Source organism: Nocardia sp. NPDC056611 (assembly GCF_042792755.1).
In the GTDB taxonomy this organism is placed as follows: Bacteria; Actinomycetota; Actinomycetes; order Mycobacteriales; family Mycobacteriaceae; genus Nocardia.
This window is the reverse complement of the sequence record NZ_JBHTVV010000002.1, coordinates 490,668-545,519: the sequence shown is the minus strand read 5'-3', so window position 1 is coordinate 545,519 and position 54,852 is coordinate 490,668. Positions and strand designations below refer to the sequence as shown.

Annotated in this window: 60 protein-coding genes and 1 tRNA gene (2 of these 61 running past the window's edge); 17 read left to right on the top strand and 44 right to left on the bottom strand. The window is 67.9% G+C overall.

What is annotated here, in order from left to right:
• Positions 1 to 271: the 3' portion of a 3-oxoacyl-ACP reductase gene (locus ACFRAQ_RS11135; protein ID WP_379097406.1), read on the top strand. 494 nt of this gene lie to the left of the window's left edge; only the last 271 of its 765 coding nucleotides appear in the window; its start codon lies beyond the left edge, outside the window; its stop codon occupies positions 269 to 271.
• Here ACFRAQ_RS11135 and ACFRAQ_RS11130 read toward each other — a convergent pair whose 3' ends face one another.
• The gene (locus ACFRAQ_RS11130) at positions 272 to 1,828 is read right to left on the bottom strand and encodes an amino acid permease (RefSeq protein ID WP_379097403.1); all 1,557 of its coding nucleotides are present in this window, start codon (positions 1,826 to 1,828) and stop codon (positions 272 to 274) included. It abuts the gene before it with no gap.
• A 214-nt stretch (positions 1,829 to 2,042) separates the two neighbouring features.
• On the opposite strand from ACFRAQ_RS11130, the gene ACFRAQ_RS11125 reads away from it, so the two are divergent.
• On the top strand, positions 2,043 to 2,663 hold the full coding sequence (locus ACFRAQ_RS11125; protein WP_379097400.1) for a class I SAM-dependent methyltransferase: 621 nt from the start codon (positions 2,043 to 2,045) through the stop codon (positions 2,661 to 2,663).
• Between the two features lie 12 nt (positions 2,664 to 2,675).
• Here ACFRAQ_RS11125 and ACFRAQ_RS11120 read toward each other — a convergent pair whose 3' ends face one another.
• The 4 genes from ACFRAQ_RS11120 to ACFRAQ_RS11105 are packed head-to-tail and all read right to left on the bottom strand — an operon-like array spanning position 2,676 to position 6,158.
• Positions 2,676 to 3,323, bottom strand: coding sequence for a response regulator (locus tag ACFRAQ_RS11120; protein WP_379097397.1), 648 nt, complete (start codon positions 3,321 to 3,323; stop codon positions 2,676 to 2,678).
• Between the two features lie 37 nt (positions 3,324 to 3,360).
• Entirely contained in the window at positions 3,361 to 4,488 is a 1,128-nt protein-coding gene (locus ACFRAQ_RS11115) for a sensor histidine kinase (protein ID WP_379097394.1), read from the bottom strand.
• Between the two features lie 28 nt (positions 4,489 to 4,516).
• Positions 4,517 to 5,218, bottom strand: coding sequence for an ABC transporter permease (locus tag ACFRAQ_RS11110; protein WP_379097391.1), 702 nt, complete (start codon positions 5,216 to 5,218; stop codon positions 4,517 to 4,519).
• A gap of 31 nt (positions 5,219 to 5,249) precedes the next feature.
• A complete protein-coding gene (locus tag ACFRAQ_RS11105; RefSeq protein ID WP_379097388.1) occupies positions 5,250 to 6,158 on the bottom strand; it encodes an ATP-binding cassette domain-containing protein in 909 nt (302 codons plus the stop codon).
• A gap of 287 nt (positions 6,159 to 6,445) precedes the next feature.
• On the opposite strand from ACFRAQ_RS11105, the gene ACFRAQ_RS11100 reads away from it, so the two are divergent.
• On the top strand, positions 6,446 to 6,934 hold the full coding sequence (locus ACFRAQ_RS11100; protein WP_379097384.1) for a hypothetical protein: 489 nt from the start codon (positions 6,446 to 6,448) through the stop codon (positions 6,932 to 6,934).
• A 29-nt stretch (positions 6,935 to 6,963) separates the two neighbouring features.
• On the opposite strand, the gene ACFRAQ_RS11095 is transcribed toward ACFRAQ_RS11100, so the two are convergent.
• The 3 genes from ACFRAQ_RS11095 to ACFRAQ_RS11085 all read right to left on the bottom strand — a co-directional run bounded on the left by ACFRAQ_RS11095 (position 6,964) and on the right by ACFRAQ_RS11085 (position 9,473).
• Positions 6,964 to 7,578 (bottom strand): hypothetical protein, encoded by a 615-nt coding sequence (locus tag ACFRAQ_RS11095; RefSeq protein ID WP_357083833.1) that lies wholly within the window; start codon positions 7,576 to 7,578, stop codon positions 6,964 to 6,966.
• Positions 7,579 to 7,739: 161 nt separating this feature from the next.
• The gene (locus ACFRAQ_RS11090) at positions 7,740 to 8,594 is read right to left on the bottom strand and encodes a universal stress protein (protein ID WP_379097380.1); all 855 of its coding nucleotides are present in this window, start codon (positions 8,592 to 8,594) and stop codon (positions 7,740 to 7,742) included.
• Between the two features lie 39 nt (positions 8,595 to 8,633).
• On the bottom strand, positions 8,634 to 9,473 hold the full coding sequence (locus ACFRAQ_RS11085) for a helix-turn-helix domain-containing protein (RefSeq protein WP_379097377.1): 840 nt from the start codon (positions 9,471 to 9,473) through the stop codon (positions 8,634 to 8,636).
• Positions 9,474 to 9,979: 506 nt separating this feature from the next.
• Between ACFRAQ_RS11085 and ACFRAQ_RS11080 the strand changes: the two genes are divergently transcribed.
• A complete protein-coding gene (locus ACFRAQ_RS11080) occupies positions 9,980 to 10,465 on the top strand; it encodes a DUF4232 domain-containing protein (protein ID WP_379097374.1) in 486 nt (161 codons plus the stop codon).
• Positions 10,466 to 10,615: 150 nt separating this feature from the next.
• Positions 10,616 to 11,806: an Ig-like domain-containing protein gene (locus tag ACFRAQ_RS11075; protein WP_379097371.1), complete on the top strand. Its 1,191-nt coding sequence runs from the start codon at positions 10,616 to 10,618 to the stop codon at positions 11,804 to 11,806.
• 1 nt (position 11,807) lies between these two features.
• Here ACFRAQ_RS11075 and ACFRAQ_RS11070 read toward each other — a convergent pair whose 3' ends face one another.
• The 13 genes from ACFRAQ_RS11070 to ACFRAQ_RS11010 all read right to left on the bottom strand — a co-directional run bounded on the left by ACFRAQ_RS11070 (position 11,808) and on the right by ACFRAQ_RS11010 (position 23,703).
• Positions 11,808 to 12,407, bottom strand: a complete 600-nt coding sequence (locus tag ACFRAQ_RS11070; protein ID WP_379097368.1) for a TetR family transcriptional regulator — start codon at positions 12,405 to 12,407, stop codon at positions 11,808 to 11,810.
• 41 nt (positions 12,408 to 12,448) lie between these two features.
• Positions 12,449 to 13,681: an acyl-CoA dehydrogenase family protein gene (locus ACFRAQ_RS11065; protein ID WP_379097366.1), complete on the bottom strand. Its 1,233-nt coding sequence runs from the start codon at positions 13,679 to 13,681 to the stop codon at positions 12,449 to 12,451.
• A 384-nt stretch (positions 13,682 to 14,065) separates the two neighbouring features.
• Complete coding sequence (locus ACFRAQ_RS11060; RefSeq protein WP_379097363.1) at positions 14,066 to 15,109, bottom strand: phosphotransferase family protein; 1,044 nt, start codon at positions 15,107 to 15,109, stop codon at positions 14,066 to 14,068.
• Positions 15,109 to 15,561 (bottom strand): MaoC family dehydratase, encoded by a 453-nt coding sequence (locus ACFRAQ_RS11055; protein WP_379097360.1) that lies wholly within the window; start codon positions 15,559 to 15,561, stop codon positions 15,109 to 15,111. The genes ACFRAQ_RS11060 and ACFRAQ_RS11055 overlap by 1 nt, the downstream gene beginning before the upstream one ends.
• A 36-nt stretch (positions 15,562 to 15,597) precedes the next feature.
• Positions 15,598 to 16,359 (bottom strand): 3-oxoacyl-ACP reductase FabG, encoded by a 762-nt coding sequence (gene fabG, locus ACFRAQ_RS11050; protein WP_379097357.1) that lies wholly within the window; start codon positions 16,357 to 16,359, stop codon positions 15,598 to 15,600.
• Positions 16,360 to 16,377: 18 nt separating this feature from the next.
• Positions 16,378 to 17,361 (bottom strand): NADPH:quinone oxidoreductase family protein, encoded by a 984-nt coding sequence (locus tag ACFRAQ_RS11045; protein ID WP_379097354.1) that lies wholly within the window; start codon positions 17,359 to 17,361, stop codon positions 16,378 to 16,380.
• 8 nt (positions 17,362 to 17,369) lie between these two features.
• Entirely contained in the window at positions 17,370 to 18,122 is a 753-nt protein-coding gene (locus ACFRAQ_RS11040; RefSeq protein WP_357285453.1) for an SDR family oxidoreductase, read from the bottom strand.
• A 229-nt stretch (positions 18,123 to 18,351) separates the two neighbouring features.
• The gene (locus ACFRAQ_RS11035; protein ID WP_379097350.1) at positions 18,352 to 19,317 is read right to left on the bottom strand and encodes an AraC family transcriptional regulator; all 966 of its coding nucleotides are present in this window, start codon (positions 19,315 to 19,317) and stop codon (positions 18,352 to 18,354) included.
• 437 nt (positions 19,318 to 19,754) lie between these two features.
• On the bottom strand, positions 19,755 to 20,147 hold the full coding sequence (locus tag ACFRAQ_RS11030) for a DUF1707 domain-containing protein (RefSeq protein ID WP_379097347.1): 393 nt from the start codon (positions 20,145 to 20,147) through the stop codon (positions 19,755 to 19,757).
• A 45-nt stretch (positions 20,148 to 20,192) separates the two neighbouring features.
• Entirely contained in the window at positions 20,193 to 20,768 is a 576-nt protein-coding gene (locus tag ACFRAQ_RS11025) for a TetR/AcrR family transcriptional regulator (protein WP_379097344.1), read from the bottom strand.
• A 171-nt stretch (positions 20,769 to 20,939) separates the two neighbouring features.
• Positions 20,940 to 22,496: a multicopper oxidase family protein gene (locus ACFRAQ_RS11020; RefSeq protein ID WP_379097342.1), complete on the bottom strand. Its 1,557-nt coding sequence runs from the start codon at positions 22,494 to 22,496 to the stop codon at positions 20,940 to 20,942.
• A gap of 103 nt (positions 22,497 to 22,599) precedes the next feature.
• The gene (locus ACFRAQ_RS11015) at positions 22,600 to 23,007 is read right to left on the bottom strand and encodes a DUF6153 family protein (RefSeq protein WP_379097339.1); all 408 of its coding nucleotides are present in this window, start codon (positions 23,005 to 23,007) and stop codon (positions 22,600 to 22,602) included.
• A gap of 72 nt (positions 23,008 to 23,079) precedes the next feature.
• Positions 23,080 to 23,703, bottom strand: a complete 624-nt coding sequence (locus ACFRAQ_RS11010) for a TetR family transcriptional regulator (RefSeq protein ID WP_357285467.1) — start codon at positions 23,701 to 23,703, stop codon at positions 23,080 to 23,082.
• A 116-nt stretch (positions 23,704 to 23,819) separates the two neighbouring features.
• On the opposite strand from ACFRAQ_RS11010, the gene ACFRAQ_RS11005 reads away from it, so the two are divergent.
• The gene (locus ACFRAQ_RS11005; RefSeq protein WP_379097335.1) at positions 23,820 to 24,602 is read left to right on the top strand and encodes an SDR family NAD(P)-dependent oxidoreductase; all 783 of its coding nucleotides are present in this window, start codon (positions 23,820 to 23,822) and stop codon (positions 24,600 to 24,602) included.
• Between the two features lie 97 nt (positions 24,603 to 24,699).
• Here ACFRAQ_RS11005 and ACFRAQ_RS11000 read toward each other — a convergent pair whose 3' ends face one another.
• Together ACFRAQ_RS11000 and ACFRAQ_RS10995 are read right to left on the bottom strand one after the other, a co-directional pair.
• Positions 24,700 to 25,080 carry a helix-turn-helix domain-containing protein gene (locus ACFRAQ_RS11000; protein ID WP_379097333.1) on the bottom strand — a complete coding sequence of 127 codons (381 nt, stop codon included), beginning with the start codon at positions 25,078 to 25,080 and terminating at the stop codon, positions 24,700 to 24,702.
• Between the two features lie 208 nt (positions 25,081 to 25,288).
• Positions 25,289 to 25,495 (bottom strand): heavy-metal-associated domain-containing protein, encoded by a 207-nt coding sequence (locus ACFRAQ_RS10995; RefSeq protein WP_379097332.1) that lies wholly within the window; start codon positions 25,493 to 25,495, stop codon positions 25,289 to 25,291.
• A gap of 210 nt (positions 25,496 to 25,705) precedes the next feature.
• On the opposite strand from ACFRAQ_RS10995, the gene ACFRAQ_RS10990 reads away from it, so the two are divergent.
• The 3 genes from ACFRAQ_RS10990 (at position 25,706) to ACFRAQ_RS10980 (ending at position 28,641) form a co-directional block, all read left to right on the top strand.
• Positions 25,706 to 27,085 carry an MFS transporter gene (locus ACFRAQ_RS10990; protein ID WP_379100205.1) on the top strand — a complete coding sequence of 460 codons (1,380 nt, stop codon included), beginning with the start codon at positions 25,706 to 25,708 and terminating at the stop codon, positions 27,083 to 27,085.
• Positions 27,086 to 27,440: 355 nt separating this feature from the next.
• Complete coding sequence (locus ACFRAQ_RS10985) at positions 27,441 to 27,749, top strand: hypothetical protein (RefSeq protein ID WP_379097330.1); 309 nt, start codon at positions 27,441 to 27,443, stop codon at positions 27,747 to 27,749.
• Between the two features lie 184 nt (positions 27,750 to 27,933).
• Entirely contained in the window at positions 27,934 to 28,641 is a 708-nt protein-coding gene (locus tag ACFRAQ_RS10980; protein WP_379097328.1) for a S1 family peptidase, read from the top strand.
• A gap of 24 nt (positions 28,642 to 28,665) precedes the next feature.
• Here ACFRAQ_RS10980 and ACFRAQ_RS10975 read toward each other — a convergent pair whose 3' ends face one another.
• Complete coding sequence (locus tag ACFRAQ_RS10975) at positions 28,666 to 29,100, bottom strand: type II toxin-antitoxin system VapC family toxin (protein ID WP_379097325.1); 435 nt, start codon at positions 29,098 to 29,100, stop codon at positions 28,666 to 28,668.
• Entirely contained in the window at positions 29,097 to 29,321 is a 225-nt protein-coding gene (locus ACFRAQ_RS10970) for a ribbon-helix-helix protein, CopG family (RefSeq protein ID WP_357285488.1), read from the bottom strand. Before ACFRAQ_RS10970 ends, ACFRAQ_RS10975 begins: the two co-directional genes overlap by 4 nt.
• Before the next feature lie 152 nt (positions 29,322 to 29,473).
• On the opposite strand from ACFRAQ_RS10970, the gene ACFRAQ_RS10965 reads away from it, so the two are divergent.
• Positions 29,474 to 29,755 carry a hypothetical protein gene (locus ACFRAQ_RS10965; protein WP_379097321.1) on the top strand — a complete coding sequence of 94 codons (282 nt, stop codon included), beginning with the start codon at positions 29,474 to 29,476 and terminating at the stop codon, positions 29,753 to 29,755.
• 63 nt (positions 29,756 to 29,818) lie between these two features.
• Here ACFRAQ_RS10965 and ACFRAQ_RS10960 read toward each other — a convergent pair whose 3' ends face one another.
• The 3 genes from ACFRAQ_RS10960 to ACFRAQ_RS10950 are packed head-to-tail and all read right to left on the bottom strand — an operon-like array spanning position 29,819 to position 32,276.
• Entirely contained in the window at positions 29,819 to 29,953 is a 135-nt protein-coding gene (locus ACFRAQ_RS10960) for a hypothetical protein (protein ID WP_379097318.1), read from the bottom strand.
• An 11-nt stretch (positions 29,954 to 29,964) separates the two neighbouring features.
• Complete coding sequence (locus tag ACFRAQ_RS10955) at positions 29,965 to 30,915, bottom strand: fumarylacetoacetate hydrolase family protein (protein WP_379097315.1); 951 nt, start codon at positions 30,913 to 30,915, stop codon at positions 29,965 to 29,967.
• Positions 30,912 to 32,276 (bottom strand): alpha/beta hydrolase family protein, encoded by a 1,365-nt coding sequence (locus tag ACFRAQ_RS10950; protein WP_379097312.1) that lies wholly within the window; start codon positions 32,274 to 32,276, stop codon positions 30,912 to 30,914. Before ACFRAQ_RS10950 ends, ACFRAQ_RS10955 begins: the two co-directional genes overlap by 4 nt.
• A 99-nt stretch (positions 32,277 to 32,375) precedes the next feature.
• Between ACFRAQ_RS10950 and ACFRAQ_RS10945 the strand changes: the two genes are divergently transcribed.
• Positions 32,376 to 32,996: a TetR/AcrR family transcriptional regulator gene (locus ACFRAQ_RS10945; protein ID WP_379097309.1), complete on the top strand. Its 621-nt coding sequence runs from the start codon at positions 32,376 to 32,378 to the stop codon at positions 32,994 to 32,996.
• 77 nt (positions 32,997 to 33,073) lie between these two features.
• On the opposite strand, the gene ACFRAQ_RS10940 is transcribed toward ACFRAQ_RS10945, so the two are convergent.
• From ACFRAQ_RS10940 to ACFRAQ_RS10895, 10 genes are all read right to left on the bottom strand, one after another.
• Positions 33,074 to 33,676 carry a DUF4822 domain-containing protein gene (locus ACFRAQ_RS10940; protein WP_379097306.1) on the bottom strand — a complete coding sequence of 201 codons (603 nt, stop codon included), beginning with the start codon at positions 33,674 to 33,676 and terminating at the stop codon, positions 33,074 to 33,076.
• Positions 33,677 to 33,773: 97 nt separating this feature from the next.
• Entirely contained in the window at positions 33,774 to 34,880 is a 1,107-nt protein-coding gene (locus tag ACFRAQ_RS10935) for an effector-associated domain EAD1-containing protein (RefSeq protein ID WP_379097303.1), read from the bottom strand.
• 24 nt (positions 34,881 to 34,904) lie between these two features.
• Positions 34,905 to 36,746 (bottom strand): FG-GAP repeat domain-containing protein, encoded by a 1,842-nt coding sequence (locus ACFRAQ_RS10930; protein ID WP_379097300.1) that lies wholly within the window; start codon positions 36,744 to 36,746, stop codon positions 34,905 to 34,907.
• Positions 36,747 to 36,772: 26 nt separating this feature from the next.
• Positions 36,773 to 37,969 (bottom strand): effector-associated domain EAD1-containing protein, encoded by a 1,197-nt coding sequence (locus ACFRAQ_RS10925; RefSeq protein WP_379097297.1) that lies wholly within the window; start codon positions 37,967 to 37,969, stop codon positions 36,773 to 36,775.
• A gap of 13 nt (positions 37,970 to 37,982) precedes the next feature.
• Entirely contained in the window at positions 37,983 to 39,017 is a 1,035-nt protein-coding gene (locus ACFRAQ_RS10920; protein ID WP_379097294.1) for a trypsin-like peptidase domain-containing protein, read from the bottom strand.
• 76 nt (positions 39,018 to 39,093) lie between these two features.
• Positions 39,094 to 39,759, bottom strand: coding sequence for a hypothetical protein (locus tag ACFRAQ_RS10915; RefSeq protein ID WP_379097291.1), 666 nt, complete (start codon positions 39,757 to 39,759; stop codon positions 39,094 to 39,096).
• Positions 39,756 to 40,121 carry a hypothetical protein gene (locus tag ACFRAQ_RS10910; RefSeq protein WP_379097288.1) on the bottom strand — a complete coding sequence of 122 codons (366 nt, stop codon included), beginning with the start codon at positions 40,119 to 40,121 and terminating at the stop codon, positions 39,756 to 39,758. The genes ACFRAQ_RS10915 and ACFRAQ_RS10910 overlap by 4 nt, the downstream gene beginning before the upstream one ends.
• A gap of 10 nt (positions 40,122 to 40,131) precedes the next feature.
• Positions 40,132 to 42,579, bottom strand: coding sequence for a CHAT domain-containing protein (locus tag ACFRAQ_RS10905; protein ID WP_379097285.1), 2,448 nt, complete (start codon positions 42,577 to 42,579; stop codon positions 40,132 to 40,134).
• Positions 42,580 to 42,952: 373 nt separating this feature from the next.
• Positions 42,953 to 43,024, bottom strand: a tRNA-Val gene (locus ACFRAQ_RS10900).
• A 114-nt stretch (positions 43,025 to 43,138) separates the two neighbouring features.
• Positions 43,139 to 44,308 carry a cytochrome P450 gene (locus ACFRAQ_RS10895; RefSeq protein WP_379097282.1) on the bottom strand — a complete coding sequence of 390 codons (1,170 nt, stop codon included), beginning with the start codon at positions 44,306 to 44,308 and terminating at the stop codon, positions 43,139 to 43,141.
• A gap of 369 nt (positions 44,309 to 44,677) precedes the next feature.
• Between ACFRAQ_RS10895 and ACFRAQ_RS10890 the strand changes: the two genes are divergently transcribed.
• On the top strand, positions 44,678 to 44,902 hold the full coding sequence (locus tag ACFRAQ_RS10890; RefSeq protein WP_379097279.1) for a hypothetical protein: 225 nt from the start codon (positions 44,678 to 44,680) through the stop codon (positions 44,900 to 44,902).
• Between the two features lie 146 nt (positions 44,903 to 45,048).
• Positions 45,049 to 45,528 (top strand): hypothetical protein, encoded by a 480-nt coding sequence (locus tag ACFRAQ_RS10885; protein ID WP_379097277.1) that lies wholly within the window; start codon positions 45,049 to 45,051, stop codon positions 45,526 to 45,528.
• Here the strand turns inward: ACFRAQ_RS10885 and ACFRAQ_RS10880 are convergent.
• On the bottom strand, positions 45,500 to 46,573 hold the full coding sequence (locus ACFRAQ_RS10880; protein ID WP_379097274.1) for a cytochrome P450: 1,074 nt from the start codon (positions 46,571 to 46,573) through the stop codon (positions 45,500 to 45,502). The genes ACFRAQ_RS10885 and ACFRAQ_RS10880 overlap by 29 nt on opposite strands.
• 96 nt (positions 46,574 to 46,669) lie before the next feature.
• Entirely contained in the window at positions 46,670 to 47,659 is a 990-nt protein-coding gene (locus ACFRAQ_RS10875) for an endonuclease/exonuclease/phosphatase family protein (RefSeq protein WP_379097271.1), read from the bottom strand.
• A 376-nt stretch (positions 47,660 to 48,035) separates the two neighbouring features.
• Between ACFRAQ_RS10875 and ACFRAQ_RS10870 the strand changes: the two genes are divergently transcribed.
• Together ACFRAQ_RS10870 and ACFRAQ_RS10865 are read left to right on the top strand one after the other, a co-directional pair.
• On the top strand, positions 48,036 to 48,608 hold the full coding sequence (locus ACFRAQ_RS10870; protein WP_379097268.1) for a hypothetical protein: 573 nt from the start codon (positions 48,036 to 48,038) through the stop codon (positions 48,606 to 48,608).
• A gap of 96 nt (positions 48,609 to 48,704) precedes the next feature.
• Positions 48,705 to 49,166, top strand: a complete 462-nt coding sequence (locus ACFRAQ_RS10865) for a MarR family winged helix-turn-helix transcriptional regulator (protein ID WP_379097265.1) — start codon at positions 48,705 to 48,707, stop codon at positions 49,164 to 49,166.
• On the opposite strand, the gene ACFRAQ_RS10860 is transcribed toward ACFRAQ_RS10865, so the two are convergent.
• The gene (locus tag ACFRAQ_RS10860) at positions 49,154 to 49,660 is read right to left on the bottom strand and encodes an STM3941 family protein (protein WP_379097262.1); all 507 of its coding nucleotides are present in this window, start codon (positions 49,658 to 49,660) and stop codon (positions 49,154 to 49,156) included. The two genes, ACFRAQ_RS10865 and ACFRAQ_RS10860, sit on opposite strands and share 13 nt — an antisense overlap.
• Before the next feature lie 94 nt (positions 49,661 to 49,754).
• Positions 49,755 to 50,042, bottom strand: a complete 288-nt coding sequence (locus ACFRAQ_RS10855; protein ID WP_379097259.1) for a hypothetical protein — start codon at positions 50,040 to 50,042, stop codon at positions 49,755 to 49,757.
• Between the two features lie 463 nt (positions 50,043 to 50,505).
• On the opposite strand from ACFRAQ_RS10855, the gene ACFRAQ_RS10850 reads away from it, so the two are divergent.
• Entirely contained in the window at positions 50,506 to 51,462 is a 957-nt protein-coding gene (locus ACFRAQ_RS10850; protein ID WP_379097256.1) for an RNA polymerase subunit sigma-70, read from the top strand.
• A gap of 4 nt (positions 51,463 to 51,466) precedes the next feature.
• Here the strand turns inward: ACFRAQ_RS10850 and ACFRAQ_RS10845 are convergent, their stop codons facing one another.
• Positions 51,467 to 51,859, bottom strand: a complete 393-nt coding sequence (locus tag ACFRAQ_RS10845; protein ID WP_379097253.1) for an STAS domain-containing protein — start codon at positions 51,857 to 51,859, stop codon at positions 51,467 to 51,469.
• An 82-nt stretch (positions 51,860 to 51,941) separates the two neighbouring features.
• Between ACFRAQ_RS10845 and ACFRAQ_RS10840 the strand changes: the two genes are divergently transcribed.
• Entirely contained in the window at positions 51,942 to 53,357 is a 1,416-nt protein-coding gene (locus ACFRAQ_RS10840) for an MFS transporter (protein ID WP_379097250.1), read from the top strand.
• A gap of 105 nt (positions 53,358 to 53,462) precedes the next feature.
• Here the strand turns inward: ACFRAQ_RS10840 and ACFRAQ_RS10835 are convergent, their stop codons facing one another.
• On the bottom strand, positions 53,463 to 54,852 hold the 3' portion of the coding sequence (locus tag ACFRAQ_RS10835; protein ID WP_379097247.1) for an alpha/beta fold hydrolase. 392 nt of this gene lie beyond the right edge of the window; the window shows 1,390 of its 1,782 coding nt (coding positions 393–1,782); its start codon lies off the right edge, out of view; its stop codon occupies positions 53,463 to 53,465.

Here is a 54,852-nt window from a genome sequence, read left to right as displayed (position 1 = left end):
GGAACTGGGGGTGCAGTTCGCGCGCCAGGGGATTCGCGTGAACGCGCTGTGCCCCGGACCGGTCAACACTCCCCTGCTGCAGGAGCTGTTCGCCAAGGATCCGGAGCGGGCCGCCCGCCGGCTGGTGCACATTCCGACGGGCCGGTTCGCCGAGCCGGAGGAGATCGCCGCCGCCGTGGCCTTCCTCGCCAGCGACGATTCCTCCTTCATCACCGCCTCGCAGTTCCTGGTCGACGGCGGCATCTCCGGGGCGTACGTCACCCCGCTGTAGTCAGGCGCTGACGGGGGCCTCCTCGGCCCCCGGCGGCTCCTCCACGGTCCGCTTGGGCCCGGTGAACCAGCGCCGGGCCGAGGCGAACCACCAGATGGCGATCGCGCCGACCACCCCGACCAGGGTGATGGGCGCGTAATTCACCGAGTTCCAGGTGAATCCGTCCACCGACGGATACCCGTGATCGTCGGTCGGCAGGATGAACAGCACACTGATCAGCACGATCCAGATCAAGGCGATGACCCCGACGGGCCGGTACCAGCGGCCGAGCTGCCACGGCCCGGCCTGGAATCGATCGCCGCGCACCAGCCGCAGCAGCACCGGAATCCCGTAGGCGATGTAGAGGCCGATGGTGGCCACCGAGGTCGCCGCGGCGTAAGCGGTCGGCGCGTTGGCGGCGGGCACCAGCATCGACGGGATCAGCAGGATGAACGCGAACACCGACACGAAGATGACCGCGTTCACCGGCACCCGCCGCGAGGACAGCGTCGCCCACAGCTTGGATCCCGGCACCGCGCCGTCGCGGGCGAAGGCGAACAGCATGCGGGAGGCCGCGGTCACCGAGGCGTAGCCGCAGAACAATTGGGCGATGGCGGCGATGATCAGCAGCAGTCCGGACCAGAACGAATTCAGCGAATTCTGCAGGATGTAGATGACCGGATATCCGCTGTTCTTGGTCGGGTCCAGGGCGTCGTCGAGATTCGGGATCGCGAACGTCACCGCCATGATGAGCAGATAGCCCGCGACCGCCGACACCACGATGGTGTTGATGATCCCCTTGGCCGCCATCCGCGAGGCGTCGTGGGTTTCCTCCGACATGTGCGCCGAGGCGTCGTATCCGGTGAACGTGTACTGCGCGTGCAGCAATCCGAGCAGGAAACTGAACGCCACCCCGCCGAAGCCCACGGCACTGTTGTCGACCGTCTTGGTGAACACGAATCCGATGCTCTGATGGTGTTGCGCACCGAATCCCAGCACCACCACGAAGATGGCGACGCCGCCCACATGCCACCAGGCCGACACATTGTTGATGACCGCCGACAGGTGCGGGCCGATCACGTTCAGCACCGCGTGCAGCACCAGGATTCCGGAGAACACCAGGAAGATGGCGGTGCGGTCGGTGCCGATGTCGATGCCGATCACATTGAGCACGGCGGTGGTGAAAATGGCCGCGCCGTAATCGATCGCGGCGGTCACCGCGATCTGCCCGATCAGGTTGAACCATCCGGTGAACCAGCCCCACACCGGCCCGCCCAGTTCCGACGCCCACCAGTACAGGCCGCCCGAAGTCGGGTAGGCCGAGGCCAATTCGGCCATGGCCAGGCCCACGAACAGCACCATCACCGAGACCAGCGGCCAGCCCCACGCCATGGTGATGGGGCCGCCGTTGGCGAGTCCGATTCCGTAGCTGGCCAGGCCGCCGGTGAGAATGGAGACAATGGTGAAGCTGATCGCGAAATTCGAGAATCCCGACCAGGATCGGGCCAATTCCTGTTTGTAGCCGAGTTCGGCGAGCCGCCGTTCGTCATCATCGGATCGAGACTGGGTTGCGGTCATGGGCACTCCCGAGTGAAAACGCCGCCCTCACACGGCGTTTGCCAGGAGCCCAGTGTGCGGCAATCCCGCTGGGTCCGCAGGGTCAACGCCGAAACCGGTCGCCCGGTAAGGTCGACGGCCCGGTACACGCGGACAACGAAGCTTGACCGTAGACACAGTGTCTCGATAAATTCGAAGGGTCCCCGCACGACCACGCTCCCGGCAGGAGATTCCGGTGACACCTCCCCCGCGCGATCCGCACCCCGAGTACCACGACCCGGACGCCGCCGACACCCTCTACGCCAGCAAGCCGCCCTGGGACATCGACCGCCCGCAGCGCCCGTTCGCGGACCTCGCCGACGCCGGTGAACTGCGCGGCCGGGTACTCGACCTGGGTTGTGGCACCGGCGAACACGCACTGCTCGCCGCGAGCCACGGCCTCGACGCCACCGGCATCGACCAGTCCGCCCACGCCCTGGACCTGGCCCGCGCCAAGGCCGCGGAACGCGGCCTGCGGGTCACCTTCCGCCGCCACAACGCCCTCGAACTGCCGACCCTCGGCGAAACCTTCGACACGATCCTGGACTGCGGCCTGTTCCACCTCTTCGACGGCGCCGACCGCGCCGCCCTGGTGACCGGCCTGGCCGCGATCCTGCGCCCCGGCGGCCGTTACTTCCTGCTGGGGTTCAGCGACCGCCAGCCCGGCACCTGGGGACCGCATCGCCTGCGCCGCACCGATATCGAGAGCGCCTTCACCGACGGCTGGCGACTGGACTCGCTCGAGCCCGCCACGCTCGACATCCTGCCCGACCCCACCCCCGTGGCGGCCTGGCTCGCGGCGCTGACCCGGATCTGAACCGACGCGCGCTCACGCCAATCCGGCACGGAGCACGAGAATCGCGATCTGCGTGCGGTTCTCGAGGCCGAGCTTGGCGATGACCCGGCTGATGTGCACCTTCACGGTGGACTCGCTCATGTGGAGGGTGCGGGCGATCTCGGCGTTGCCGGCGCCGGTGGCGACCGCCTGGGCGACCTCGCGTTCCCGGTCGGTGAGGGGCTCGAGCTGGGCCAGGGCGTCGGGCTGCTGCGCGCCGGACCCCTGGGTGAACGCGGTGAGCATGCGTTTGGTGATCGAGGGGGCCAGGATGGCGTCACCGGCGGCGACCACCTCGACAGCGCGGGCGAGTTCCCGGGGCGGGGTGTCCTTGAGCAGAAATCCGGCCGCACCGGATTCCAGTGCGGCATAGACGTATTCGTCGAGTCCGAAGGTGGTCAGCACGACGACCGCGGGCGGTGCGGGCAGGGCGCGCACGCGGCGGGTCACCTCCAGCCCGTCCACGTGCGGCATCCGGATGTCGGTGACGACGACGTCGGGCCGGTGCTTGGCGACCAGGTCCACGATCGACCGTCCGTCCCCGGCCTGCGCCACCACCTCGATCCCGCCGCCCGCCTCCAGGATCATGGAGATGCCGGAGCGCACCAGCTCCTCGTCGTCGAGCAGCACCACCCGGATCACGAAACCTCCCTCACCGCACCATTGTTCGCCCGACCGCTCATTCCGCCACCGCCAGCGGGAAGCTCGCGTGCACCCGATAGCCGCCCGAGGGCAACGGCCCGGAATGCACCGTGCCCCCGGCGAGTTCGACCCGCTCCCGCATGCCGAGCAGCCCGAACCCCGATCCCGCCGCGGCCAGTGCGGTCCGCTCGCCGGGGCCGTTGCGCACGTCCACGTCGAGGTGTTCGCCGTCCACGGTGAGCGCCACCCGCACCTCGGCCCCGGCCGCGTGCTTGGCGGCATTGGTCAGCGCCTCCCGCACCAGGCGATGGGCCGCCCGGCCCACCGGCCCCGGCACCGGCGGCAGTTCGGGCGGCGTCGACAGGTCCACCCGTTGCCCGGCTTCGGTCGCCTCGGCGATCAGTTCGGCGATGGCCGACAGGTCGGGGGCGGGTCGCAGCGGCGCCTCCTCCCCGCCGTCGCGGGCGCGCAGTACGCCGAGCAGTTCCCGCATCTCGGTGAGCGCGAGGGATCCGGTGGCGCGGATGGTGCCCGCGATCTCGGCGGGCTTGCCGTCGGCGGAGACCTCCAGCGCGCCCGCGAGCACGGTGATCTGCGAGATCCGGTGCGCGACGATGTCGTGCAGTTCGCCCGCGATGCGCAGCCGTTCGGCTTCCACGGCCGCGGCGGCGCGCAGACCCTGTTCACGTTCGGCCTGCTCGGCGCGTTCGCGCAGGGCGGCAAGGGTTTCGGCGCGCTGGTTGGTCCACAGGCCGTACAGCAGCGGGACGGCCATGGTGACGGCGACGATCACGCCACGCGCGAAGAACAGCCCCCACGACGATCCCGCGCCCCACGGCACGACGGCCACGATCAGCGCGGTCACCGACGCCAGCACGGTCGGCCGCCGGGTGCCGTGGCGGCGGGCGACCGTGTACAACGCCGGCAGCGCGGGCGCGAGCGCACCGGACAGCACGTGCCCGAGCAGCGTGACCGCCAGCACCGCAAGCGGCTCGTAGCGGCGGAACAGCAGGGCGACCCCGGCCACGATCGCTACCGCCGGTCCGGCGGCGGCGGGCAGCAGGCCGATGGGCGAGGTGTGGACCTCCGAGAAGCCGACCGCCCCGAAGGCGACGGCGAGCACGACATCGAGGATCAGCAGGCCGATCCGCCGTGTCGTGCTCATTCCGGCAACCCTAGTCGGCACGCGATCCCTACACGTCACGGCGCGCGAGCAGGACGCCGCCGACTGCCAGCACACCCGCGGCCAGCGCGGTCAGCGGCAGCGCGAGCAGGACCGGATTGCCATTGCCGGGCGTCGCCAGCTGTCCGGCGGACAGGAAGGGCATCAGCTTCGGGCTGGCGCCCGCCAGCACCGCGCCGGTCTCGGCGACGGTCGGGATGCCGATGGCGGCGACCATGGCGAGGGTGGCGTTGCGGGTCACGGCGGCGATGCCCATCCCGGCCAGCGCGGCCAGGGTGACGTACACCGGCGCGGCGGCGAATGCCCGTGTGATGTCCGAGGTTTCGGCGGGCAGCTGCGAGGTCACCAGCTGGACCACCACGGTCACGCCGATCAGCGCGAGGCCGTAGACCGCGGCGAGCGCGCCGGTGGTCACCGCCTTGGCGGCCAGCACCCGGCCGGGGCGGCGCACGGTGAGCATGGTGGTGGTGATGGTGCCGTAGCGGTATTCGTGGCCGAAGGCGTTGACGGCCACCGCCGTCGCGGACAGCGCGCCCAGCAGCAGCGGCAAGCCCGACGCCGAGGCGGTGAACTGCTCGTTCGGGGTGGCGTAGTCACGGATCGCGGAGAAATAGGCGATGACCCCTTGCAGGGCGAGCCCGGCGGCGAGCAGCACCCAGGTCGAGCGGACCGTCGCGAGCCGGGTGACTTCGTAGCGAATGGCGTTGAGCATGAGAGTGATTCCCTTCGGAGGATGCGGGCGGTCAGGCCGCGACGTGGCCGCGGTAGCGAGCGGCGTCGGCGGTGGCGTGGAAGTAGGCGTCCTCGAGGCTGCTGCGGGCCTGGGTCAGCTCGGTGACGATCAGCCCGGCCCGCATGGCGAGGGCCGCGACGGTCTGGCGGTCGTCGCCGTCCACCAGCACCGCGCCGTCGGCCTCGACGCGGGCCCGGAATCCGTTGCGGCCCAGCAGGTGCGCCAGTTCGTGCGGCCGATCGGTGCGGGCCACGACGGTGGAAGCGGAGTTGCGGCCGATGAACTCGCGCACCGACTCCGCGGCCAGCAGCCGCCCGCCGCCGATGACCACCAGCGAATCCGCCAGATGCGCCATCTCGTTGAGCAGATGCGAGGACACGAACACGGTGCGGCCCTGGCGCGCCAGGCCTTTGAGCAGATCGCGCAGCCAGCGCACGCCCTCGGGGTCCAGGCCGTTGGCGGGCTCGTCGAGGATGATGGTCGCCGGATCGCCCAGCAGCGCGACCGCGAGCCCGAGCCGCTGCTGCATGCCGAGGCTGAAACCGCCGGCCCGCTTCCCGGCCACGTCGCACAGTCCGACCTGGCCCAGCACCTCCTCGACCCGGGCCCGGCCGATGCCCGCGCCGTCGGCGATCATCTGCAGGTGCGCGATGGCGGTGCGCTTGGGGTGCACGGCGCGGGCGTCGAGCATGACGCCGACCGAGCGCAGCGGATCGGTGAGTTCGGCGTAGGTCTGCCCGTCGAACAGGGTGCGCCCGTTGCCGTGGTCGAGCCCGAGCATGAGCCGCATGGTGGTGGACTTGCCCGCGCCGTTGGGGCCCAGGAACCCGGTCACCACGCCCGGCGGCACGTCGAAGGACAGCTCGTGCACCGCCGCCACGTCGCCGTAGCGCTTGCCCAGTCCGCGCGCCTGAATCATTCCGTTCACCTCGTCTTCGGAGGGCGACGCCCGGTGCGCCGCCTGTCCTCTCCGAGATTGCCGGGTGGGCGCGGCCCGGAAATCAGACGACAGCACACGGCCGTGTACCACTTTCGGCTTACCCGGGGCCTTTCGCGGTTCGCACGGATGCGAAAAGCAGGGCGCAATTGTGGCTAGCCCCCTCGACAGAACTCCAGGCCCGCAGCCTGGAGTGATACCTTTTCTCTATGGTCGATTCGACCCATTAACTCTTCTTCGCGCATCAGGGAGATGGCGTGTCCAGAACTGTGAAGGTTTCCGTCGCATGGATTTGCGGGGGCATTCTCGGGATTGTTGCCGGTTTGTCAGGAGCCGGGGGTGCGTCCGCCGACACGGCGGGCGGCCCGGTGCAGGTCGGGGATGCTCAATATTTCAGCCTGGGCGGATGGAACTGTTCCATCGCCGCGGACGGCGCGGTGGGATGCGATCTCATCGTCCCGGCCGCCGTCATGAATGTGCTCTACCTCGGCGCGCAGGTGCCGCTGCCGAATGTGCCCGCGATCGTCATCGATTCGACCGCGGCCCCGGCGCATCCGGAGTGGAACTCCAACGGCAGTCACACACTGCCGGGCGGTAATCCGGCGCTGGCGCCCATCGCGCAGGTGAGCGGGCATGATCCGCAATTCTCGGTCTCCTTTGCCGGAGCGACCTGTCAGATCACCTATTCCGGTGCGGCCGTGTGCACTTCGATGGGGCACGGGTTCAGCCAAAGGGGACCAGAGCCTTTCGGCTACTGATCCCCTTCGGATTCGTTCGATGACCGATGTCACCGGTACCAGACGCCGGAATCCCAGTCGCCGTAGTCCCAGACATTGAAATCGTAACGACCATGGGCGCCTCCGAAGAGGTAGCCCCACCAGCCGGCCGAAGTGTCGCAGATCTGGTCGTCGTGGTTGCACACCGTCAGGACCGGGAAGCCGCCGAACCAGTCGTCGACGCCCGCGAGCGGGTAGCCGATGATGCCGCTGCCGGGCGTGGAGGACAAACCGCCCCAGCCCGGACCCGGAGCCCGCTTGGGATCCGACAGCAGAATGGCATTGGCATTGTCGACGTCCTGGTGTGCGGTGACCCAGGCGTGGACGAGACCCGCGCCCTCACTGTGCCCGATCAACCGGATGTGGTCGCCGGGACATTCGTTGCGATGCTGCCAGAACAACCGGTTGAGTTCGTTCAACCCCGACATCGGGTCGGCGGAGTTGTAACCCACGGGTTGATTCACGAACGGTGCGAAGATGGACGAGGTGTTGTCGCCCAGTCCGCCGATGCCGATGGCCCAATCGCCGGTGCAGTCATCGGCATGGGCCCGCGGAGCCGTCAGGTGTGTGATGGAAAAAAGGATGGCCAACAGTAATGCGGCGAAGAGCGCCGTTGCTCTACGCATGGTCGTAACTCTCTGAATTGTCTTGCCTCCGGGGCGAGCCCGGCTTCAGCAGGATGTACCCAGAAATTGCTGGGGTGTCTGATTCCTGGCGAAACGGTTACATCCGCACCGGTTTTGTAGGCCGTACCGCGATGTCGCCGCGAAATCGCCCGGGCAGCGGGTCAATTGCGCAGACGGACCAGCGCGATAGGGCATTCACTGCCGTGCAGCAGCGCGTGACCGGTCGATCCGAGCGCCATCCCGGGATATCCGCGGGTGCCGTGACTGCCGACCACCAGCAATTGCGCTCCCGCGGCGGCATCGAGCAGGATGCGGGCCGGATGCCCCTCCATGACAAGGGTTTTCACCTCGACACCGGGAAAGGCCGCGGCATTGCGGTCCAGCATGCCGGTCAGCAGTTCGACGGCGTGGCTGTGGCTGTCGCCGGACAGTTCTTCCCACGCGTGCACCACCAGCAGCGGCACATCGCGCCGCGAGGCCTCGTCGAAGGCGATCTCGAGCGCGCGCACGCTGTGCACCGACCCATCGACCCCGACGACGACCGGTCGGTCCGAAATCGACTCGGTGCCACCGGGAACCACCACCACCGGCCCCCGCGCGTGCCGCGCCACGCCGGTGCTCACCGAGCCGAGCAGGCTGCGGTGGTAAGCGCTCATGCCGCGCACGCCGACCACCACGAAGTAGGCGGTCCCGGCCTGCGCCGACAGCACGGTGACCGCCGGCGCGTCGACGAGGAAGGTGCGAATGTCAGGAACCGGCCGGTCCCCCACCGCTTCCCGGGCGACCTCGGCGGCATTGTCGAGCGCGTCCTGGGCGGTGCCGCGCAGCCGGTCGTGCAGCAGCCGGACCGGGCTCTCGTCCAGGGGCGCGTCGGCGACCGGGGGCACCGCGAACACCAGGTGCAGTGGCGCGCCCCGCAGGGCGGCGTCGACCGCGGCCCAGCGCACCGCGTGCAGTGCGGATTCGGAGGCGTCGACGCCCACCACGATCGACCGGTCGAGACTGTTGGCAGGCACCGCGTTCCGCCTCCTCCCAGGCCCCCTCCCTGGGCGATCCTACGGACCGACCACCCGGTCTCGCGGCTGACTCGCCGTGGGCAGTCCGACCACGAAGATCGGCTGCCCGGGACTCATGGTCGCCGACTGATCCCGCAGGATCTGCCACATCAGGGAATACGGCACCCCGGTCACCGCGTCACGCAGTCGCATGACCGTGGGCGCGCCGGTGAGAATGCCATGATCGCCGGTCCAGATTCGCCGGAACGGCTCGAACCGCCCGAGTTCGGCCAGCACCCGCGCGTCCTCCTCGGTCTCGCCCTCCTCCATGGCCAGCAGCCCGCGCAGGGTCGAGATCGCATGGCGCAGCGAGCCGGTCCAGTCGACGAGGACATGCCGCGCGAGATCGTCGGTGAGCATCCAGTGCAGGAAATTGCCGTCGTCGCCGAGCCCGGGGAACGTGCGCAGATGGACGGCGTTGGCGGCCAGCACGTTCAGGCGACGGTCGAGATAGGCCGCGGGATGCGGCAGGTGGACGTCGAGATTGTCCAGCATGGCCGCGGTCAGCGACGGCTCGTCGCGCGGCGGGGCGTGCTGCCCGAGCGCGGCCAGGTCGTGCAGGTGCCGGTATTCGGCCATGGTCAGGCGGGCGACCCGGTCCAGGTAGCGGACCATGGCGGTGAGCACCTGTTCGGTGGGGCGGCCGCGTTCCCCGCGTTCCATCCGGGTGATGTAGCTGGCGCTCACCCCCGCCCCGAAGGCCAGCCGTTCCCGCGAGACTCCCCGCCGCTCGCGCAGTCGCCGCAGCGTGCCGCCGAAATTCGGCGGCACGGGTGGGCCGGGGTCGTGGACCCCGCCGCGATGCTCATGCCCTGCGCCGCCGATGGTCGACTCGGTCATCATCCCGCCCCCGGAATTCGCCCATCCGCCATGGATGGACCCTGAACATGTGGCTACTTCCTAGCAGCCTGCTTCAGGGTCGGCAACTCGGGAATCCGGCAGAAATTGGGGCAGCGCTGCGAATTTACAGTTTCGGACAGAAAATACGGCCGTGACGGGCGGAATTTAGCGGACCGGCCGGTCCCTATCGGTTGTCCAGCCCCCTACGACAACCGGTCAGTCTTGGAGATGTGCCCTGGCGGGCGTGGATGCCGATCGCCGAACCCCGGCTCCGCACGGGTGGATTCCGTGGTGGCCTGCGACCACCGCGACGTGGCTTCCCGGCCCGCGCCCCGAATCCCTTGCCCGCGATGTCGGCGCAACCCGTGCCCGGCTGGACGAAACCGGCTGTGGGAGCGGGTATTCCGCGCGGACATTAGTGGGCCATTGGTCGATTGTTGGTGGGCCCGGCGAATCTCGGGTCGTACCGAACGACCACCGGTACCGAACGATCAAGGGACGACATCATGCGATACCGGATTCTGACCCTCGCCCTCGCCGCCGCGGCGCTGGCGGGCTCGACCGCCGCGTTCACCGGCGCCGCCGGCGCGACCGCGCCGTGGTGCACCACCTCGCGGATCCAGGCCTCGGTGACCGCGGGCGAGCAGCTCGGCTCCAACCTGCGCACCGCGAACATCACGCTGCGCAATATCTCCGCGCAGACCTGCCGCACGCAGGGTTACCCGGGCGTGGACCTGGCGGTGTGGGGACAGCCCGGGCAGCACGCGGCGCGCAACGGCGCGACCGGCCACCCCATCGAGCTCGCGCCGGGACGATCGGCGTCGGCCACGCTCACCTACACCTACGGCGGGACCGACTGGATCGCCAACGAACTGATCGTGACCCCGCCCGACAACACCCGTCCGCTGCGCCTGTACTGGGATTGGCGCAAGCTCGGCGCGGTGACCTTCGGCCAGCCCGGCTCGGTCACCATCGGCCCGCTGCGCGCCTGACTCCCGCTGTCCCCGGCGGCGTGTCGAGAATTGGTGTCGGTTGGACGACGGATCGGTGGAGACACAGCCCGTCGGCGTGGCTGCCGCGTCACGCCCACCGATGCTGATCCACTGATCATGATCATCGGCACCCGGTGAAGGAGGCACGCGATGGCAGTGCGACGCCGTCAACTACTGCTCGGATTCGCCGGAGCGGGCGGGCTCGTACTCGCGGGCTGCGGCCGGGAGCCGTCGACACCGCCCACGCCCGCCAAGATTCGCTTCGAGCCCGCACCGGCCCCACAGCCGGTGTCGGCCCGCGCGCCCGGCACGGTCGCCGTCACCGACGGCACCCTGACCTCGGTGGAATGGCTCGACGAGACCGGCCGCCCGCTGCCCGGCGCACCGGCCGCCGATCGGAAGAGCTGGGTCAGCGCCGAACCGCTCGGCTACGGCCACACCTACACGGTGAAGGCCGTGGCCAAGGGCGAGACCGGCGATATCACCGCGACCGCGAATTACACGACGCCCCAGCCGGATCGGATCGTCGACGTCTCGCTGCGGTCGGCGAATCAGGTGGAGCTCACCGAAAACGATACGTACGGCGTCGGTTTCGTGCTCGTCGCCCATTTCACCGAGGCCGTGGACCGGACGGCTGCCGAATCCGCGCTGAAGGTCGTGACCGCCCCCGCTATCGCGGGGGCCTGGTACTGGCTCGACGATCGCAACGCGCACTGGCGGCCCGAGCTCTATCACGCGCCCGGCACCCGGATCACGGTGACGGCGGACCTGTTCGGCATCCCGCTCGGCGACGGCGCGTTCGGCCTGCGCGATCAGCGGGTGTCGGTGACCATCGGCGCGGCCCACGTGGCGATCGCCGACGACAACACCAAGATGATCGACGTCTTCGACAACGGAAACCTGGTGCGCTCCATGCCGACCTCGATGGGCATGGGCGGCTCCGCGGTGATCGGCGGACGCCGGCTGTCGTTCTGGACCCGGCCGGGCACCTACACGGTGCTGGACAGCTCGGATCCGGTGATCATGGATTCGGCGAGCTACGGCCTGCCCACCAACGCCAGCCTGGGATACCGGACCACCATCCATCACGCGGTGCGGATCAGCCACGACGGCATCTACGTCCACGAACTGGCGCAGAGCATGTGGGCGCAGGGCAATACCAATGTCTCGCACGGCTGCCTCAATATCTCCCCCGACGACGCCACCTGGTTCTTCGACTTCGTCGTCCCCGGCGATGTGGTGGAGGTCCGCAATACCGGCGGCGAGCCGCTCGATATCTGGCAGAACGGCGACTGGTCGGTCCCGTGGCCGGAGTGGCAGCAGGGCCGGGCCCAGTCCTGATCTAGCGGCGCGCGCCGACGATCCGCAGCGCGAGATCGACGTAGTAGTCGCCGATCTCCTCCGGCGAGAGCGGCCCGTCGTCGCGGTACCAGCGGGCCAGGTCGATGCCCAGCGACAGCAACGCCACCGCGGCCATGCGCGGATTCGGGTTGTCGAACACGCCCGCCGCGACGCCGCGTTCGATGAGCTGCCGCATCTCGGTGTCGATGACGCGGCGGATGTCCTTGATCTCGCGCTGATGTTCGGGGCTCAGGGCGGCGAGCTCATAGTTGACGACCCGCGCGCCGGTGTGGCCGCGCGCGTGGTCGATGGCGAAATCCCGCATCACCGCGACCAATTGCTCCACCGGATCGTCGGAGCAGGACAGTGCGTCGCGCAACCGGGCCAGGGTGTTCTCGTGCCCGGCGCGCGAAACCTGGTAGAGCAGTTCCTCCTTGGACCGGTGGTGCACGTAGATGGCCGCGGTGCTCAATCCGGCGATCGAGGTGATGTCGCGGGTGGTGGAGCCGTGGAAGCCGCGCTCGGCGAAGGCGACGATCGCAGCGTCCAGCAGCCGTGCCCGCGTCTCGTCCGCGCGCGAGCGATCCTCTGATCCGGTCACCGGTACAGTCTCGCAGCCACCGGAGAACTTCCGGCGCGCGGCTAGCGGGCGCGCTTTCCCCAGTCGGGGTCGCGGCGGCGCAGTTCCCACTGGGCGATGGATCGCTTGTGCACCTCGTCGGGTCCGTCGGCCAGGCGCAGGGTGCGCATGTGGGCGTACATGTTGGCGAGCGGGAAGTCGTCGGAGACGCCGGCGCCGCCGTGCACCTGGATGGCGCGGTCGATCACCTTCAGCGCCACGTTCGGGGCCGCGACCTTGATGGCGGCGATCTCGGTGCGGGCGGCCTTGTTGCCGACGGTGTCCATCAGGTAGGCGGCCTGCAGGGTGAGCAGCCGGGCCATATTGATCTCGATGCGCGCCTCGGCGATCCAGTCCTGGACATTGGCCCGGTTGGCCACCGGCTCGCCGAAGGTGACGCGGGACTGCGCCCGGTCGATCATGAGGTCCAGGGCCCGTTCGGCCATGCCGACGGCGCGCATGCAGTGGTGGATGCGGCCGGGGCCCAGGCGGGCCTGGCTGATCATGAATCCGTCGCCCTCACCGGCGAGCAGGGCGGTGACGGGGACGCGCACGTTCTCGAAGAGCACCTCGGCGTGGCCCTCGCGGTCCTGGTAGCCGAAGACCGGCAGTCCGCGCAGCACGGTGACGCCGGGGGTGTCCATGGGCACGACCATCATCGACTGCTGGCGGTGGGTGGGCGCGTCCGGATCGGTCTTGCCCATCACGATCATGACCTTGCAGTTCTTGTGCAGGGCGTTGGAGGTCCACCATTTGCGGCCGTTGAGCACATACTCGTCGCCGTCGCGTTCCATGCGCAGCTGGATATTGGTGGCGTCGGAGCTGGCGACCGCGGGTTCGGTCATGGCGAATGCCGAGCGGATCTCGCCGTCGAGCAGCGGGCGCAGCCACTGTTCCTTGTGTTCGGGGGTGCCGAACAGGGTCAGCACCTCCATATTGCCGGTGTCGGGGGCGTTGCAGTTGGTGGCCTCGGGCGCGAGAACCACACTGCGGCCCATGATCTCGGCCAGGTGCGCGTATTCCAGGTTGGTCAGGCCCGGGCCCCATTCCGGGTGCGGGTGGAAGAGGTTCCACAGCCCGCGCTTGCGGGCCTCGGTCTTCAGCTCCTCGAGCACCGGCGGATGGAAGTGCGGATCCCCGGATTCCGCCATCTGCGCCTCGTACACCGCTTCGGCCGGGTAGACGCGCTCGTCCATGAAGGCGAGCAGCTCGTCCCGGTATCCGCGGGCCCGCTCCGACAGCTCGAACATCGACAACTCCTGATCGTGGGTCGCACACAGTGGTTACTGTCTCGCCAGGAACGTTATCCGAACTTGATTCCGGATTCAAGTATGGTTCCTCGGTGCTTCATATGTGTTGTGCACCAACATCTTTCGCAACACCAGAGCGCGGAGTGCCGCTGAGCGGAGACGAAAACGGTGCCGTGACACTGGGTGTCACGGCACCGTTTCGGGCGGAGCGGCCGGAGTCGGATGTACCTGGCCCCGACTCCGTGCCCCGCCATCGGCGGATCGATCAGGGTGGCGAGCGTCGCGCGGTGACGCCCTGCGCTTCCCCGACCGATCCGGTCCACCTCGGCACGCTCGAGGTACGGGGCAGGGTTTCCACCGCGCGCCGGAGTTCGTCTCGGACCGTGCCGGTCATCGGCCGCTCTTCCTGACGGCGTCGATCCCGGCCAGCAGCAGGGGTTCGACGGCGTCGCCGATGGCGTCGAACCCGGCGCCCACGGTCTGGCCGTGCAGGTAGCGGTAGTGGATGCCTTCGAGGATGGCGGCCAGTTTGAAGGCGGCCAGCCCCTGGTAGAACCCGAGGTTCGCGAGGTCGCGGCCGCTGCGCTCGGCGTAGCGGGCGAGGGTCTCGGCCTCGGTGAGATAGCCGGGGGCGCCGGACATGTCGCCGGGCACGCCCAGATCGCCCAGCCGCTGGTACAGCACCAGCAGCGCGACATCGGTGAGCGGGTCGCCGACTGTGGCCATCTCCCAGTCGACGACGGCGGCCACCCGGTCCTGCGCGTCGACGAGGACGTTGTCGAGCCGGTAGTCGCCGTGCACGATGCCGTCCGGCGACTGCTCGGGCTGCTCCGCGGCGAGCAGCGTGTACAGCGCCTCGGCGGCGGGCAGGTCGCGGGTGTAGGACGCGTCGAGCTGCTTCTTCCAGCGGTGCACCTGCCGGGCCAGGAAGCCGCTCGCCTTCCCGAAGTCCCCGAGCCCCACCGATTCCGGGTCGACTCTGTGCAGTGCGGCCAGCGCGTCGACCATGCCCTCGGAGATCACGCGGGTCCGTTCGGGTCCGAGCGCCTCGAGTTCGGCCGCCTCCCGATAGGGCACGCCCGCAACGTTTTCCATGAGATAGAACGGCGCGCCCAGGATCTCGGGATCGGTGCACAACACATAGGTGCGCGGGACGGGGACAGCGGTGTCGGCCAGGGCGCTCATGACCCGGAACTCGCGACCCATATCGTGCGCGGTGGCCAGCACGTGCCCCAGCGGCGGGCGGCGCAGAATCCATTCGGAGACACCGTCTCCCACCACATAGGTGAGATTGGAGCGGCCGCCCGAGATGAACCGTCCGGCCAGCGGACCGGCCGCGAAGCCGGGGCGGGCGCGCTCGAGCCACGCGGCGAGGCGGGTCAGGTCCAGCCCGGGCAGCTCGCCGCCGGCCGGGGCGCTGTTCGGCGCGCTCATCACGGCACCAGCAGGGCGACGTGCTCGGCGACGCAGGCCGGTTTGGCGGAGCCGTCGATCTCCACGGTGACCCGCGAGACCAGTTGCACGCCCGCGTTCGTCGGCGTCAGCGACACCAGCTCCACCCCCGCCCGGACCCGGGAGCCCACCGGCACCGGGGCGGGGAACCGAACCTTGTTGGTCCCGTAGTTGATTCCCATCGACAGCCCCTCCACGGTGTAGACGCTGTGGGCGAGCATCGGCAGCAACGACAGGGTCAGGAAGCCGTGCGCCACGGTCGCACCGAACGGTCCGGCGGCGGCGCGCTCGGGGTCGACGTGGATCCACTGGTGGTCGCCGGTGGCGTCGGCGAACATGTCGATCTGAAGCTGAGTCACCGTATGCCAGTCGCTGTACCCCAGATGGGTGCCGACCGCCTTCTCCAGCTCGGGCAAACCCTCGAATACCTGCATCGCTCGCGTTCCTTCCGTTCCGATTGCGCTGCGCCGCTAGTTCTTCGGCCCGCCGGCCACGTAGATGACCTGGCCGGACACGAAGCCCGCGCCTTCGCTGACCAGGAACGAGACGGTATGCGCGATGTCCTCCGGCTTGCCCGACCGCGCCACCGGGATGGTGGCGATCAGAGCCTGGCGGAAGTCCTCGAAGGACATGCCCAGGCGTTCGGCGGTGGCGTGGGTCATCTCGGTCTCGATGAAGCCGGGCGCGATCGCGTTGGCGGTGACGCCGAACTTGCCGAGTTCGAAGGCGAGGGTCTTGGTGAAGCCCTGGATCCCGGCCTTGGCGGCGGCGTAATTGGCCTGGCCGCGATTGCCGAGCGCCGAGGTGCTCGACAGGTTCACGATGCGGCCGAAGTTCTGCTCCACCATGTACTTCTGCACGGCCTTGGTGCACAGGAACGCGCCGCGCAGGTGCACGCCCATGACGGCGTCCCAGTCGTCGACGGTCATCTTGTACAGCATGTTGTCGCGGATGATGCCGGCGTTGTTGACGAGCACGGTCGGGGCGCCGAGCTCGGCGGCCACCCGTTCCACCGCGGCGGTCACCGACTGCTCGTCGGACACGTCCGCGCCGATGGCGACGGCCCGGCCACCGGCCGCCTCGATGTCCGCGACCACCGGTTTGCAGGCGGATTCGTCGAGATCCAGCACGGCGACGGCCATCCCGTCGGCCGCCAGCCGCCGCGCCACGCCCGCGCCGATGCCGCGCGCGGCCCCGGTGACGATCGCTACCCGCTGTGTTTCGTTGCTCATAGGGTTCTCCCGAGGGGATTAGGGGGTGTAGACGACGCGGCCGACGGTCTTGCCGTCGGCCAGGCGCTGGACGCCGCCGGCGAGGTCCGCCAGGGCCAGTCGCTCACTGATGAGGGGTCGGATCGCGCCGTCAGCGGCCAGCCGGGTCAGTTCCCGGTGGCAGTGGGCGACCGCCGCGCGGTCGTGGGTGTTGTAGAGACCCCAGTGCAGTCCGACGATCGAATAATTCTTCACCAGCGCGTGGTTGAGGGCGGCGCTTTGGATCTCTCCGCCCGCGAAACCGACCACCAGGATGCGACCCTCGAACGCGACGCACTTGGTCGACCGCGCGTAGGTGTCGCCGCCGACCGGGTCGTAGACGACGTCCGCGCCGCGGTTGTCGGTGGCGGCCTTCACGATCTCGACGAAATCCTGTGTCCTGCGGTCGATCACGATGTCCGCGCCGAGTTCGCGGGCGTACTCCGCCTTCTCGGGCCCGCCGACCACGCCGATGACCCGGGCGCCGGCGGCCTTGCCGAGCTGGATGGCGGCGCTGCCGACACCGCCCGCGGCCGCGTGGACGAGCAGGGTCTCCCCCGGACGCAGGGCGGCGCGCCGATGCAGGCCGAACCATCCGGTCTGGTAGCCGATGTACAGGGCCGCGGCCTCGGCGTCGTCGAGATCCGGTGGCGCGGAGAAGGTCTGGTTCGCGTTCATCACCGCGTATTCGGCGAACGCGCCGTGCGGCAGGGCGGTCCCGCCGAGCACGCGCTCGCCGACGGCGAATCCGGTCACGTCCGCGCCGAGGGCCACCACCTCACCGCACAGCTCGACGCCCGGCGTGAACGGCAACTCCGGCCGCACCTGGTACCGGCCGCGACACATGAGGACATCGGGGAAGTTCGCCGCCGCACCGAGCACCCGGACGACCAGCTGCCCGGGCCCGGCCTCGGGACGAGCGACCGTGTCCAGGCGCATGACCGTCGCGGGTTCACCCAGTTCGTGGACCCGCCACGCCGACATGTCCGCCACTAGACGCCACCGGTGAGGGTGATGCCGCCGTCGACGACGAGCAATTGCCCGGTGAGCCAGGCGGAGTCGGCCGACAGCAGGAACGCGACCACGCTCGCGATGTCCTCGGGCACGCCCAAGCGCTTGAGCGGGTACGTGGCCGCGATGGCTTCCTCGCGTCCCTCGTAGAGCGCGGTCGCGAACTTGGTCTTCACCACCGCCGGAGCGACCGCGTTCACCCGGATGTCCGGGCCGAGTTCGACCGCGAGCTCCTGGGTGATGTGGGTCAGCATCGCCTTACTCGCGCCGTAGAAGCCGATCCCGGGCGCGGGCTTGAGCCCGGCCACCGAGGAGACGTTCACGACCGCGCCGCCGTGATCCTTCATCCACGCGCCGTACGCCTGCTGCACCCACGACAGCGCGGCCAGGCAGTTGACCTCGACGATCTTGCGGGCGGCCTCGAGGTCGAGCTGCATCATGGTCCCGTAGACCGGGTTGATGCCGGTGTTGTTGACCAGCAGGTCGGCGCTGCCGAAGGTGTCGACGGCCCGCTTCACCACCTCGGCCTGATGGGCCACATCGTCCGCGCGCCCGGCCACTGCCAGCGCCTTGTCCGGTCCGCCCAGCGCGGCCACCGCCTCGTCGAGCGCCTCCTGCTTGCGGGCGGTGATGACGACCCGCGCACCCTCGTCGACCAGGCGCTGCGCGATGCCGAGCCCGATCCCGCGGCTCGCGCCGGTGACGATGGCGGTCTTGCCCTCGAATCTGGTCATGTGAGAGTCCTCCGATGGTCGGTGCGGTCCGGCGAGCAGGCAACTTACTAAGCGCTTAGTTCTTCGGACACCATGCTGGAAAAGCCCATCCCGGTCAATACCGGCAGTATCGAACCCCGCGTGTGATCTGTCGCACACACCGAGTGAAAGTGCAGTTCATACACCGGCTATCAGGCCATTGTTGAAACCTGATTCAGATCTGCGGCCGTCGGCGCGACCGCACGCGCGGCTAGCGGCGCAGCCGTCGGTTCGGCGGCGCGGGCTCCGAGCGCGCGAACTGCCCGGGGGTCTGTCCCTTCCAATCGCGGAACGCCGTCGCGAACGCCGACACGCTGGTGTAGCCGAGACGCGTGGCCACCGTGTCGACGGTGAATCCGGTGGCCAGCAATTCCTCCGCGAGCAGGCCCGTCGTCTCGCAGGCGAGTTCCCGGAAGGTGGTGCCCTCGTCCGCCAGGCGGCGGCGCAGGGTGCGCACGCTCATGTGCAGGTCGGCGGCGATGGTGGCCTGGTCGATGGCGCGGCCGTGGCGCATGAGCAGGGCGCGCACCTGGCCGGCCAGCCCGACCCGGGCGCGGCGGCGTTCCACGATCTCGGCGCACAGCTGCTCGTACTGGCGACGCAGCATCGAATTCGCCTGCGGCATAGGGCGTCGCAGGTCGGCGGCGTCGAGGACCAGCACGTCGGCGGGCCGGTCGTAGCCGATATCGCCGATCCCGAGCAGCATGCCGACCGCCTCGTAGACCGGCGCGTAGGGCAGGGTCAGCTCCAGGCGGTGCACCCGGATGTCCCAGCTCAGCAGCTCGCGCTGGATGATGCGCAGGGCCGCCAGGTCGCGTTCGATGGCGAAGCGGCGCAGTCGTGGCGGCGCCGGCTCGGTGTCGAGGGTGACCAGCACCCGGCCCTGCGCGTCCTCGATGCCGAATCGGCAGTAGGCGAAGGACAATTCGGCGTGCCGCGCCCACAGCTCGGCCATCTCGCGCACGGTGGAGCAACTGCTCATGGCGATGCCGAGGCTGCCGAGCATGCTCAGATGCACCGAAAACCCGGCCAGCAGGCCCAAACCCGGCTCGTCGCCGGTGGCGTCCAGGATATTCTCGATGAGCCGGAACTCCTGGGCGATATCTATCTCGATGTCCGGGTCGTCCAGATCGGCCTCGGTCAGCCCCGTCCCGGCCAGGACGGCGGCTCTGGTCATCGCGCGGCTAGTGGCGAACTCGACCAGCACGGCAGCGCTGTGTATCGAACGGACACACCAGGAGTCGTCGAGCATGTCGCAGATGATCTCCCATCCGATCCCCGCGACTGACCCAATTGAGCAATTCTTCAGCTAATTTCGAGCGACCTCGGGCGTGTCGCCCGCGCGCCCCTTGTCCGCGCCCCGCGCGCCGCACGGCACGCGCGTCCGTGGCGTGGCCCAAATCCGCAGAGGCGTGACCCCGCGGTACACCCCGGACGCGACGACCTCCGCCCTAGCCTTGTCGACGTTGGCCGCTCGCCCTTGGCGGCCTCCACGGTTCCGCGCGCACCACGGGACCGGACGCTGTACACGGCAGTCCCCCTCGGCGGGCGTGGTACCCAACCAGGCACATCCTGCCGCGCCCGCCGAGGACCCGCATCACCGACCGACCCGCGCTATGCGCGCCCGATTCCGAACGCGCGCAAGGTGCCCAGTACCACGCCCGGCGGCACCAGCACCCACACCCACCAGGGGTAGAGCCACTCCAGGGTGACCCCGAGCAGCAGCCACACGACCAGGCTCAGCCCGCTCAGCGACAGCCACACGATGGTCAGCACGGTCATGGCGATCCGCCCGCCCGAGGGTCCGGGCTCCTTGTGCTCCGGCAGATCCGCCTCCACCACGGTCAGTTCGCCGCGGGTGCGGGCCTGCCAGATCGCCTGCACCCGGGTGTCGTACTCGCCGAGGTCGAGCAGCCCGGCATCGACGGCCTTGCGCAGCCGTTCCTCACCCGCCCGACGCTCGGCATCGGAGATCCGAATGTCGTTGGGGTGCAATGGTTCGTTCACCGCATCGATCCTGCCACTCCGGGCTCCGACGCGCCCCGTTTCCGATCAGGGGCGGGACGTCAGCGCGCCCATCGTGAGCGCCACCAGCCGGGCGATGCCCGCGTCGTCGCCCGCCTCGGCGGCCGCGCCGAGGGCGTGCAGGCTGTAGGCGGCGAGTTCGGCGGCGGGCATGTCGTGGCGCAGGTCGCCGGAACGCACTCCCTCCTCGACCAATTGACCGATCAACTCGCGAAGCTGGTTGTGCGCGTGGACGACCTGCTCGTCGGGGTGCAGGAAGGTCACCAATTCCCGGTCATGGCCTCGGCTTTGCCGGGCGATGTGCGCGTAACTGGTGAGCACCGCCGCCAGCCGCTCTCCCGGCGTGCCCACACCGTCGCGTACCGCGGCGAGTTCGCGCAGATGTCCGTCGATGCGGCGCACGTGCCAGGTCCGCAGGATGGTCTCGACATCGGAGAAGTATTTGTACAGCGTGGCCCGCCCGATCCCGGCCCGCGCCGCGATCTGCGACATGGTCACCCCGCGCAGCCCGCGATCGGAGGCCAGCGCGCCCGCCGCGTCCAGGATCGCCTCCCGCACCTGACTCCGGTGCGCCTCGATCGTCTCGTTCCACAGCTTCGGCACAGCTCGACTATACGTACTGACCCCCATCCGAACAGAGAGTATCGACCATGGACACTCTGTCTCGATGAGATGGATGTTGCCACGCCGCAACGGATTCAGGGCAGCATCGAGCGCGACCTCGAGCGGCTCGGCCGCCGGTCCCCTATCGGACCAGCGGCCGATGACCGATCCTCAGCGCACGTAGGACAGGATGCCCATCATGCCTGCTTCGCCGTGATAGGCGTTGTGGCAGTGCAGCATCCACTGGCCGGGATTGTCGGCGTCGAAGTCGACTTCGACGGTCTGCATGGGCGTGACGATGGAGGTGTCCTTGCGCGGGCCCGTGCCGTCGCGGTTGACGACCTGATAGGTGTGGCCGTGCAGGTGCATGGGGTGGAACATCATCGACTGGTTGCGGAAGCGCAGGCGGATGCGCTGACCCTGGGAGACGTTCAGCAGGGCGTGGTCGGGATAGGCCTTGCCGTTGATGGTCCAGACGTAGTTCTTCCTGTCGGAGCCGAGGGTGACGTCGAGGATCTGGTCGGGCTGTTTCGCCTGGAGCCGAACGGGTTCGGCGGAGGTCAGGCGGTCCGCGGTGAGCGGGGCGACGGCGAGTTCGGCGGGTTGCGCGTCGGCCGGGGGCGGGGTGCCGCCGCCGGTGCGGACCAGGGCGAAGGCGCGGCCGCTCTTGCCTTCGGCGGCGGCGACCAGCGGGAAGACGCCGCCGGTCAGTTCGACGATGGCGTCGTAGCGCTCGCCCATGCCGATGAGCAGGCTCGCGGTGGTGACGGGCCGCACCGGGAAGCCGTCGGTGTGGGTGACGCGCAGTTGATGCCCGCCCAGCGCGACCCGGAACGCGGTATCGGCGGCGGCATTGATGATCCGCAGCCGCATGCGCTGACCGGGCCGGGCGGTGAATACCGTTGGGTCGGTGCCGAGTTTGCCGTTGACGAGGAAGTACGGGTAGGTGACGTCCCCGGCGTCGGAGCCGAGCGGCGCGTTGGGGTCGGCCGACATGGACATGCCGCCTCCGCCCATGGTCATGCCGCCGTGGTTCATGCCGGAACCGCCCATGGTCATCCCCGCCATGCCCTGGTCCCGCAACTGCCGCAACTCCTGGTCGGGGTCGCGGCCATCGACGCCGTCGAGCCAATCGTCCAGTACCACTACGGCTTCCACGTCGTAGTCCTTGCCGTCGGCCGGGTCCTCCACGATGAGCGGCGCGTACAGGCCGCGGTCGAGTTGGACGCCGACGTGCGGGTGGAAGAAGTAGGTGCCGGGGTCGGGCGCGGTGAACTCGTAGCGGAAGGTCCCGCCGGGTGCGATCGGCGGCTGGGTGACGTCGGGGACGCCGTCCATGTCATTGCGCAGGGCGATGCCGTGCCAGTGCACGGTGGTCGGGGCGGGCAGTGCGTTGGCGACGTCGGCGCGCACCACTTCGCCCTGGGCGACACGGATTTCGGGTCCGGGCACCCGGCCGCTGAAGGCCCAGGTCGGCACTCGCACGCCACCCAGGTCGACCACGGTCGGTTCGGCGCGCAGGCTCACCTCGCGCACGCCCGCGCCCGCCGCGCGGCGAGCGGCCTCGGCGGCACGGACGGCCTCGGAGTCGGGTGTCACGAGACCATGGGTCGCGGCCGAGTTCTTCGAGCAGGCGGCCAGCGTCGCGGCGGCCGCGGCGCCGGCGCCGACGGCGAACAGCCCGCGCCGGGTCAGCGGACGCACGAGCGGGGAACGGTTGGAGGACATGATTTCTCCCTGAGTCGTCGGGTTCTGGGCGCGCCCACGCAGGGCGTCGGCCGGGATCGGAAGGTCGGCCGCGAACCCGGGTCCGGGCGCGGCGCACGACCTGTCAGATCCGCAGAATCGACAGTTCGGAGAGGGAGAGCGAGGTCCAGGGCGGGGGACGTTCCCGGTGAATCCGCCAGGACGCGAACGCGGGCGGACGGAGATCGCGGGACCGATCGGCGATCCAGTGCAGGAGGACCAGGCCGATGCCGAGCGCCAGACCCGACAGGATCAGGTAGTCACATCCGTGCGAGCTCGTGTGCCCGCCGGAATGATCACCGTGGGGATCGGGCGCGTGACCCGAGGCCGGCATCGATGCGGCCGTCACCGCGCTCGGCGCGGAGACCGTGGGCATATCGTGGCCGGCCGAGAACACCCCGGCGTGCATGGCCGCGATCCCGAGCAGCAGCGCCAGCACACCGAGCAGCCGGACGTATCCGGTCGCTCCCGGCGCGACGCGCTGATCAGCCACGTCCGCCATGATAGCCGCCGACGGACGGCAACCCCCCAGGGGTATCGAACGCCACAGTACTTGGACCGGCGGCTACAGCAGGCTGTCGGTGGCCAGCCGGGCCAGGCAGGTGTCGAGAACATCGGCGGCGGAACCGGATTCCTCGCCCGCGGCCCACAGTTCGGTGGCCAGCCGCACCGCGGTATTGGCCATGGCCGCGGCCAAGGCCACATCGAGGTCGTCGTCGGTGCGGCCGGTGCGGGCGGCGATGATCGGGATGAGCTGGGTCTCGCAGTCGTACTGCACGCGCAGCCAGGTAGCGCGCAGCGCCGGGAGCTGGGTGGCGGCCCGCACCAGCGGCCGCAGCCGGTTCTCGACGATGCCCTCCGCGGCCAGCGTGCCCAGGGTCGCGACCCGGTAGGACCGGCTCAGCGCCTCACGCAGCGGCAGTTCCGGCGGGCAGGCGGCCAGTTCATCGGCCCAGGCCTGGGTGCCGATGGCCAGCAGCGGCGCGACCACGTCCTCCTTGCCCGCGAAATAGCGGTAGAAGGTGCGCAACCCCATCCCGGCGGCAGCCGCGATCTCCTCGACCGTGGTTGTGGCGTAACCGTTTTCGATGAACAGGTGCGCCGCCACCGTGGCCACTTCGCGGCGGGTGGCCGCGCGACGGGTCTCACTCAGGGCCGGTCGCCCGGCGCGGTTTCGCTCGCTGCTCACCCGGGGAACTGTACCGAGGCCGAAAACGTTTCCTGGCGTCGCGTGCCATTTTCGGCATATCGTGTCAGAAACTAGCTTCACCGACGAAGCTGGTTCCACCGATCAGGAAGTGACCCATGAACCGTCTCGAGCAGCGCCGCATTCTGGTTACCGGCGCCGGATCCGGCATCGGCCAGGCCACCGTCCTCCGCCTGCTGTCCGAAGGCGCGGTCGTCGCCGGGGCCGACGTCAATGTCGAGGGCCTGGAACTGACCCGCAAGCAGGCCGCCGAGGCCGGTACCGACGCCCGGCTGACCACGGTCGAGCTGAACGTCGGCCAGGAGGCCGAGGTCGTCGCCGGGGTGCGCACCGCCATCGAGGCGTTGGGCGGGCTGGACGCCGTCGTGAACGCGGCGGGCATCCTGCGCGCGGCCCACACCCACGAAACGTCGCTGGATCTGTGGAACCAGATCATCGCGGTCAACCTCACCGGCACCTTCCTGGTGATCCGGGAGGCCCTGCCCGCGCTGCTGGCGAACCCGCGCAGCACCATCGTCAACTTCAGCTCCACCTCGGCCAGCTTCGCGCACCCGTATATGGCCGCGTACTCGGCGAGCAAGGGCGGCATCCAGAGCATGACCCACACGCTGGCCCTGGAATACGGCAAGCAGGGTCTGCGCGCGGTGTGCGTGGCGCCCGGCGGCATCAAGTCCGGCATCACCGACGCGACCCCCGGCTACTTGCCGCAGGACTCCGACTGGTCGCTGTTCGGCCGCCTGATCGCCGTGCTGCCGCAGGACAACCCGGAAGAGCTGGCGGGTCCGGAGAACGTGGCGGGCGTGATCGCCATGCTGGTCTCCGACGACGGCCGCTTCATCAGCGGCACCGAGATCCGCATCGACGGCGCGGCGCATACGTAATCACCTGGCGCACAATCGCTTCGAATACCGCTGGGCCCCGATCGGTGATCCGATCGGGGCCTCGCCACCTCGGCCGGGTGGCGGGTGGCCGGGACGACTAACTCGCCGCGCCGACCAGTCCGCGCACGATGCCGTCCGCGGTGCCCGACGGCCATTCCAGCGCCGCGTCGAGCTTGGCCAGCAGATCCTCGGCGGGCTCCTCGATCAGGCACCGCTCGATCTGACTGATCGCCCCGGCGGACGGACCACCCTTCTTGGCCACATCGGCCTGTGTCCAGCCGTTCTCCTTGCGACGGGCCTTGACCCGTTCGGCCAGCGCCTTGATATCGCGCTGCCCGGCACTGGATTCCGAAGCCACAGCCGCGGGCGCGGCATCCCGCTCCGCGACCGGCTGCGCCGCGACGGCCACCGGCTCGGCGGCGACGGCCGCGTCCCGCTTCCCCTGCGCGGCCTCCGGCCGCGTCTTCCCGGAAGTCATCAGTCCCTGCGTAATGAGCCGAGACCGCTTCCGCCTACCCATCTTCCCCATACACCGCTCCTCGATCCGCATCCCAGCCTTCGCTGAAGCACCGGATAGGTTGCCATAAGTTCGCGAGAATCCCGCGCCATCGGCGAATGTCGGCGTGGCAACACGCGAAAGCGGCAGATACCGAGGAGTATCTGCCGCTTTCGGGGTGAACGCCGGATCAGTCGGCGAGGGCGTAGCCCGCGTCGGCGACCGCGGTGGCGAGGGCGCCGGGAGCGATCGGGTCGTCGCTGTCGACGACGACACGGCCGCTGTCGACGTCGACGTTCACGCCGGTGACGCCGGAGATCTTGCCGACCTCCTTGCTCACGGAGTTCGCACAGCAACCGCAGGTCATTCCGGTGACGGTGACGGTGGTGGTGCTCATGACTTGGCGCTCCTCTTCGCTCGGGACAGCCGGTTCCGGCCGCCTTCTCGCCGCTACCGTACCCCCCTATGGTATTTAGTCAAAGGTTCGAGCCTTCCCGGCGCCCGTGGGCCGCATCACAGGAACCGGCGTTGCACATACCCCTAGGGGGTATTAACGTCTCTCCTGTCGAACACCACGAAGAGGAGAATTCCGATGCGATCCACCCCCATGCTCAGCTCCCTCTTCCGCAATCGGGACTATCTGCGGCTGTTCACCGCACAGGTCTCGGGCCTCTTCGGCACCGGATTGACCACCGTCGCACTGGGTTTGCTGGCCTACGATCTGGCGGGCGGCGCGGCCGCCGCGGTGCTGGGGACCGCGCTCACCATCAAGATGCTGATGTACGTGACCGTCGCGCCGGTGGTCGCCGCCTACGCGCACCGCCTGCCTCGCCGCGGCTTCCTGACCGGGCTGCACCTGGTGCGGGCCGCCGTCGTACTGGCGCTGCCGTTCATCGATCAGATCTGGCAGATCTACGTCCTGATAGCGATCCTGCAAACCGCCTCGGCCGCATACACACCCACCTATCAGGCGGTCATCCCCGACATCCTGCCCGACGAGCGCGAGTACACCCGCGCGCTGTCGGCGGCGCAGCTGGCCGCCACCATGGAGACGCTGCTGAGCCCCATGCTCGCCGCGGCCGCGCTGACGGTCATGAGCTTCCACTGGCTGTTCGTGGGCACCGCCATCGGCTTCGCGGTCTCGGGCGTCCTGGTCCTGGCCACCCGGATCCCGAATTCGACCGCCACCGGCGGTGATTCGTTCCGGGAGCGGATCACGGCCGGGGTGCGCATCTTCGCCGCGACCCCGCGGCTGCGCGGACTGCTCGGCCTGAACCTGGTGGTCGCGGCGGCCGGTTCGGTGATCATGGTCAATACCGTCAACTACGTCCGCGACACCCTCGGCGGCACCCAGTCCGGGGTGGCGATGCTGCTGGCGGCCAATGGTTTCGGCACCATGCTGGTGGCGCTGTCGGTTCCCCGCGTGCTGGATCGGATCGGCGCGCGCCCGGTCATGCTGGCCGGCGCGGTCACCCTGCTCACCGGCCTGGCCGCCGCCATCGCGCTGTCACTGGCGGACGCGGGTGACTGGCGATGGGTCGCGGCCCTGGCGGTGTGGGCCACCGTGGGCGCCGGGACCGCGGCCATCCTGACCCCGACCGGTCAGGTGCTGCGCCGCTCCTCGCAGGCATCGGATCGTCCCGCGCTGTTCGCGGCCCAGTTCTCGCTCTCGCACCTGGCGTGGCTGCTGACCTACCCGGTCACCGGATGGCTCACCACCACAGCGGGATTCACCGTCACCTGGGTGACCCTGGCGGTGCTGGCGACGGCGGGCATCACCGTGGCGGCGCGGCTGTGGCCGCGCGAGGATCCGGAGGTGATCACGCACCTGCACCCGGTCGGCAGCATCGATCCGGAGCGGCTGGGCGACGCGGAACTGCGGGCCGACGGCTTCTACGTCCACACCCACCCGTACGTGATCGACGCCGATCACCTGCGGTGGCCGGTCCGGACGCGGCGGGGACTCGAGGTTCCGACCGCGGCCTGAGGCCGGATGACCGACGGCAGGCACCCAACCCGGTGCCTGCCGTTTTTGTATTGCCCACCGACCCGACACCGGCGAGTGCCGGTACAGAGCAGGTTTGTGGGAGCGGCGCGGCGGGCTCAGCGACGCGGTCACCTGGCTGGTGCTCGACGAGCCGGCGACCTTGCGGCAGTACCGGAGCACATCGGGCACTCCCCCGACGGCCGCTGAACTGGACGCCGCGGGCCGCCAACCACGCCGACCCCACGGCCGGAATCCGCCAACCACGCCGACTCGACGGCGGCGGATGATCGGATTCACCACTCCATCAGGCAGACTCGGAGCCGATAAACCGAACCTTGCTTCGAGGAGTAACCGTATGCGCAAAATCCTGCCCGCTTCCCTCCTGGCCGCCAGCGCCATCGGCGCCATGCTCGTCCTCCCCGCCGGCACCGCCAGCGCCCTCTCCCCCGCCTGCCAGACCGCCGGCGACATCTACAACAGCTACGGCTCCCTGGGCCCGAGCCCGCAGCAGCGCAGCGAGGTCGCCGATCGCCTGCGCGCCATCGAGGCCTCCGGTGACGAGCGCACCGCCATCGACAACTTCGCCAACGCCCTCGCCAACGGCGACGTCGCCCAGATCAGCAGCATGGGCGTCCTGCTGAACGGCATCTGCGGCCGCGGCTAGTCCGCGCACTCCGCAGCACGCTGCGGGCCGGGTCACCAGACGGTGCCCCGGCCCGCAGCGTCTCCGTTCCAGGGGTGGATCGAGCCCGGTCACTTCGATGCGCATCCGCATGAACACCGAACAGTGAGTGTGATGAGCGTCACACTCTCTTCCCCTCGGGTGTGCGAGCGCGAATTCTCGAGTGATGTCGATTGCTCGGAGTTCGCTGGCATCGGGCCTGATCACCGCCGCCATTGCTGTCGGCACCCTGACCGCCGGCACGGCCTCGGCCGACGTGACGGTGCCGCTGGGCGGCGGCTCCGGCATCGTGCTCGGCAACAGGGCGATCTGTTCGCTCACCACCATCGGGTACGACGACGCGGGCAGGCTGGTGGGATTGACCGCGGGCCACTGCGCGCCCACGGGCACCAAGGTGGAAGCGGAGATCAACCGCGGCGCGGGCCCCATCGGCACGGTCGCCTACTCCGACAACGGCCGGGACCTCGATTACGCCGTCATCGAATTCGATCCCGCCCGTGTCATTCCCACCCGCACCGTCGGCGGCAGCACCATCGCGGGCACCGCCCCGACCCCGGGCCCGGGCGCCCAGGTCTGCGTCAACGGCCGCAGCACCGGCTTCAACTGCAGCATCAACTGGGGCCCGTTCGAGGAAGTCGCCCTCAGCCAAACCTGTTCCAACCACGGCGATTCCGGCGGCCCCATCACCGCCGGCGACCGCCTGGTCGGCATGCTCCAGGGCGGCATCGTCGGCTACGACAACATCACCCTCGACTTCCCCTGCATCACCCCCGCCAACCCCCTCCACTCCCCCGCCTTCTACCGCCCCATCGACCAGATCCTCACCGACATCAACGTCGCCGGCCGCCCCGGCGCCGGCTACCACCCCATCTGATCAGCCCGGACGCTTCGGGGCCGTTCACATGTCGTCAGGCAGGATTCGAAAGGCCGAGTACCGGCTCAGAGGGCGCAGGACGCGAAAGTCCTTGCGGTCCAACGTCAGGATGCGATCGGTGTCGAAATGGTCGGCGAGTACCACGCAGGTCGCATCGACGATATCGAGATCGAGGTCGCTGTAGGTGCTCCGTATGTCCAGGGCCGAACGCAACTGTGCCGCACCGATTTCCCCGAGAACGACTCGGGTGGCGGCGATTCGATCCGCCAGTTTGCCGAGCACCGCGTCGGCGACCTTACGCCCGGCACGAACACTCGCCACATGATGGACCTCGGTCAACGCCAACGGGCTCACCACCAACGCACTGGCGGCATCCGCCGCCCGCCGCACCGCAAAGTGCTCCGGGTCGGTGCGATTGAACAGCGCCAGCAGGCCCGAGGTATCCGCGACTACGATCATGCGGGCCGATTCATCGCATCGTGGATGTCATCCTTGCCGATCGGACCACCCATATCGAAGGTGTCCTCGTCCTCGACCAACGGTTCATCCCACTGCCGGTGCCGCATCAGGTACTCGCGTACAGCATCACGGGTGATTTCATGCTTCGACCGCCCCTCAGCCTCAGCCTGCGCCTCTAGCGCGGCCTCTTCATCGCTGGGAAAGCGCATCGTCCAGGCCATACGGTCACGATACCACCTGTGATACCACTGACACGGACATGCGCCCGATCACCGTGCGCCCCACAACCACGGGGGCCTGTAATGGTTACCGATCGGCTACCTATAGATCAGATGTCCAAGTGTTGATGCACCATCGGCTGGGGAGGTCGCCCGTGAAGGGTTTCGCAGCAGTTCTGACGGCAGGGGTCGCGGTAGCCGTTCCGTTCTTCGCCCCCGCTACCGCGAGCGCGGATGTGTGGCAGCCGGTGCCGGGGATCTCGATTCCATTGCCGGACGGCCTGTTCACCGGGAGCGCGGGCGTGACGCCGTCGAAGCCTCCGGCACCGGCGCACGTCGAAGGCGAGCCATGTGATGACGGGCGCGGGACGTGGGTGCATCTCGATGGCGGGAATGCCGCGCATTACGGCACCGAATGGCTGTGCAAGACCAATTGAGTCGTCCCGCAATGAAATCGAGCCGCAGGTCGATATGACCTGGGGCTCGATTTCTTCGGCGGGTCATGAGCGGTGTAGCGCGCGGGTCAGGTCGTTCGGGTCGAGCACCATCGGCTCGCCGTGGCCGGGGACGAGGATGCCCGCGGGTTGGGCAGCGAGTTGGAGGGCGCTCTCATGAGCGCGGGCTTCGATCCGCATGGGCGTCTCCCCTACGTCTCGACGCGGTGTTCGATGACACCGATGCCGTCGATTTCCAGGCGCAGGTCGTCGCCCGGTTCCAGCCAGCGGCCCAGTTCCATGCCGCTGCCGCCGGGCAGGGTGCCGCTGCAGAGCAGTTCGCCTGGATAGAGCTGTTCGCCACGTGACACGTGTGCGATGGCCTCGGCCATCGAGTAGCGCATGCCGTGGGTTCCGGTGCGCGACACGGTGTTCCCGTTGATGGTGACCGTCGCGGTCAGGGAATCGAGCCGGTCGACGACCGCCGGTCCGGCGACCGCGGTCGCCGACATCGAGGTGATGAAATGTTTGGACCGCTGCGGCCCGAAACCCGAACGCATCTCCGGCAGTTGCACGTCTCGGGCGGAGAAGTCATTGACCACGACGACCGCGGCGATGGCGGCCGCGGCCTGCTCGACGGTGGCGTCGCGCAATGGTTCGCCCAGCACGACGCCGAGTTCGAGTTCGAAATCCAGTGCGCGGGTGTACGGCGGCGCGGCGATCGGAACCCCGGACGGGACGATGGTCAGGGCGTTGGACATGTAGTAGATCGGCTGGGAGTACCACAGCGAGTGGGGCCGGAACGGCGGGAAGGTCCGGCGCGTGACCGCCTCGTAGAGCTTCGCGATCCGGTACCCGGACGGCATGAAGCGTTTGGTCAGCCCGCGGGCGGCGTCCACGGCGTGTTGCTCGAAGAGCATGAAGTCGCGGAACGAGGGCGGGCACACTGGCAGGACCGTGGCGCCGTCGGACAGTCCGAGGGCGTCGTAGCGCGCGATCTCGAAGTCGGTGGAGAACGCGGACGGGATCACGGAAACTCCGCTGCCGCCGGTGGATTCGTCGAGGTCGCGCCAGCCGTCGCCGGTGTCGATCTGGGTGTCGATGCGGTGTTCGCCGCGATGGAGGATCCGCCGGGTTCGGGGCGGGGTCGTCGAGAGGGTCATCGGTTCGTCACCTTCGCTTCGGATTCGACAGTGGGGCTGGAGGCCGGCAGGTGCTCGCGTAGGAACTGGGTGGTGAGCTCGGACCAGAGTGGGGCATGGCCCATGGCGCAGTGATCGTCTCCGGCGTACAGCGCCAGCACTCCGTGCGGGGCGTGGGCGGCGATATCGATCGAGTCCTGGGTGGCGGCCAGGGTGTCGTGGGTGCCGTTGATGACGAGTATCGGTATCGTGATGTCGCGATAGTGCTGTGCGAGTGAGAGTTTCGCAAGTTTTCCGGACAGCTCCAGCGAGCTCCGGGCGCCCGTGGTGGCGGCCAGGGTCGACACCATGATCTCCGGCAGGCCGATCGAGTTGCGCCCGCCGAAGCTGCGATGGGCGAGCGGACCGTTGGACACCGCGACCTTCAGCCGGTCATCGACCGCGGCCATGCGCGTCGACCAGTATCCGCCGAAGCTGAACCCCACCATGCCGATCCGGTCGGCGTCGATCCGCGGTTCGGCGGCCAGGAAGTCGATGACCTTCGTGTACACCTGCTGGGAGGCGGCCGAGAGCGGTCGGCGGTAGGAGTAGGTGCCGGGCATCTCCATGACGAGCAGGCCGATACCCGAATCCCGCTGCGTCAGCATCGGAATGAGCAGTTCCGCGATCGTGCCCTCGAGTCCGGTGGTGACCAGTGCGGCGGGGGCGGGCGTCGCCGATCCGGCCGGAAGCACCAGCATGCCGCGCACTTGTTCGCCGTCCCCGACCGGGATGCGCACCACCTCGATGGTCACGCCCATCGCGGGCGCGAGTGCGAGCGTCAGGACCTCGCACAACCGGTGGGACCGCTCGTAGGCGCGCAGCCGCCGCGGAGTCCACCCGGGCCAGGCGGCGACGAACTCGTACACCAGTGCCTTGATCAACTCGTCCAGCGCGATCGCGGCATCGGTGGCCTCGGGATGCTCGGCGCAGAAGCGGGCTACCGCGGCGGGATCGGCGACTGTCCCCCGGTCGGCGAGGATCGTCACGGCCGGTGCGAGCAGTTCACCGAGTTCGCGCAGGTCGACGGTGGCGTTCGGATCGGCCAGCCGCTCGGCCCGGGGTCCGTCCAACCGGAGGAGAGCCGCGTCGGCCAGGGCCAGGTGCTCGTCGGCGAAGCCTTCCCAGTGTCCGGCCCAGCGGGCGTCGTCGAAGGATCGGCATCCGGCCAGCTGGGCGCGGAACTCCTCGATCGGGATACCGCCGAGGTAGGTGAACCGGTCCGCGAACAACCGAGGTAGGAAGGGGGCCACTCCCGCCCGCTGAGCCACGCGTTCTGTGGTGTGGGTCAAGGCTCGCGCGCTGACCATCACCTGCTTCCCCAGTTCCGGCAACGACCTCATTGTGCGCCTCCCACTCCAGCGGTTCGCAGAATCTTCTGCTTTTGTGAGCGTAGGCACGGCGACTAGCTAAAAGCAAGACAATCTGCTTTAAATATCCTCATGACCGAACCCGAGAACGCCGCGCCACAACGCCGCCCCGGAGGCCGAGCAGCCAAGGTCACCGATGCCGTCCACCGCGCCGTTCTCGAGGCCGTCACCGAGCAGGGCGTCGAAAACGTCGGCATCCCCGACATCAGCCGCCGGGCCGGAGTCCGCGACAGCTCCATCTATCGCCGCTGGGGCACCCGGGAGAACCTCATCCTCGACGTCCTCCTCACCGCCAGCGAACTCACCCTCCCCCTCCCCGACACCGGCACTGCCCGCGGCGACCTGACCGCCTTCGCCACCGCCCTGATCGGCTACCTCGACACCCCCCTCGGCGACGGCCTGGCCCGCGCCCTGGCCTACGTCGTCGACTCCGAGGAGATCGCCGAAGCCCGGAACACCTTCTGGGAAACCAGGTATCGCGCCAACCAGCAGATCATCGAACGCGCCGTAGCCCGCGGCGAACTCCCACCCGACACCGACGGCCGCCTCGCCATCGAGCTACTGATCGCCCCAATCCACTTCCGCCACTTACTGACTCGCCGACCCGCCGATGCCGCGTTCGTCGACACCTTGGTCACCTCCGTCCTCGGCGCGATGCGAACCGCGCCCGCGAAGCGCCCCCATCGCGCCTGAACGCACCGACGTCGATCCGACAGACGACGAACCGGCCCCCTCTCGGCAGGACCGGGTTCGTGGCGTGAGGCCGCAGGTCAGTGCTGGTTGCCGTTGTTGTGGTGGTAGCCGCCCTCGCCCTGGTTGCCCTGGGTGCCGTGCGCACCCGGGCCACGGTCGTCGGTGCCCGGCTCGGCGTGGTTGGTGGGGGTGTGGACGATGTCGTAGTAGACGCTCGGGTCGGCGGCGTTGGGGGTGACGCGGTAGGTGAAGGCGTGCTTGTCGAGCTGGATGATGGGGACGACGCGGGTGAAGAGGACGTCGCCGGCGTCGTTCTTGGCGGCGATCCAGCGGGACGAGCCATCGGGGGCGACGGTCCAGTCGCCGTGCATCTTCGGGGTGTCGTCGAGGTTGTACATGGTGAACGTGCCGTCGGCCTTGAAATAGGCCCAGCCCACGAAGTTCGACACGGCCGGGTTGTCCAGGGCGACGCGGTTGCCGTTCCGATCCAGGGCGTCGGTGGTCTTCCACGGGGTGGAGGCCAGCACGGCGGACGGCGAATCCTCGTCCTGGGCGACCGCGGTGATGCCCGGAGCCTCCGGAGCGGCGAAGGCGGCGGCGGGCAGAACACCCACCGTGGCGACCACGAGGGTGGAGACGGCGACTGCGGTGCGGCGGGAGATCAGCGAGGTGATGTTCACCTGTTCAACGGTAGGAATCGGCCCCGGGACCGCACATCAACCGATCGGCTATAGCTGCACGCGCCGATGGGTTGAGCCCTGCACACCGCCGTTCGGACTATCCGGCCCTGACGAGTCCGCCAGGAGTGGGTTTGTACATCGGGTTGGCCGGGTCGGCGGTGGCGGTGCGGAACGGTTGTCCATTGTTGTCGATAGTTTCGCTGCCCGAACGGGTTCCATCGCTCCAACCCACATGCAGTCGGTAGAAGACCGTGTCGGTCGATGGCACCTCCCCAATGATCATCAGCAGCTCGGTGTCACTGTCGGTGATCTTGTAGGGGAATTCCAGTGGCGTGGTGCGCATCTTGTGCCCCCAGATCTGTGCCGGGTCAGCGCTCGATCCGATAATTGTGGGTGGGTTGGCGTCGAGGTCGATCTCGGCGAGTCGTCCGATGGTTTCACTCCCGCATTGCCCACTGACAGTGGTCCCTTTGAGTGGCCCCGGCTGTCGATCGACCACTTCGGCGGTGAGATCAGTGATCGTCACCGGCTTCGAGCCGGCCCCGCTCAGGTTCAACTGCACGCGTCCCAGCCTGAAGGCCCCATACGGGTTCGCTTCGGAGCCACCGTTGGCACGCACCCAGGTCCCGAACGCGGTCGGATCCGGCGCCGGAAGGCTGCTCAGTTCGGTCACCGCCTTCGGGAACACCACCGTGGAGCACCAGCCACCGCTGACGGTCTTGACGGTGACCGTCAAAGCTGGGTGCCCATCGACCGAGGCGCCTGCATCGTTCAATGACTTGACGAATGCCCGAATCCCGATGCCAACAGCTCCGGCCAGCACAAGAGCCGCCACCGTGCCGAGTACAGCCAACGGCCACGCCCCCGGCCTCCGGGCTGGAGTCACGGGACGCTTCCTCCGCGGTACGGATTCGATTGGCGTAGAAACCAGTTCGCGGAAGATCTGGTATGCCTGCGCGTTCGGCGCGGCCGCAACCACCTCGATCAGCTGGCGCAGCTGCCCACTATTCGCCGCCCGTTCGCACACGTCGAGCCAGACATTGGCGGCACTGCCATGCCAGGCGATCTCGTGTCGCGGAATTCCCGCCACCGCCAGGGGTTCGCGAATCTCGGGAAGAGTCGGGTAGGCGTTCGCGAGGGCCGCGAGCATCTCTCTGCTTTTCGGGTCGTTCGCCTCGAACGGGTACCTATCGAGAATCGACATCGCTATCGCGCTTCCACTCTGTGCCTAGTTCCGATATCTACTCAGACCGGGACAATGCGCACCCACCTTTTCCTCGAATTCCTTCGGCAAGTGGGGTCCACCCCCAATGGAGGGGTCATTATCAAATTTGAGCTGCCGAACCGATACACGATTCATCACACCATCGGTGCCGGCTTCGAGAACTTCCTCCTGACCCGTGATTACATTCACAGAATCGTCATACACAGTCAGTCGGAACTTTGCCACCCGCGCATGCCCATCGACGCGCTCACAGGTAAAGCCGCCGAATTCGAATCTGTTGTACTCACGCTTCTGATTGTCGGCGAACATCAGGAGCTCGCCCTTATTGTAATCTCGAATCACCTCGAGCCTTCCTTCGACAAGTTTGACGGCTATTACTCCGCCGATATCTATAACGATGTCGCCGCGGCCATCACCATCGATATCACTGATTCCTAACCAACCCCTATCCGGCCTCTTTGCGGTATCTACCACACCACTGACAAAGAGACCATTCCCGAGTTGGACATAGAGCTCGAGTGAATCGACGCGACTGGATTTATCCAGTACCAGACCGATCCTGTCGATCCTGCCGTCGGCATCGACATCACCCTCGCGAACGCCCACGCAGATTTCTCGTGGACAAATGTCCTTTATCCTCACCTGCAACCGGCCGGAAGCATCGGCGTAACTAATTCGCGGTTGCGGAATCTCCACAGAAACTACATCGTCGGCCAATTTACGACGACCAGCGGGGAATTCTGCGAACAAGGTGCCGACAAGATTCACTCTATCCCGCAGCGTGACGACGAGATTCACGACATCGTTCAGTTCTCGTTTTGCCACGATACCCTCGGGCGTGACTTGAACCCAGCTATTGCCTTCCAGCAACCATTCAGTCGGCAGTGTCGTCATACTGTCGGTTCCATCACAGACGCCCGCGTACATGATGGCATGCAAACGACCGGCGCCGTCCCACCACAAGTCCGATACCGCGACATGAGTTTCCACGCCACGCTGATACCCCGGTGGATCGAGTGCCGATAGATCTGTACTCACAGCGCCCTGTCCATCCAACGACAGCAGCAGAACCTCATGACGCGCGGCACAATCATTCTGAACGCTGTTGACGACCAAGGCGACGGCGAATACGGGCGAACCATCGGACGCGATCTTACTTGCCACCACTCCGTCGCCGTAATAGCAGCCGTAGTTACGCCCATAGGCTGGTATCTTCCTTCTCCCAATGCCATCGAACGTGCTATCGGAACGCAACAGAAGAAAGCGATTCTCACACTTCTCGGCGAATGCGCCGACGAGTGCACCCCCTGAAACCCCGGCGAGGATTCGGGCCTCCTTGATATTCGAGTTCTCTTCGCCCTTCACATCCCCTCGAACGCCAGTGGCCAGTTCGACGGCAGGCCTGCTACCCGAGAGATCGAATCGGAGTAGCCCGAAACCGTGCGTGCTGTAATCTTTTGTCACCTGACTGGCCAGGATGGCATCCTTCCCTATAGCGGCCAATCCCGAACAAAGAGGACATGGAAGGCGTCGCGTTTTCCCGCTCTCGGAATCGACAACAATCAGCCTTCGCTTCTCTGACCTGAGTTCGACGCCAGGTTTTTCATCGGTGAGAATCGCAACATATCGACCATCCTGCGTCCAGGTTATTCCGCCGTAGGATTTTGTGAAGGAGATCTTCTCGCGAGCCAATTCACGATCTCCACGGACCACGACCAGCTCGGTTTTGGTCGCATAGGCGAACGTTGACGGTCTGACGGACAGGATGCTCGAGGCTGCTACCGGCGCGACCGACACCGCGAGCACCAAAACAGCCAGTAGCCGAATCTTCACCGAAGCAAACACCCGCGCACTCCTTGCCTGAATACTCTTCAATTCCCGCAGGCTGCCGCATAGTCATCCGGCGGCATCTCCTGCATCTCCCAGCCGTTTCCGCTTCGCGCAGGGATCTTCTTCAAGACCGAGCCGTAGCGTAGATTTCCGATATCCGTGGCGATTGCTGCGGCAACGTTATGGCGGCGAAGCCAGGTAGGGCACGGCCATGCGGTTACCTGAAAGGGGTGGCCATGATTGCTGATCGCCTGGGTGTCCGATCGGTCTGCACCCGCCTCTCGATATTCGACTTCGATGTCGAAAGAAACAGCAGCCGAATCTTCGAAGAAGTATGTCGAGAGAACTTTGCGCCCCCCGGGGTTGATTCCCAACAGGCGCGATTCGAAGAACGCGGGATCCTCGGCATTGCCCCCGAAGCCAGCGCCTGAACGAGCAGTCGGCTGCGAGTAGTCGAGCCCGAACCACATCGAATTGTCCTCGGGGCCACCACCGCCGGGAGGTACCCAGATGACGGTGCCCAGCTTTATAGGAGAGCGTTGTCGGTTGACCGGCCTGACGTCCAGGATATCGATCTCTCGATCGCTGGAATTGGTAACCTCTAAGACCACTTTGACGTGACCTGCGTACCACCCGGATTCGATCAGTTTGTCGCCGGCTCGAGGCTGGGCATCATTGCGGACCCGCTCCGCAAATTCAGTTGCCTTATCGACAACTTCCGGAGGAAAGACAAAAGTCAGTTCACCCTTGCTTTGCCCGAGGTCGTAGATCTTGAGAGCGACGGTCGCGGGGTTCGCGCCCGAGGAGTCCCCGCTTCCCTTACCGATGAGCTTCTGCACTCCGACGTACACCACGATGGCCACCAGGATGGCCAACACCCCGAGCAGGCGAAATCTCCTAGATTTCGCGCGAACCTCAGTAGCGTGCGACGGCGGATGGCTGTCCGATACAGGTGTATCCACCAGCGTGCGAAAGATGGCGTATCCCGGCACACGATGATCCTTGGATGCCTCGGCGACGAGTGTGCGCAACAGCCCTCGATTGGCGGCCGTCTCACAGATCGACAACCACACATCGCTCATCGGCTGGCCGAAGAATATGTCCTGCTTCGGGATTCCTGTGATCGAGAGGAGACGATGCGCGTCCTCCGGCCGGGGATATCCGTTTCCCAGGGCCGTGACCAGCTCGCGGGCCTGCGGATCGCTCGCATCGAACGGGCGCCGATCGAGAAACGACATCCTCATCCAATCTCTACAGAAATTCGATTCCTGCGGCGAGCAGGCCCTCGACGATGTGATCGACGCGGGTGCCCTGGTTGCGCCCCTGTGGATCCGCTCGGTCGGGTGCACGTCCGTGATGCAGCGCCACCAGCCGCCAACGGTTGTCGAACACCGGTGACCCCGAGGAACCGCTTTCGGTGTCGGTCCAGTACTGCAGCACGTCCTGATCGACGTGACGGACGAGGTTGTGGTGCAGGCCGACCTTCTTCATCCCCCCGTTGGGATGCTGGATGATGTTGACCCGGTCGTTCACGCTCACCGGCACACCCGCCTCGAGCCGAATACTCGGAATGATTTCCGGCAGAGCCTGATTCGTGCGTATGACTGCCCAATCACGACGGGCATCACCGATGACGGTGTCCATCGCGCAGTGCACCTTCTCCGGGATGCGCGGCAAACCCTCGATATCGAGTTCGAAATGAAACCAGGCTTGCACCGCCACGCCCAGCGGCATGCCCTGCGTCCGGTGGTCGAACAGGACATGGTGGTTGGTCAGCAGCAGATCCGCACCGATTCGGAAACCGGTCCCAACGAACTGGCGCCCGGACGCGCTGGTCACCAGCAGCCGGCAAACCGCCGGAGCGAGGGAGAACCCCCTGGCCAGGAATGCGACGTCCAACAGTGTGGGCTCGTCGAAGATCTGAGCCTCGAGCTCGGCCGGGTCGTCGAATCCGCGCCACACCGGCTCGTCGCCTGCCGACGCGGGTGCTTCCACGATCGGTGACGGTCCGATCAGCTCGTCGATTCGTTGCGCGACTGCCTCGTCCTTCGACGCAGCTGCAAGCAGAGCCCGGATCCGATTCTGGTTGCGCGCCTTGGTCAGTAGCTCGTGCCACACCTGTGCCATCGGCTGGGACCAGTTGATGTCGGCCGGTGATATGCCCGCGGCGGCGGCGAACTCGATGACCGGCGCTTCTCGGTAGTACGCACGAGCCAGCACGTCGAGCAACTCGGAGGCCTCCGGGCGAGTCCAATCCAAAGGCAGCGTATCGAGTAGATCGGTCATAGCATTGGCTTCTTTCCGGTGAGCGACGACCAGGAATGCGGAGTCGGCGGTAGCCATCGGGCCGGTTGCCCGGGCCTCAGTTCTTCGCGCCGCAGCGCTCGACGACCGCTACGGACTTGGTGTCCCGCAACAGGATCGAAACCGCGGGGCCGCCGTCGGGTTGAACCATCATCGCGCCGTCCTTGGAGTCCACCAGAGCACCGCACGTGGCGTTTCCAGTCGGCATGGCGACCGAAACCAGCGTGGCTCTTGCCTTTTCCGAAACCTGAGGTACCAGCCACCAGGCCGCGATACCGGACGCGAAAGCGATCAGGGCTACCAGCACGAACACCTTGGCGCGATCCAATGCGTCGTTGATGGTGTTGGCCACGGTGATCGAATACGCGCGGACGCTGCCGTAGGCGCCGATGACGGAAGCGTAGTCCCGTGAGTGACTCTGCGGCGCGCTCGCCGACAGCGCCTGCCACAGACCCGCCACCAGCAGTACGACAGCCAGCACGAACAGGCCGATGACGAGCGCATGCCAGGGGTGTGCGAGCTTCTGCGCGTCCGGGCCCTTGAGCAGCAGCACCGAGGTGACGATCGTGACGAATCCGGCCAGGCCGGTACGCCATTTCTCAGCAGTCGCGGTGGCGCGATCGATGCTCCCCGCCACCAGGGCATCCCATTCGGCGATATCGCGAGCGGCCGAGCTGGGCGGGCCGTGCTGGGGCCGGCGAAACGGTGGTGGAGTGCCGGTCATTGTTCGGTCCGGATCACTTCGGCGCGGAACACGATCCCGCAGCCCGTGGCTACATCTGCCGGACGGCCGGGATGCGTTCCGGCGCACCGGCATACCACATCGACGGGAACATACTCTTCATCGATCGCAGCCGACTCCTGACCGAGTCCGCCCACGTGCCCGGGGATCGGGGCATTGCGTTCCATTACGAAGCCCACGTCATGCGCGCATCTCGGGCACAGGCCCGTCGCGGTGGCCAACTCCACCCTTTCGCGCGTGCACAGGGACACGACCAGGGCATTGGCGATCATCAGGTCGTAGGCCTTCTCGGTCCACTCGTAGGCGGTGGGTCGTTGGAGCTCGTACGGCAGTTCCTGTGACATAGGAGTCCTTTCACCAAGAGCACAGTGTCACAAGGGGCGCCCAGCGCGACAAGAATCCGGCCCGATATTCCGGGCGCGCCAGCCATCGGCGTGTCGCAAGCAGCAGGGCATGGGGCATCGGGTGGACGGCGGCGGCGCTGAGAAACTGGTTCACGAACGCCGAACTGGCCGAGTCGTCCAGCATTTCCGAGGTCGTGGCGGCTACCGAGTACGCGCCTCGCGCGAGGGCCAGGGTGGCGATGGCCATCGGGTCACCCGATCCGCGGTCGGGAGCATGTGCGCCCCAACATGATATGAGGATAAGCGCTGGCGGCGGCACAGCTCGCAACATGTCGGCTGGAGTGAGCGCGGTATGTTCGTCCAGCTCGAGATAGTGCACCAACTCGCGCACCGGCCGCCCGTGCGCCACCACGACAACCAGGTCCGTCTCTACGTCGAGAATCGCATTGCGGCACGCACTCGCGTCGGTGATTGCCGCCACCGACAACCCGTCCCGGCCCTCGTACGCAGCCACGTGATGGTGGTTCACCAGCGGACTGGTCCAGTGCGCGACGCGCGACGCGGGCGGGCGGCGACCGCCGCCGCTGGTGTGCGCAACCGAGGTCAGTGAAGGGCTGAGGCACAGAGGGTTTCGTTCGCCGAGATACTCGCCGGTCGTGATGGGCACCGCGGTCCACGGCACCGCCCACAACCGCCCCACCGGAACGATGACCAGCGGCTCGTCGCGTGGGATCAAGGCAGCGATGTCCTGCGGCATCAACGCGTCCAGGGCGGCGACCGTCGAGGGGGTGGCATCGAGTGGTAGTCCGTCACTGTGCAGTCCATCGAAGACCGCCCGCGTCGACGCCGGCAGGTCGTGCAGACCGATGTGCAGTGGACCCTCCGGCGGGCGCAGGAGCCACGCCAGCTCGTCGGGCTCTCGTAGGGCAGCAACCAACAGCAAGTACGCCGCACCGGTGTCGATCCGTGACCACAGATTCTCGGTCTCGTTCGGATCGAACGGGGAGTAGAGTCCGGCGACACTGTCGTCGAACCCCTGACGCGCCAGCTGCGGTAGCGCAACGCGCAACGCGAGTCCGCCGAGGGTCCGGGTACGGTCGCGGCGCTGCCCGGCCCGCGAATTCGCTTCGAGCAGAAGTTGTGCCAGCATGCGCTCATCAGCGGTGTTCTCCGGTGCGGCGGTCATCAGCCCGGCGAGTCGGCGCCCTGCCATCGCTTCGAAGACGGCCACGAACGCCGCCGGATCACCGGCGCGGATCGCGGTCCGCACGGCCATCTCGTGCACGGTGCCGAAACGCTCGTAGTATTCGGACTGGTGCGCGTGTTCGATCTGCGCTGCCCGCATCGTCTCTATCAAGGTAACCGCCGACACCCGGTGGCGCACAGCCTGTTCCATAACCCCGATGGCCTCGTATCCGCGCGCGATACCGGCTTCCGAGGTCGCGGCGGAGGTCAGATCGTCGATCGAGAGATACAGTTGCAACGCCCTACCGAACAACCTGATTGCCAGGTCCCGCTGGGCGGCGTTCACCGCACAGCGCCCCAACCCGTTGAGCGCGTGCGCCCGCCCTCTCGCGTTGCCCGCTCCCGCAGCCTCATAGGCGGCTTGATGATTGGCGACTGAAGCGACCCGATCTCCCTGTCCCAGTTGAACTTCCGCGAGCCCGTCCAACGCATTGGTCAGGGCCATGGACAGATGGCCGGCCCGCGCCGCCGTGATCGCCTGGCGATACCAGCCTGCGGCCTCGGCGAGCCACCGGTTGCGACGACAAAGCTCCCCCAGCTGCACTGTCGCGTTCGCCACGCCCTCCCCCGACCGTAGCTCCTCGTACAGGGCCACGGAGTCCAGCAACGCCCGCATCGCCGCCATCGGTCTGCGTATCCGCCCGAACGCTTCACCGAGCCCGGTATGCGCGTTGGCGATATCAAGTCGCCAATCGTTGTCAGCCGCCACCCGCGCAGCGTCCTCGAACTGCTCGGCCGCTTGCGCGGCGCTGCCGCTACGCAGCAACAGATACCCCAGGGGGATTCCAGCACGCACCTGGCCGTAGCCATAGCCGCAGGCACGGGTCCCGGCAATCGCGCCCGAGTACTCGCCGATCGCAGCGTCGAGACGATCGGCCTGACGGTGCGCGTCCCCCAGCCCGATCCGCGCGTCGATCATCGCGATCGGATAGTGGCCCTCGCGATGCGATTCGGCCAGTTGCTCGAACGCCGCCACCGCCGCGTCGATGTCATTGCGCCGCAGGGCCTGATCTCCCCAGTCGAACAATTCGAGCTGTCGTTGCCACAATGCCTCCGACAGATCGAATTCCGACGCGCCCCGCCCTGCGGTGCCGCCCCCACGTAGCGCCTCACAGCGGCAGCGCAGCGACAACGCGCCCGGAACAGGCAGTGTCGCCGCGCGACGTCCCGGCTCGGCCAGATGCCCACGACGCCATAATGCCCACAGATCCATTCCCAGCTCCCTGACCCGCCGGCGGCCCCAGGTCGGCGACGACGCACGCGTGCCCCCGCCGTGGCTGCGCTCGCGCCGCGACGAATTGGCGACCAGCTTGCTGGCGGTGCGGCACAGGTGTCAAGAACGATCGGTCTCCAGTTTCAGCAGCTCGGACCGTGCCGCCGACACCAGCGCGGCGCCCCGGCAGCGAAGTACATTCACCGGTCGCCACAACAACCACTTCAGCCCCTGTCATCACAGCACACGGCGCGAATCGTTTCGCCAGCCGGTCGGATCTTTGCGGGTCACGGCGATGGTTCCCGAGCAGCGAAAGCGCTTCTGCCAAAGGAAAAAAAGAGCCGCAGTTCGCTGACCTGAGGCTCTTCCAAGGTGGTTCTAGCTGGGATCGAACCAGCGACCCCTCGCGTGTGAAGCGAGTGCTCTCCCGCTGAGCTATAGAACCGGGTCTCGCCGCCGAAGCGGCTGTCCGGCTCGGGGTTTCCCGTGCCGGAGTGAGACAACACTAGCGCGTTACCCCGCCCGATTGCCAAATCGACGCCCGGGTGGCGGGGGGACGTCAGCGTTCGGGGAGGGGTGGGGTGGGGGTGAAGGTGACGGGGAGGGCGAGGAGGGCGCGGTGGAAGGGGCCTGGGCGCCAGGACAATTCGGGGGCGGGGATGGCCAGGTGGAGTTCGGGGAGGGCGTCGAGGAGTTGGTCGACGGCTTCCTGAGCGATGAGGTAGGCGAGGGAGCTGGCGGGGCACGCGTGGGGGCCGACGCCCCACGCGAGGTGGGAGCGGTTGCCGGAGAACCCGGCGCCGCGGATGGTGGGGTCGGTGTTGCAGGCGGCCATGGAGATCACGACCGGCTGGTCGGGTGGGAGCCAGGTGTCGTCGATGAGGACCTGCTGGGGCGGGAAGCTGATGCAGAAGTTGGCCATCGGCGGATCGTTGAAGAGGACTTCGTCGAGGGCGTCGCGGGTGGAGAGGCTGCCGCCGAGGGCGCTGCCGCGGAAGCGGTCGTCGAGGAGCAGCAGGACCAGGGTGTTGACGATCAGGTTCTGTTGCGGCTCGATGCCCGCGCCGTAGAGGGTGGCCAGCTGGTGCACCATCTCGGTGTCGGTGAGGCCGGCGGGGTGGCGCAGCATGCGGGTGGTGACGTCGTGGGCGGGGTGGGCGCGCTTGTGCTGGGTCAGCCGCAGCAGGGCGCCGATGAGCAGTGTGTTGCCGTGTTCGGCGCCGACGCCCTCGAAGATGGCGCGCATTCCCTCGGCCGCCTGAGCCGCGATCTCGACCGGGCACCCGAGCAGGGTGTTGAGCACCTGGAAGGCCAGCGGAAAAGCGTAGTCGCGCACCAGATCCGCGGACCCGGCCGCGCAGAACGAGTTGATCAGCGACACCGCGACCCGCTCGACGGTGCCCTGCAACCCGTAGTGGTCGATGCCGGTGAGCCCGGCGGTATTGGTCTGCCGATACCGCGCGTGCTCGGATCCCGCGTTGCGCAACGCATTCGGCCGCCACTGCATCATCGGCAGCACCGGGCAGTCCGCGGCCACGCCCGCCTGCCAGGCCCGCGGGTCGGCGGGGAACCGGTCGGGATCGTTGAGAATCCTTACCGCCGTGCGATATCCGACCACCAGCGTGGCCGGCACCCCCGGCGCGAGCTCCACCGGAACCAAAGACCCGTACTGTTCCCGCATCTCGCGATAGACCCGGTGCGGGTCGGCGGCGAACTCGGGGGTATACATCGGTACGCGCGTACCGACTTGCTCTGACATCGAACCCACTTCACACGGTACGCAACACTCCACCGCCGCCGAACAGCACACATCCCGGACGCGGAAGAGCCACCTTACCGACGCGACCGCATCGGCGTGCACGGTTTTCGACGACCCCGCGCTCAGGGGCCGATTTCGGGAAAGTGATTGACAGCGGCGGTCCGCAGGGGCAGGCTCTACGAGGCGCAATTGTTGCTCAACGATTGCTGCGATATCCCGGCTGTCGGCGTTCCCGCCCGGTTGGTGAACGCCGGTCGACAGCGCTCGGAGATTCGGCGGACGCGGACGCGTCCCTTTTCCTTCAGTTCGGACCCCAGACCTACCTATTCGGAGGTTGGAATGTCTAGCAAGCACGGCCGAAAACCCAGCCAGATCGCCGACAAGGCCAAGAAGGGCATGAAGGGCCAGGCCCAGCGCATGGAATCCGACATGGACCAGATGGCCGACGACGCCCGGCGCGACATGGACCGCCTGGGCGCCGGCGTCAAACGGGAAGCCCAGCAGGCACGGTCGGACGCACAGGGCCTGGACAAGGAGATGAAGCGCAAGCTTCAGCATCGCTGACCCGGTGACGCGAATGGCCGGTCCATCTGACGGACCGGCCATTTCGCCTGTCGGCGGCGCCATTTCACCTGCCGGTGGGGCGCCGATCGTGGATCATGAGTGCGACTGGCATTCGAACTGCCCGTCCAGTCTGTGGGGAGTCCGCGATGACGGCCGTCGGCGATCGGGAATTGTGGTGTCCACTGGAGAGTTTGGTGCATCCGATCCTGACGCGGATCGAAGCCGACAGCATGGCCTGGCTCGACGCGCACGATGTGATGCCGCCGCACCGGCGAGCCGAATTCCGTTCGGGCGCACCGGCCGCGCTGGGGTCCTACACCTATCCCCGGGGAACCCGCGAGGGCACGCAGCTGGCGACCGACTTCATCACCTGGCTGTTCGCGTTCGACGATCTGTACTGCGACGCGAACCGAATCGGGAGCGACCCCGTCGAATTCAGCGCGATCATCGGCGACCTCGTCCATGTGCTGGAATCCCCGGCGGACAACCCCACACTGCCGGTCGCGCGAGCGCTGCGCGACCTGAACGGCCGGGTCGCGGCGGCAGGCTCCCCGGTCCAGCGCCGCCGCTGGGCGGATGACACCGAGAAGTACCTGCTCACCAAACCGCCCGCTGCTGAATGGTGAAGGCGCTGTACAGCACCGTGGTACCCGCGGCCAGCGTCTGACCGCCGAGTTCGGTGTCCTCCCGCACGGTGCGGGTCACGAACCAGACCGGCGGACGCAGCCGCAAGGTCTCGGTGATGACCCGGCTCGTGATCGGCAACCGGGGCAGGTCGCCATAGCCGGCGGTCCGTCCGGCCAGCACTGAATCGACCTCCGCCCTTTGCTGTTCCGCGATATCGGGGTGCGCGTCGAGCAGACTCAGCGCCCACGCGAGCGCGGTCGCCGTGGTTTCGGTGCCCGCCACGAAGAAGGTGATGACCTGGTCGCTGATCTCGAGGTCGCTGAGCCCGCCCCCGTCCTCGTCCTGCGCGGCGATCAACGCCGAGAGCAGATCCCCCTGATCGGCACCCGCCCGCCGACGCGCGGTGATGATCTCGGCCAGCGCCGCCCGCAGATCGGTGATCGCGCGTTCGTAGGCCCGATTGCCCGCTGTCGGCCATGTCAGCAGCGGAGCCGGTAGCAGGGTCCGCGCCATCAGCATTCGCACGACGTCATCGACATCCCGCAGCATCTGCCGCAGGACCGGCCGCGGGACGGAGTGGGTGAACAGGGTCGCCGCCGTCACCGCCGAGGTCATCGCGTGGAGTTCGGCTTTCATGTCGAGCTTCTGACCGTCGTCCCAGGATTCGACCATCTCGCCGATGCATCGGCTCATCACCGCCGCGTAGTCGGCGGTCCGGCTCGGATGAAAAGCGGGCTGCACCAGTCGCCGATGTCGGCGGTGCGAGGAGTACGGGCAGGTGACCAACCCGTCGCCGAGCACCTCGCGGACCCGATCCAGCAGGGGCCCGCCCTTGTCGAAGACCCGGTCCCGCCGCAACAGTTCCTGGGTCAGACCCGGATCGCAGACCGCCACCGCCTCGACCGGGCCGAGCCCGATCCGCACGAGATCCCCGTGCGCGGGCAGCGAACTCAGGAATCCGAGTGGATCACGCAGCAGCGACACCATGTGGCCCAGCAGCGGCAGTCGATTCGGAGCAGCGGCGATCCCCGACGGGAATGTCATGGCGACTCCCAGGATTGGCGGAGGCACTCCGAAAGATGATTCTACGCTGGGGATTTGCGCTCACACCGGGAATCGCCGGAACGCCGGGCGCTCGTGTCAGAGGCGAAGTCGCGCGATCACCGCACGATGATCGGTGTCCGGAATCGTGTGCGAGGACAGCGCGACCGCGTGACCGTCGGCGACGAGGATGCGATCGATGCCGATCACCGGTCCCCACCAGCGGTCGGTCGGCCAGGTCGGCAGGGCGCCGACGCCGAGGAGTTCGGCGGAGTCGGCGTAGCGGCCGCTCACCAGGTTTCGGTAGGCGGCGTGGTCGTAGGTGGAGTTGAAGTCGCCGCCGACCACGACCGGGCCGGTCGCCTGGCCGAGGATGTCGCGGATCTTGCGGAGTTCGTCCGCCCACACCCCGGCGTTGAGGAGCGGCGGGATCGGGTGGACAGCGAAGACCGATACCGGGCCGCGGCCGGGGTGAATCATGGTGGCGCGCAGATTGTTCAGCCAGAAGCCGTCGAACTTGACGCCGTCCTCCAAGGGGTAGCGGCTGAAGATGCCGGTCCCCTGCCCGCCGCCGGAGGGCGCGGTGAATCGGTGGGGCAGCAGGTCGGCCAGTCCGGCGGCGTCGAGCTTGCCCAGAAGTTCCGGGGTCAACTCCTCGAGGGTCAGGACCTCGACCGAGCGCTCACGCACCGCCTGTACCACCGCTTCGGCCGACCCGTGGCCGAGAAACAGATTCGACTGCATCATCACCAGATCCGTACCGGGCGGGGCACTCCCGCCCGGCCACAGCATCGGCGCGTGCGACCACAGCGCGGCGGCCGACACCAGCACGGCCACCGCGGTGCTCACCCACCGGCGGGCCAGTCCGAGCACCACGACCGCGACCAGCGCACCGACCATCAGGTACGACGCGAACGACGCCGCCAGCACGGCCGGTTCCCACACCCGCGAGTTGTAGTGCAGCCCGATCCCGGCCGCGCCCGCGGCGAGCAGTAGCCAGCCGAGTACCGGCAGCACCCACCGGAACAGGCCGCGGCGGCGTGCGATCGGCTCGACGGCAGCCTGCTGCTGCCCCAACGCGTTGACCATTCAGCCCTCCCCTATTCGCCGATCACGCTACGCGATGCCGGTCCGATCCACGAAAACCGCCCCTATTTACGACAATAAAGATTGTTGCCGGATACTCGCCGAGTTCGATCGAATGGCATCGAAGTCTTGATGAAATTAACTTTCCACCGTAAATATCTAATTGCAGTTAACGATCTGCCAGAACTACCCCCTGACCGGCCATCGATACCAAACCGTTATTTCGAATTCCAGCCGCCGCATGATGCGAACAGGTTACATTTCAAACCCCTGAAGTTGCGGCACACCCCACCGGGAACGCGCTGTTGCTTCACTATTTCGGGAGTTAGTTATGAGAACGACCGCCTCCACACTGCTTCGCGCCGGTATTGTTTCTCCGGTGGCCCTGGCCACTGTTTTCTGTTTGGCCGCGCCCGCGAATGCGGCGCCCGTCACCGTGAACTGGAGCTGCCAGGGCACGATCTTCGGCATCGGCCAGACCTCGAGCATGACCACCACGGTCACCGGCACCGCGCCGGGCTCGGCGGCGTCGGGATCGGCCGTGGCCATCACCCTCACCCCGGGCTCCTCCACGGTCCCCAGTTCGGCCTCGGGCTTCTCCGTGACGAACATCAGCAACCTGAAGATGACCTTCCCGACCCCGGCGAACTCGACGCTGGTCTCGGCCACCGCCTCCGGCGGCACCGTGGCCGGCACCGTGTCCACCTCGGGCGGGAACGTCGTTCTGACCGTGCCGGGCCCGATCGCGGGCGGCACCAGCTTCACCCCGCCGGCGGTGACCATCAATGTCACGGCCGGCAGCCCGGGCACCCCGATCACCAGCAAGTACGCGGGGACCAGTTTCGCCAACCCGGGCATGACCATGACGACCAAGGTGGCGTTCATCGGCAATGTCGCGACGTCGTGCTACCCGAACCCGTCCCCGACGCTGACCACCACGACCGTCAGCTGAGTCCGTAAGAATGCCTGGACCGGGCTGTGTCCACCAGCCCGGTTCAGGTTCCGCCCATCGGATGGGGTCCCTGTATTGTCCACCGAACCCGCTCGGATGGCAGTGGAGCTCCGAAAAGCCCTGGAGCTCTACCACGGAACGGTCGAGGATCTGGCGCGTGAACTGCTCCGGCTGCTGGGGGTGAACGAGACCGACCGGCGCGCACTGGAAATCGTCCTCGTCGGCGGACGGTCGACGACACCGGGCATGCTGGCCGAACGGCTCGGTCTGACCGCCGCGGGCGCCACCGTCCTGCTCAACCGGCTGGAGAAGCAGGGCTATGTCACGCGCTCACTGCACCCCACCGATCGCCGTCGCGTGATCGTGGTGGCCACCGATCTGACCGCGCGCCGCGTGCGCGAGCTCATCCGCCCGCTGGCCGAGGAGAGCTTCAAGATGATGCTGAACTGGTACGACCCCGACGAACTCGAACTGATCGCGGGATTCCTCTGCCGGGTCGGCGAACTGCAGCGCATTCACCGGGAACGGCTGCGCGATATGGATCCCTACCCGCGGTGATGGCGCATGGCCGCGACGACCTCGTCCGGCGAGGCCGGCATCGTCTGCGTGGAGAACACCGCCGGACTGAAGCCGAGGCCCTGATTCAGCCGCCCGAGCACTCGGATCAGCGGCGAGGAGCGGGCCAGGAACGCCGCCGGATCCCGGAGCGCCACATCGACGAACGCCTGCCCGCCGATGCTCGACACCTGCACCCGGTCGACGTCGGCCCAGTCGACCGACCCCAGCCGGCGATGCGTGAAGCCCCGATCGGTGATGACCAGCTCCGGCTTCCGCCGCGGCAGTTGCAGCACCAGCAGCACCCAGCACGAGCCGAAGAACACGAACGCCATCGCGCCCACGACCATCGAGCTCGCCTCGGTGGTCAGCATGAGCACGCACCCCACCAGGACGAAGAATCCCGCCCCCGCCGCCAGCAGCAGCGTGCGCAGTATCGACGACTTGTAAACCGTTGTCGTCTCCAGCTTTCCGCCCCGCCCGTCGGATTCAGTCACCACACTCCACCTGACTAGCCCTCACCGCTACGGCGTCAGTATGCGTCACCCGCACCGCCGGGAGAAACCGAGCGCATCCCACGCCGGGTCGCGGCTAGAGCTTCGGAATCCCGAGCAGCCCGCCGAGGCAGCCGCTGGGCCCGGTCAACATGCCGATCGAGAGCCGGTAGTCACCACCGGTCAGCTTGCAGAGCAGCATCGCCGTCGCCAGATCCAGTCCCGCCGAGCCGGTGCCGAACCCGGTCTGCGCGAGCGTGGCCGATCCCGCGTCGGCGATGGGCGCGCCGGTCGGCACGTCCGCGGCAGCCGCTCCCGGCCCCGAGAGCAGGAGACCACCGGAGAAGCCCACCGCCACGGCCGATTTCACCAGAACGTGCGTCATACAGATCCATCTTTCGTTGCGAAAACCAGAGAGCCGCAACAGTAGTCGCCGAGACAACCGGTGAAACGACCACATTTCTAAGGGCGACAGGCTGGACTATGCGCTCTTCGAACCGTCCTGCCGTCACGTCGTCCCGACGCGCGACGCTTCCGTTCGATCCGACCGGCTCGCCGCAGGTGGTGACTTGTGAGTCTCCTGGACCGGATCATCACCATGTTCGTCACCACGGGCAGCGCAGAATGGCCCGGCGTCCCGGAGATGCGACGCCTGCGGAACCTCGCCGACAACGAGGACCGCGTCGAGCAGGCCGACGCCCGCGGCGCTGAGCAATCCGTCCGACGCGTCCGTCCGCCCTCACAGATGCATTCTCCGAACCGCGACGAATTTCGGCGGCCGGCGCGGTCATATCAGTCGAAGGTGTTCCGTGCGAGGACGCGGGCACCCGGACCGCGAGGAGAATCGCATGAACCAGACGTCTGACCTCGCCGCGCCCGCGGTCGAGCATGCGCTGGCCGAGCTGCGACCGGCCCTGCTCGCCTACTGCTATCGCATGCTCGGCTCGGTGCTGGAGGCCGAGGACGCGGTGCAGGAGACGATGATGCGAGCGTGGCGGTCCGCGGCCCGGCTCAACGATCCGGCGGGCCTGCGGCCGTGGACCTACCGCATCGCCACCAACGTCTGCATCGACGCGAGCGCCGACCGGCGGCGGCGGGCGCTGCCGATGGATCTGGTCGCCGCGGCCGACCCGCGCGGCGAGCTGGGCGCCCCGCTGCCGGAGTCGACCTGGGTGCAGCCGTTCCCGAGCAGCCCGACCGTCGATCCGTCCGAGCAGGCCGTGTCGAACGAGTCGGTCCGGCTCGCCTTCGTCGCCGCCCTGCAGTATCTGCTGCCGCGCCAGCGCGCCGTCCTGATCCTGCGGGACGTACTGTGCTGGCGGGCCGCCGAGGTGGCCGAACTGCTGGATCTCAGCGTCGACGCCGTCAACAGCATGCTGCGCCGGGCCCGGGCGGCACTGGCGCAGGCACAGCGAGCCGGCGGCGCGCGGCCGCTCGATCCGATCGACACCGGTCTACTCGAACGCTATGTCGCCGCCTTCGAGCGATTCGACATCGCCGGTATCGTGTCGCTGCTGCGCGACGACGCGATCATCGACATGCCGCCGGTCGCGTTCTGGCTGTTCGGCCGGGAATCGTTCCGCCGCTGGCTGATCGGAACCGATATCGGATGCCGTCGCAAGCGATTGATTCCGATCCAGGCCAACGGGTGTCCCGCCGCCGCACTGTACCGGGAGACCGACGGGCGGATGACCGCCTTCGCCATTCAGGTGCTGGAATGCTCGGGCGGTGAGATCGCGCGGTTGCACACCTTCCTGCAACCGGAACTGTTCGGGGCCTTCGGGTTACCGCACCAGCTGGACTGATGGTTCACCCACCGCAGTCGGGCGCGGCGGTGTCGAACACCGCGCTCAGTCCCGCCAGGTCGAGCAGGATCAGCAGGCGATCGTCCGCACCCACGAGCACGCACCGGCATCCGGAGCGCCTGGCCGTCAGGGCGATTCGTGCCAGCGCCTGCACCACCGCCGACGCGCAACCCGAAAGTGCGCGCACATCACACAGAATCGCGCGGTGCCCGTCGGCGCGCAGGGCGCTGACGCGGGCACACCACGCGGCGGTGCGGCCCGCATCGGGCTCGCCGGCCAGCACCACGATGCCGCCACCGGACGGCGATGCCTGTTCGAAGTACATACCGTGCACCACCGTCACGGCCTCGGAAACTCGTCGCGGCCCGAGCACACTGCCGCGACGAGTTTCCGGCATCCGGCCGGTTGTCAGGAGCATGGTCAACGAAACACATTCCCCAGTAGGGCAATCCGCACCACCGATGCGGCCGCCTACCACCATGAAGCCGGGAGCGATCCTCGCATTGATGTGCGGCGCCCAATTCATCGTCACCCTCGATATCGCGATCGTGAATGTCGCGCTGCCGTCCATCCAATCCGATCTCGACCTGGCCGCCGGTGATCTGCAATGGGTGGTCATCACCTACGGGCTGCTGCTCGGCGGCCTGCTCCTGCTCGGCGGTCGCGCCGGTGACCTGCTGGGCCGCCGCCGGATCCTGCGGACGGGTCTGGCACTGTTCGCGGGCGCCTCGCTCACCGCCGGGCTGTCCGGATCGTTCGCCCCGCTGGTCGCCTCACGCGCGGTACAGGGTGTGGGCGCGGCACTGGCCGCTCCGGCCGCCCTGGCGGTGGTCGTCGCGACCTTCCCCGAAGGGGCCTCCCGAAACAAGGCGCTCGGCGTGTTCGGCGCCGCCGGCGGCAGTGCCGCCTCGGTCGGGGTGGTGCTGAGCGGCGCGCTCACCGCGGGGCCGGGCTGGCAGTGGATCTTCTTCATCAATGTTCCGATCGTGGCCGGCATGGTCGCGCTGATCCCGAGATATGTTCCCGCCGACCGGAAGATCCACCGGGGACCGTTCGACATCGCCGGGGCGGTCACGGTAACCGCCGGGCTCACCGCGTTCGTGTACGCCATCAACAAGAGCGTGGATCACGGCTGGACCTCGGCCACGACGCTGGGCTTCCTGATCGCCGGGTGCGCGCTGCTGGCCGCGTTCGCCGCCATCGAATCTCGATCCGCGTCGCCGCTGGTGCCGCTGTCGATGTTCCGGCGTCCGACCTTGAATGCCGCGAATCTCGTTGCGGCACTGGTGTTCGCCGCCTTCTTCGCCACCATCTTCCAGGCGTCGCTGCTCATGCAGCAGGCGCTCGGATACTCGGCCCTGCGCACCGGGCTCGCCTATCTCGCGATCGCGGTGACCGCGGTGGTGGCCGCGGCGGGCATCGCACCCGTCGCGCTCACTCGACTCGGTGCGGGATGGTCGCTGGCGCTGGCGCAGGGGATCGCGGCGGCCGGGCTGCTGTGGCTCGCCCGGATACCTGCGCATGCCGCGTACTGGCCGGATCTGTTCCCCGGCTTCGTCGCCGTCGGAATCGGCATCGGGCTGTCCCAGACCTCGCTCCAGGTCGCCGCGTTCATCGGAATCCCGGAGAAGGTCAGCGGTTTGGCGGGCGGCATGGTGGAGACGGCGCGCGAAATCGGCGGGTCGCTCGGTATCGCCATCGTGGCGGCAGTGGCGATCGCGGTGGGCCGCAGCGTGTCGACCGGCCCGGCCGCGGCAGTGACGGCGGGATTCCAGCGCGGGTCGCTGGTGGCGGCCGGGTTCAGCGTCGTCGCGGTCGTGACGGCGGTCGCCGTGGTGCGCCGCGCCGAACGCTCTGCTCGCACAACCGCGCCCGTCGTAGTGGAGGCGCTCTGATTCTCGGGCTGATGGTCCGGCGCGGCATCCGGCAAGAAGTAGAGCTGTGTCCGGTGTGGATCGAGGATCGTCGATCCACACCGGACGCGCGAGAGGCGGGACTGCTCAGCCGAGTTCGAGGTCCAGGTAGGACTCGGAGTACTCAGGTGAGGTGATGGTGGTGGTGCCGGGCGGGCTGTAGGAGTAGAGCTTGTCGTAGCCGTTGACGACCAGTGCGAGGCGGTGCCCGTCCGGGATGTCGTAGCAGGCGCCTTGCAGGCGCCAGCGGACGACGCGCTGCTCCCCCGGACCCAGCTCGAGCACCGTGCAGGGCTCGTGGGTGATGATCCGGGCCGTGTCGTCGGGGGCCACATCGAACAGGTAGGCCACCAGGGTGGCCGCCGAGGCCGTGCTGCCCACCGACAGGCGCAGGGCCGGGATGCCGCGCACGCGGCGACCACCCGTCAGCGCTTCGGACTGCCAGATCAGCAGGCGGTCCCGCTCGAAGTCCCCGACCTGATAGAGCTGCGGATTGCCGTAGCACTCCCGCTGCCCGGTCTTCAGGAACTCGGCGACCGCGGTGGCCGAGGTGGCCGCGGAGTCCTTGTCGCCGACGGTGAAGCTGCGCGTCCACCCGGTTTCCGGCTTCGGCACGAGGGTGCCGTCCGCGCCGCCGTTACCGAGGTACCAGCGTTCGGTTTCGGTGCTGACCTCGCTCCAGTCGAGCTTGGCTTCCCGTGGCGCGGGTTCGGTGATCCGTTGCGCGCCACCGGCGATCGGCTGGGTGCGGTAGGTGAACATGATCTGATCGCTGACCGGTTCGGATGGGCCGCGGTCGATGCCCCGCAGGTGAATGTCCAACCAGTCACGCGCTTCTCGCATCGGCGTGAGCAAGCCGGGGAAGGGGAATCCCAATGGGATTCCGACCAGTCCGGCGGCTTCGGGTGCGCCGTGATTGCCGATCCACACGTTGAGTCGCTTCGGCACAGTCAACCGGTTGAACGTGTCGAGCACTTCGTTGACCGGAAAGAGGGTCTCGTGCCAGGTGTTCGACATGAACGTGGCGATGCCGCGAGAGTTGGTCAGCTCGACGAAGGTTTCCGGCGAGCGGTCCAGCCCCCAGGCCACGACCTCGTCCATGTTCTCGCCCCGCTCGAAAAGGTCGAGGATCCGGAGGGTGTCCGGGTCGAACTTCTCCTCGCGCGTGCCACCGGTGAAATCGACCAGCAGTTGCATCGCGGCCAGGTGCCGGGTTCCGTTGTCGTACAGCGACGTGGCGAGGTTGCCCCAGGTACTCAGTGCGACGACCGCCGACACCCGCTCCCCCGGGTCGGTGGCCGCGATCAACTGGCTCAGCCCCGAACCGTAGGACTCGCCGAGCATGCCGACGGGACCGGGCCCGAACAGTTCCCGCGCGTAGTCCAGCACGCGGTGGCCGTCGGCCCGGTCCTTCTCACCGGCGACGTCGATGAACCCCTGCGACGTGGTGACCTCACCCGGCGTGCCGAGACCGCGC

Coding starts and splice junctions, on each gene's coding strand:
- ACFRAQ_RS11000 (WP_379097333.1), bottom strand. CDS start 25,080: ATGACTTCCGGGAAGACGCGGCCGGAGGCCGCGCAGGGGAAGCGGGAC.
- ACFRAQ_RS10915 (WP_379097291.1), bottom strand. CDS start 39,759: ATGACCGGCACTCCACCACCGTTTCGCCGGCCCCAGCACGGCCCGCCC.
- ACFRAQ_RS10955 (WP_379097315.1), bottom strand. CDS start 30,915: ATGACCCTCTCGACGACCCCGCCCCGAACCCGGCGGATCCTCCATCGC.
- ACFRAQ_RS10865 (WP_379097265.1), top strand. CDS start 48,705: ATGGCAGTGGAGCTCCGAAAAGCCCTGGAGCTCTACCACGGAACGGTC.
- ACFRAQ_RS11105 (WP_379097388.1), bottom strand. CDS start 6,158: ATGATTCAGGCGCGCGGACTGGGCAAGCGCTACGGCGACGTGGCGGCG.
- ACFRAQ_RS11080 (WP_379097374.1), top strand. CDS start 9,980: ATGCGATACCGGATTCTGACCCTCGCCCTCGCCGCCGCGGCGCTGGCG.
- ACFRAQ_RS10855 (WP_379097259.1), bottom strand. CDS start 50,042: ATGACGCACGTTCTGGTGAAATCGGCCGTGGCGGTGGGCTTCTCCGGT.
- ACFRAQ_RS10880 (WP_379097274.1), bottom strand. CDS start 46,573: ATGACATTCCCGTCGGGGATCGCCGCTGCTCCGAATCGACTGCCGCTG.
- ACFRAQ_RS11085 (WP_379097377.1), bottom strand. CDS start 9,473: ATGACCGAGTCGACCATCGGCGGCGCAGGGCATGAGCATCGCGGCGGG.
- ACFRAQ_RS10950 (WP_379097312.1), bottom strand. CDS start 32,276: ATGAGGTCGTTGCCGGAACTGGGGAAGCAGGTGATGGTCAGCGCGCGA.
- ACFRAQ_RS11060 (WP_379097363.1), bottom strand. CDS start 15,109: ATGAGCGCGCCGAACAGCGCCCCGGCCGGCGGCGAGCTGCCCGGGCTG.
- ACFRAQ_RS10945 (WP_379097309.1), top strand. CDS start 32,376: ATGACCGAACCCGAGAACGCCGCGCCACAACGCCGCCCCGGAGGCCGA.
- ACFRAQ_RS11110 (WP_379097391.1), bottom strand. CDS start 5,218: ATGCTCAACGCCATTCGCTACGAAGTCACCCGGCTCGCGACGGTCCGC.
- ACFRAQ_RS11115 (WP_379097394.1), bottom strand. CDS start 4,488: ATGAGCACGACACGGCGGATCGGCCTGCTGATCCTCGATGTCGTGCTC.
- ACFRAQ_RS10985 (WP_379097330.1), top strand. CDS start 27,441: ATGCGCAAAATCCTGCCCGCTTCCCTCCTGGCCGCCAGCGCCATCGGC.
- ACFRAQ_RS10840 (WP_379097250.1), top strand. CDS start 51,942: ATGAAGCCGGGAGCGATCCTCGCATTGATGTGCGGCGCCCAATTCATC.
- ACFRAQ_RS11045 (WP_379097354.1), bottom strand. CDS start 17,361: ATGTCGGCGTGGCGGGTCCACGAACTGGGTGAACCCGCGACGGTCATG.
- ACFRAQ_RS10960 (WP_379097318.1), bottom strand. CDS start 29,953: ATGCGGATCGAAGCCCGCGCTCATGAGAGCGCCCTCCAACTCGCTGCC.
- ACFRAQ_RS11095 (WP_357083833.1), bottom strand. CDS start 7,578: ATGCGTAGAGCAACGGCGCTCTTCGCCGCATTACTGTTGGCCATCCTT.
- ACFRAQ_RS10850 (WP_379097256.1), top strand. CDS start 50,506: ATGAACCAGACGTCTGACCTCGCCGCGCCCGCGGTCGAGCATGCGCTG.
- ACFRAQ_RS10925 (WP_379097297.1), bottom strand. CDS start 37,969: ATGTCGTTTCTCGATCGGCGCCCGTTCGATGCGAGCGATCCGCAGGCC.
- ACFRAQ_RS11075 (WP_379097371.1), top strand. CDS start 10,616: ATGGCAGTGCGACGCCGTCAACTACTGCTCGGATTCGCCGGAGCGGGC.
- ACFRAQ_RS10905 (WP_379097285.1), bottom strand. CDS start 42,579: ATGGATCTGTGGGCATTATGGCGTCGTGGGCATCTGGCCGAGCCGGGA.
- ACFRAQ_RS10920 (WP_379097294.1), bottom strand. CDS start 39,017: ATGACCGATCTACTCGATACGCTGCCTTTGGATTGGACTCGCCCGGAG.
- ACFRAQ_RS10975 (WP_379097325.1), bottom strand. CDS start 29,100: ATGATCGTAGTCGCGGATACCTCGGGCCTGCTGGCGCTGTTCAATCGC.
- ACFRAQ_RS11005 (WP_379097335.1), top strand. CDS start 23,820: ATGAACCGTCTCGAGCAGCGCCGCATTCTGGTTACCGGCGCCGGATCC.
- ACFRAQ_RS10970 (WP_357285488.1), bottom strand. CDS start 29,321: ATGGCCTGGACGATGCGCTTTCCCAGCGATGAAGAGGCCGCGCTAGAG.
- ACFRAQ_RS11040 (WP_357285453.1), bottom strand. CDS start 18,122: ATGACCAGATTCGAGGGCAAGACCGCCATCGTCACCGGCGCGAGCCGC.
- ACFRAQ_RS10875 (WP_379097271.1), bottom strand. CDS start 47,659: ATGGTCAACGCGTTGGGGCAGCAGCAGGCTGCCGTCGAGCCGATCGCA.
- ACFRAQ_RS11035 (WP_379097350.1), bottom strand. CDS start 19,317: ATGACCAGAGCCGCCGTCCTGGCCGGGACGGGGCTGACCGAGGCCGAT.
- ACFRAQ_RS10995 (WP_379097332.1), bottom strand. CDS start 25,495: ATGAGCACCACCACCGTCACCGTCACCGGAATGACCTGCGGTTGCTGT.
- ACFRAQ_RS11020 (WP_379097342.1), bottom strand. CDS start 22,496: ATGTCCTCCAACCGTTCCCCGCTCGTGCGTCCGCTGACCCGGCGCGGG.
- ACFRAQ_RS10885 (WP_379097277.1), top strand. CDS start 45,049: ATGACGGCCGTCGGCGATCGGGAATTGTGGTGTCCACTGGAGAGTTTG.
- ACFRAQ_RS11130 (WP_379097403.1), bottom strand. CDS start 1,828: ATGACCGCAACCCAGTCTCGATCCGATGATGACGAACGGCGGCTCGCC.
- ACFRAQ_RS10910 (WP_379097288.1), bottom strand. CDS start 40,121: ATGTCACAGGAACTGCCGTACGAGCTCCAACGACCCACCGCCTACGAG.
- ACFRAQ_RS10890 (WP_379097279.1), top strand. CDS start 44,678: ATGTCTAGCAAGCACGGCCGAAAACCCAGCCAGATCGCCGACAAGGCC.
- ACFRAQ_RS10990 (WP_379100205.1), top strand. CDS start 25,706: ATGCTCAGCTCCCTCTTCCGCAATCGGGACTATCTGCGGCTGTTCACC.
- ACFRAQ_RS11055 (WP_379097360.1), bottom strand. CDS start 15,561: ATGCAGGTATTCGAGGGTTTGCCCGAGCTGGAGAAGGCGGTCGGCACC.
- fabG (WP_379097357.1), bottom strand. CDS start 16,359: ATGAGCAACGAAACACAGCGGGTAGCGATCGTCACCGGGGCCGCGCGC.
- ACFRAQ_RS10935 (WP_379097303.1), bottom strand. CDS start 34,880: ATGTCGATTCTCGATAGGTACCCGTTCGAGGCGAACGACCCGAAAAGC.
- ACFRAQ_RS10845 (WP_379097253.1), bottom strand. CDS start 51,859: ATGCCGGAAACTCGTCGCGGCAGTGTGCTCGGGCCGCGACGAGTTTCC.
- ACFRAQ_RS10980 (WP_379097328.1), top strand. CDS start 27,934: ATGTCGATTGCTCGGAGTTCGCTGGCATCGGGCCTGATCACCGCCGCC.
- ACFRAQ_RS10895 (WP_379097282.1), bottom strand. CDS start 44,308: ATGTATACCCCCGAGTTCGCCGCCGACCCGCACCGGGTCTATCGCGAG.